This window comes from Scytonema sp. UIC 10036 (assembly GCF_009725235.1).
In genome coordinates this window covers 1-57,671 of the sequence record NZ_WJFC01000040.1, presented here as the reverse complement: position 1 = coordinate 57,671, position 57,671 = coordinate 1, and the positions used below count along the sequence as shown (strand labels likewise).

56 protein-coding genes and 4 pseudogenes (1 of these 60 running past the window's edge) are annotated in these 57,671 nt (G+C 41.7%); 30 read left to right on the top strand and 30 right to left on the bottom strand.

All coding sequences use genetic code 11. From position 1 onward, the window contains the following. Positions 1–140, bottom strand: the 5' portion of a protein-coding gene (locus F7734_RS19990; protein ID WP_155746316.1) for an FAD/NAD(P)-binding protein. 1,108 nt of this gene lie to the left of the window's left edge; only the first 140 of its 1,248 coding nucleotides appear in the window; its start codon is at positions 138–140; its stop codon lies beyond the left edge, outside the window. A 606-nt stretch (positions 141–746) separates the two neighbouring features. Between F7734_RS19990 and F7734_RS19985 the strand changes: the two are divergent. Both F7734_RS19985 and F7734_RS19980 read left to right on the top strand, forming a co-directional pair. Continuing rightward, positions 747–1,669 (top strand): annotated as a pseudogene (locus tag F7734_RS19985) (IS630 family transposase). A gap of 1 nt (position 1,670) precedes the next feature. Further along, entirely contained in the window at positions 1,671–1,829 is a 159-nt protein-coding gene (locus tag F7734_RS19980; protein ID WP_155746315.1) for a hypothetical protein, read from the top strand. A 71-nt stretch (positions 1,830–1,900) separates the two neighbouring features. On the opposite strand, the gene F7734_RS19975 is transcribed toward F7734_RS19980, so the two are convergent. The 5 genes from F7734_RS19975 to F7734_RS19955 all read right to left on the bottom strand — a co-directional run bounded on the left by F7734_RS19975 (position 1,901) and on the right by F7734_RS19955 (position 5,384). Beyond that, positions 1,901–2,290, bottom strand: coding sequence for an SCO5389 family protein (locus tag F7734_RS19975; RefSeq protein ID WP_155746314.1), 390 nt, complete (start codon positions 2,288–2,290; stop codon positions 1,901–1,903). A gap of 195 nt (positions 2,291–2,485) precedes the next feature. Further along, complete coding sequence (locus tag F7734_RS19970) at positions 2,486–3,235, bottom strand: metallophosphatase (RefSeq protein ID WP_155746313.1); 750 nt, start codon at positions 3,233–3,235, stop codon at positions 2,486–2,488. Between the two features lie 48 nt (positions 3,236–3,283). Then, positions 3,284–4,096, bottom strand: a complete 813-nt coding sequence (locus F7734_RS19965; RefSeq protein ID WP_166482014.1) for a metallophosphoesterase family protein — start codon at positions 4,094–4,096, stop codon at positions 3,284–3,286. Continuing rightward, positions 4,093–4,887, bottom strand: a complete 795-nt coding sequence (locus tag F7734_RS19960) for a GTP-binding protein (protein WP_155746312.1) — start codon at positions 4,885–4,887, stop codon at positions 4,093–4,095. The genes F7734_RS19965 and F7734_RS19960 overlap by 4 nt, the downstream gene beginning before the upstream one ends. A 314-nt stretch (positions 4,888–5,201) precedes the next feature. Continuing rightward, positions 5,202–5,384, bottom strand: coding sequence for a hypothetical protein (locus F7734_RS19955; RefSeq protein ID WP_155746311.1), 183 nt, complete (start codon positions 5,382–5,384; stop codon positions 5,202–5,204). 492 nt (positions 5,385–5,876) lie between these two features. Between F7734_RS19955 and hemB the strand changes: the two genes are divergently transcribed. The 4 genes from hemB (at position 5,877) to F7734_RS19935 (ending at position 9,685) form a co-directional block, all read left to right on the top strand. Then, positions 5,877–6,854, top strand: a complete 978-nt coding sequence (hemB, locus tag F7734_RS19950) for a porphobilinogen synthase (RefSeq protein ID WP_207714151.1) — start codon at positions 5,877–5,879, stop codon at positions 6,852–6,854. A 58-nt stretch (positions 6,855–6,912) separates the two neighbouring features. Then, a complete protein-coding gene (locus F7734_RS19945) occupies positions 6,913–8,034 on the top strand; it encodes a metal ABC transporter substrate-binding protein (protein ID WP_347566241.1) in 1,122 nt (373 codons plus the stop codon). A 14-nt stretch (positions 8,035–8,048) separates the two neighbouring features. After that, a complete protein-coding gene (locus F7734_RS19940) occupies positions 8,049–8,813 on the top strand; it encodes a metal ABC transporter ATP-binding protein (RefSeq protein ID WP_155746309.1) in 765 nt (254 codons plus the stop codon). A gap of 68 nt (positions 8,814–8,881) precedes the next feature. Then, positions 8,882–9,685, top strand: a complete 804-nt coding sequence (locus F7734_RS19935; protein WP_243146977.1) for a metal ABC transporter permease — start codon at positions 8,882–8,884, stop codon at positions 9,683–9,685. Positions 9,686–9,804: 119 nt separating this feature from the next. Here F7734_RS19935 and hisI read toward each other — a convergent pair whose 3' ends face one another. From hisI to F7734_RS19900, 7 genes and pseudogenes are all read right to left on the bottom strand, one after another. Beyond that, positions 9,805–10,155, bottom strand: coding sequence for a phosphoribosyl-AMP cyclohydrolase (gene hisI, locus F7734_RS19930; RefSeq protein WP_155746307.1), 351 nt, complete (start codon positions 10,153–10,155; stop codon positions 9,805–9,807). A gap of 35 nt (positions 10,156–10,190) precedes the next feature. Continuing rightward, positions 10,191–10,901, bottom strand: a complete 711-nt coding sequence (locus F7734_RS19925) for a class I SAM-dependent methyltransferase (RefSeq protein WP_155746306.1) — start codon at positions 10,899–10,901, stop codon at positions 10,191–10,193. Between the two features lie 79 nt (positions 10,902–10,980). Further along, positions 10,981–11,628, bottom strand: coding sequence for a GTP cyclohydrolase I FolE (gene folE, locus F7734_RS19920; protein WP_155746305.1), 648 nt, complete (start codon positions 11,626–11,628; stop codon positions 10,981–10,983). A 118-nt stretch (positions 11,629–11,746) separates the two neighbouring features. Beyond that, complete coding sequence (locus F7734_RS19915; RefSeq protein WP_155746304.1) at positions 11,747–12,796, bottom strand: GTP-binding protein; 1,050 nt, start codon at positions 12,794–12,796, stop codon at positions 11,747–11,749. Between the two features lie 185 nt (positions 12,797–12,981). Continuing rightward, positions 12,982–14,826: a threonine--tRNA ligase gene (gene thrS / locus F7734_RS19910; protein ID WP_155746303.1), complete on the bottom strand. Its 1,845-nt coding sequence runs from the start codon at positions 14,824–14,826 to the stop codon at positions 12,982–12,984. A gap of 194 nt (positions 14,827–15,020) precedes the next feature. Further along, positions 15,021–15,215 (bottom strand): hypothetical protein, encoded by a 195-nt coding sequence (locus F7734_RS19905; RefSeq protein ID WP_155746302.1) that lies wholly within the window; start codon positions 15,213–15,215, stop codon positions 15,021–15,023. Between the two features lie 19 nt (positions 15,216–15,234). Beyond that, a pseudogene (locus F7734_RS19900) lies at positions 15,235–15,964 on the bottom strand (transposase); the annotation flags it as partial. Between the two features lie 434 nt (positions 15,965–16,398). Between F7734_RS19900 and F7734_RS63630 the strand changes: the two are divergent. From F7734_RS63630 to F7734_RS19890, 3 genes are read left to right on the top strand one after another with little or no spacing between them, the layout of a single operon-like run. Beyond that, positions 16,399–16,812, top strand: coding sequence for an ATP-binding cassette domain-containing protein (locus F7734_RS63630; RefSeq protein WP_279239740.1), 414 nt, complete (start codon positions 16,399–16,401; stop codon positions 16,810–16,812). Beyond that, entirely contained in the window at positions 16,790–17,329 is a 540-nt protein-coding gene (locus F7734_RS63625; protein ID WP_347566240.1) for an oligopeptide/dipeptide ABC transporter ATP-binding protein, read from the top strand. Before F7734_RS63630 ends, F7734_RS63625 begins: the two co-directional genes overlap by 23 nt. Continuing rightward, positions 17,316–17,912, top strand: a complete 597-nt coding sequence (locus F7734_RS19890; RefSeq protein ID WP_155746301.1) for an ATP-binding cassette domain-containing protein — start codon at positions 17,316–17,318, stop codon at positions 17,910–17,912. Before F7734_RS63625 ends, F7734_RS19890 begins: the two co-directional genes overlap by 14 nt. Here F7734_RS19890 and F7734_RS19885 read toward each other — a convergent pair. The 3 genes from F7734_RS19885 to F7734_RS19875 all read right to left on the bottom strand — a co-directional run bounded on the left by F7734_RS19885 (position 17,904) and on the right by F7734_RS19875 (position 18,930). After that, positions 17,904–18,116 (bottom strand): type II toxin-antitoxin system HicA family toxin, encoded by a 213-nt coding sequence (locus F7734_RS19885; protein WP_155746300.1) that lies wholly within the window; start codon positions 18,114–18,116, stop codon positions 17,904–17,906. The genes F7734_RS19890 and F7734_RS19885 overlap by 9 nt on opposite strands. Next, positions 18,109–18,315 carry a type II toxin-antitoxin system HicB family antitoxin gene (locus F7734_RS19880; protein ID WP_155746299.1) on the bottom strand — a complete coding sequence of 69 codons (207 nt, stop codon included), beginning with the start codon at positions 18,313–18,315 and terminating at the stop codon, positions 18,109–18,111. The genes F7734_RS19885 and F7734_RS19880 overlap by 8 nt, the downstream gene beginning before the upstream one ends. 285 nt (positions 18,316–18,600) lie before the next feature. Further along, positions 18,601–18,930 (bottom strand): hypothetical protein, encoded by a 330-nt coding sequence (locus F7734_RS19875; protein WP_155746298.1) that lies wholly within the window; start codon positions 18,928–18,930, stop codon positions 18,601–18,603. Positions 18,931–19,219: 289 nt separating this feature from the next. Between F7734_RS19875 and F7734_RS19870 the strand changes: the two genes are divergently transcribed. Continuing rightward, a complete protein-coding gene (locus tag F7734_RS19870; RefSeq protein WP_155746297.1) occupies positions 19,220–20,212 on the top strand; it encodes an RNA ligase family protein in 993 nt (330 codons plus the stop codon). A gap of 380 nt (positions 20,213–20,592) precedes the next feature. Continuing rightward, positions 20,593–21,795: an AAA family ATPase gene (locus F7734_RS19865; protein ID WP_155746339.1), complete on the top strand. Its 1,203-nt coding sequence runs from the start codon at positions 20,593–20,595 to the stop codon at positions 21,793–21,795. 10 nt (positions 21,796–21,805) lie between these two features. Here F7734_RS19865 and F7734_RS19860 read toward each other — a convergent pair whose 3' ends face one another. Together F7734_RS19860 and F7734_RS65415 are read right to left on the bottom strand one after the other, a co-directional pair. Next, positions 21,806–22,144 (bottom strand): XisI protein, encoded by a 339-nt coding sequence (locus tag F7734_RS19860; protein ID WP_155746296.1) that lies wholly within the window; start codon positions 22,142–22,144, stop codon positions 21,806–21,808. Positions 22,145–22,392: 248 nt separating this feature from the next. Next, on the bottom strand, positions 22,393–22,599 hold the full coding sequence (locus F7734_RS65415) for an element excision factor XisH family protein (protein WP_279239739.1): 207 nt from the start codon (positions 22,597–22,599) through the stop codon (positions 22,393–22,395). Positions 22,600–22,724: 125 nt separating this feature from the next. On the opposite strand from F7734_RS65415, the gene F7734_RS19840 reads away from it, so the two are divergent. The 5 genes and pseudogenes from F7734_RS19840 (at position 22,725) to F7734_RS19820 (ending at position 26,289) form a co-directional block, all read left to right on the top strand. Then, positions 22,725–23,687 (top strand): threo-3-hydroxy-L-aspartate ammonia-lyase, encoded by a 963-nt coding sequence (locus tag F7734_RS19840; RefSeq protein WP_155746292.1) that lies wholly within the window; start codon positions 22,725–22,727, stop codon positions 23,685–23,687. A 171-nt stretch (positions 23,688–23,858) separates the two neighbouring features. Then, on the top strand, positions 23,859–24,302 hold the full coding sequence (locus F7734_RS19835; protein WP_155746291.1) for an AMP-binding protein: 444 nt from the start codon (positions 23,859–23,861) through the stop codon (positions 24,300–24,302). Between the two features lie 309 nt (positions 24,303–24,611). Continuing rightward, positions 24,612–24,950: a cytochrome c6 PetJ gene (gene petJ / locus F7734_RS19830; RefSeq protein ID WP_155746290.1), complete on the top strand. Its 339-nt coding sequence runs from the start codon at positions 24,612–24,614 to the stop codon at positions 24,948–24,950. 92 nt (positions 24,951–25,042) lie between these two features. Next, positions 25,043–25,972 carry a tetratricopeptide repeat protein gene (locus F7734_RS19825; RefSeq protein ID WP_155746289.1) on the top strand — a complete coding sequence of 310 codons (930 nt, stop codon included), beginning with the start codon at positions 25,043–25,045 and terminating at the stop codon, positions 25,970–25,972. A gap of 76 nt (positions 25,973–26,048) precedes the next feature. Then, a pseudogene (locus F7734_RS19820) lies at positions 26,049–26,289 on the top strand (BlaI/MecI/CopY family transcriptional regulator). A 10-nt stretch (positions 26,290–26,299) separates the two neighbouring features. Here F7734_RS19820 and F7734_RS19815 read toward each other — a convergent pair. Together F7734_RS19815 and F7734_RS19810 are read right to left on the bottom strand one after the other, a co-directional pair. Then, positions 26,300–27,499, bottom strand: a complete 1,200-nt coding sequence (locus F7734_RS19815; protein WP_155746288.1) for an MFS transporter — start codon at positions 27,497–27,499, stop codon at positions 26,300–26,302. 16 nt (positions 27,500–27,515) lie between these two features. Further along, positions 27,516–30,056, bottom strand: a complete 2,541-nt coding sequence (locus F7734_RS19810; RefSeq protein WP_347566239.1) for a TonB-dependent receptor — start codon at positions 30,054–30,056, stop codon at positions 27,516–27,518. Between the two features lie 285 nt (positions 30,057–30,341). On the opposite strand from F7734_RS19810, the gene F7734_RS63615 reads away from it, so the two are divergent. The 6 genes from F7734_RS63615 (at position 30,342) to F7734_RS19785 (ending at position 35,243) form a co-directional block, all read left to right on the top strand. Then, positions 30,342–30,923 (top strand): condensation domain-containing protein, encoded by a 582-nt coding sequence (locus F7734_RS63615; RefSeq protein ID WP_347566243.1) that lies wholly within the window; start codon positions 30,342–30,344, stop codon positions 30,921–30,923. Further along, positions 30,872–31,957 (top strand): AMP-binding protein, encoded by a 1,086-nt coding sequence (locus tag F7734_RS19805; RefSeq protein WP_243146976.1) that lies wholly within the window; start codon positions 30,872–30,874, stop codon positions 31,955–31,957. Before F7734_RS63615 ends, F7734_RS19805 begins: the two co-directional genes overlap by 52 nt. Before the next feature lie 112 nt (positions 31,958–32,069). Beyond that, entirely contained in the window at positions 32,070–32,711 is a 642-nt protein-coding gene (locus F7734_RS66160; RefSeq protein WP_347566242.1) for an AMP-binding protein, read from the top strand. Between the two features lie 75 nt (positions 32,712–32,786). After that, on the top strand, positions 32,787–34,058 hold the full coding sequence (locus tag F7734_RS19795) for an MFS transporter (protein WP_155746286.1): 1,272 nt from the start codon (positions 32,787–32,789) through the stop codon (positions 34,056–34,058). A gap of 91 nt (positions 34,059–34,149) precedes the next feature. Beyond that, a complete protein-coding gene (locus tag F7734_RS19790) occupies positions 34,150–34,782 on the top strand; it encodes a TauD/TfdA family dioxygenase (protein ID WP_207714149.1) in 633 nt (210 codons plus the stop codon). Between the two features lie 80 nt (positions 34,783–34,862). Further along, positions 34,863–35,243, top strand: a complete 381-nt coding sequence (locus F7734_RS19785) for a BlaI/MecI/CopY family transcriptional regulator (protein WP_155746337.1) — start codon at positions 34,863–34,865, stop codon at positions 35,241–35,243. A 154-nt stretch (positions 35,244–35,397) separates the two neighbouring features. Here the strand turns inward: F7734_RS19785 and F7734_RS19780 are convergent, their stop codons facing one another. Next, positions 35,398–36,909 (bottom strand): FAD-dependent oxidoreductase, encoded by a 1,512-nt coding sequence (locus F7734_RS19780; RefSeq protein ID WP_155746285.1) that lies wholly within the window; start codon positions 36,907–36,909, stop codon positions 35,398–35,400. Between the two features lie 196 nt (positions 36,910–37,105). On the opposite strand from F7734_RS19780, the gene F7734_RS19775 reads away from it, so the two are divergent. After that, positions 37,106–38,008 (top strand): class I SAM-dependent methyltransferase, encoded by a 903-nt coding sequence (locus F7734_RS19775; protein ID WP_155746284.1) that lies wholly within the window; start codon positions 37,106–37,108, stop codon positions 38,006–38,008. A gap of 286 nt (positions 38,009–38,294) precedes the next feature. Here the strand turns inward: F7734_RS19775 and F7734_RS19770 are convergent, their stop codons facing one another. Then, entirely contained in the window at positions 38,295–39,389 is a 1,095-nt protein-coding gene (locus tag F7734_RS19770) for a HAMP domain-containing sensor histidine kinase (RefSeq protein ID WP_155746283.1), read from the bottom strand. 610 nt (positions 39,390–39,999) lie between these two features. On the opposite strand from F7734_RS19770, the gene kdpA reads away from it, so the two are divergent. The 3 genes and pseudogenes from kdpA (at position 40,000) to F7734_RS19755 (ending at position 44,519) form a co-directional block, all read left to right on the top strand. Beyond that, positions 40,000–41,748, top strand: a complete 1,749-nt coding sequence (gene kdpA, locus F7734_RS19765; protein ID WP_155746282.1) for a potassium-transporting ATPase subunit KdpA — start codon at positions 40,000–40,002, stop codon at positions 41,746–41,748. A gap of 176 nt (positions 41,749–41,924) precedes the next feature. Continuing rightward, positions 41,925–44,075, top strand: a pseudogene (gene kdpB / locus F7734_RS19760) (potassium-transporting ATPase subunit KdpB); the annotation flags it as partial. Positions 44,076–44,267: 192 nt separating this feature from the next. Then, positions 44,268–44,519, top strand: coding sequence for a potassium-transporting ATPase subunit F (locus tag F7734_RS19755; protein ID WP_155746281.1), 252 nt, complete (start codon positions 44,268–44,270; stop codon positions 44,517–44,519). Positions 44,520–44,533: 14 nt separating this feature from the next. Here the strand turns inward: F7734_RS19755 and F7734_RS19750 are convergent, their stop codons facing one another. Then, positions 44,534–45,706, bottom strand: coding sequence for an RNA-guided endonuclease TnpB family protein (locus F7734_RS19750; RefSeq protein WP_155746280.1), 1,173 nt, complete (start codon positions 45,704–45,706; stop codon positions 44,534–44,536). 203 nt (positions 45,707–45,909) lie between these two features. Between F7734_RS19750 and kdpC the strand changes: the two genes are divergently transcribed. From kdpC to F7734_RS19730, 3 genes are all read left to right on the top strand, one after another. Then, a complete protein-coding gene (gene kdpC / locus F7734_RS19745) occupies positions 45,910–46,548 on the top strand; it encodes a K(+)-transporting ATPase subunit C (protein ID WP_155746279.1) in 639 nt (212 codons plus the stop codon). A 1,058-nt stretch (positions 46,549–47,606) separates the two neighbouring features. Continuing rightward, on the top strand, positions 47,607–47,936 hold the full coding sequence (locus F7734_RS19735; RefSeq protein ID WP_155746277.1) for a TrkA C-terminal domain-containing protein: 330 nt from the start codon (positions 47,607–47,609) through the stop codon (positions 47,934–47,936). A 90-nt stretch (positions 47,937–48,026) separates the two neighbouring features. After that, the gene (locus F7734_RS19730; RefSeq protein WP_155746276.1) at positions 48,027–48,533 is read left to right on the top strand and encodes a pentapeptide repeat-containing protein; all 507 of its coding nucleotides are present in this window, start codon (positions 48,027–48,029) and stop codon (positions 48,531–48,533) included. A gap of 27 nt (positions 48,534–48,560) precedes the next feature. Here the strand turns inward: F7734_RS19730 and F7734_RS19725 are convergent, their stop codons facing one another. The 4 genes from F7734_RS19725 to F7734_RS19710 all read right to left on the bottom strand — a co-directional run bounded on the left by F7734_RS19725 (position 48,561) and on the right by F7734_RS19710 (position 51,888). After that, positions 48,561–49,091, bottom strand: coding sequence for a hypothetical protein (locus F7734_RS19725; protein WP_166482013.1), 531 nt, complete (start codon positions 49,089–49,091; stop codon positions 48,561–48,563). 655 nt (positions 49,092–49,746) lie between these two features. After that, complete coding sequence (locus tag F7734_RS19720) at positions 49,747–50,202, bottom strand: hypothetical protein (protein WP_155746275.1); 456 nt, start codon at positions 50,200–50,202, stop codon at positions 49,747–49,749. Between the two features lie 488 nt (positions 50,203–50,690). After that, positions 50,691–51,197, bottom strand: coding sequence for a hypothetical protein (locus F7734_RS19715; protein WP_155746274.1), 507 nt, complete (start codon positions 51,195–51,197; stop codon positions 50,691–50,693). A 58-nt stretch (positions 51,198–51,255) separates the two neighbouring features. Continuing rightward, positions 51,256–51,888: a nucleoside monophosphate kinase gene (locus F7734_RS19710; RefSeq protein WP_155746273.1), complete on the bottom strand. Its 633-nt coding sequence runs from the start codon at positions 51,886–51,888 to the stop codon at positions 51,256–51,258. A 49-nt stretch (positions 51,889–51,937) separates the two neighbouring features. Here F7734_RS19710 and F7734_RS19705 point away from each other — a divergent pair, with 49 nt between their 5' ends. Further along, positions 51,938–52,264, top strand: a complete 327-nt coding sequence (locus F7734_RS19705) for a YnfA family protein (RefSeq protein ID WP_155746272.1) — start codon at positions 51,938–51,940, stop codon at positions 52,262–52,264. Between the two features lie 97 nt (positions 52,265–52,361). Here F7734_RS19705 and F7734_RS19700 read toward each other — a convergent pair whose 3' ends face one another. From F7734_RS19700 to F7734_RS19690, 3 genes are all read right to left on the bottom strand, one after another. Continuing rightward, the gene (locus F7734_RS19700; protein WP_155746271.1) at positions 52,362–53,660 is read right to left on the bottom strand and encodes an NAD(P)/FAD-dependent oxidoreductase; all 1,299 of its coding nucleotides are present in this window, start codon (positions 53,658–53,660) and stop codon (positions 52,362–52,364) included. A gap of 28 nt (positions 53,661–53,688) precedes the next feature. Continuing rightward, positions 53,689–55,902 carry an alpha-glucan family phosphorylase gene (glgP, locus tag F7734_RS19695; RefSeq protein ID WP_155746270.1) on the bottom strand — a complete coding sequence of 738 codons (2,214 nt, stop codon included), beginning with the start codon at positions 55,900–55,902 and terminating at the stop codon, positions 53,689–53,691. A 1,010-nt stretch (positions 55,903–56,912) separates the two neighbouring features. Continuing rightward, positions 56,913–57,386, bottom strand: a complete 474-nt coding sequence (locus tag F7734_RS19690; RefSeq protein WP_155746269.1) for an SET domain-containing protein-lysine N-methyltransferase — start codon at positions 57,384–57,386, stop codon at positions 56,913–56,915. Positions 57,387–57,671: the final 285 nt, after the last annotated feature.

The window sequence follows — 57,671 nt, the reverse complement described above, 5'->3', positions numbered from 1 at the left end:
ATCCACTTGCCACTTGAATCAAATATAAGGAATTTACCCCATATTGTCTGCCGTTTTTGCAACAAGTGGGTAATCAAGGTAAGAGCATGAGGACCTGCACCAATAAGCGCTAGGTCTATTTTTGCGGGAATAGCGGTCATAAATTGCGTTGCTGTTGGACAATCCAACTCTATATGAAAATAATTATTATATTAACTGGAGAAGATGCGATCGGCAACTGTTACGTGAGCGTGATAGCGGTAATAATCTCTCATAAATAAAAACTGGCGAGCCTGAATGACTCCCAGTTTCTAACTAAATGGTATAAATTTCCCTTGCTTATAGGGATATTTTCTATTTTACAGGTATCACATTGGATATAAATAATCAAAATTTTGAGCTAGAACTTTAGATGGAGGGGTAACAGATCAAAAGCAAGCATAGCAAGCAATCTAACAAAAATAAACAAACCCCTACCTAGCTTTTAACTAGGCAAGGTTTGAGCCATTAAACTCGTATAAATATACTGGTTATCGTTATATTAATACTAACGCTCCTGTGTGTCAATTAACCTCAGTGGAATAGCTTACATACCTTCACGTGCTTAATTTGAATATAATCTAAACAACTCCGCCATTTTAGAGAATGTAGGTACTTTTCCAAAATTTTATAGAAGTACATAAAAACTTAAGTAGGTCGGCGAGAAAAAACCAAACTATGTAAAGATAAATAAATACGGAAAATGTATCTACCGAGGTGACTAAAGTATGGGCGCTCGTTTAAGGGTATTTCTGACTCCTGAGCAAGACCGAACCCTATTAAACCTGAGAACTGGGTACACATCACAGAAAGTTAAAGACCGAGTAGAAGTAATCAGGTTAAATGCACATGGTTGGTACGCCCTTGAAAATAGCAGCTCACTTTAACTGGAGTCCACAAACAGTGAGAGAGGTTTTACATAAATGGGAAAAGCATGGTCTAGAAGGACTTTGGGATAAACCAGGTCGAGGGGGCAAACCGAAATACACAGAAGTTGACATAGTGTTTTTGGAAGAATGCCTGAAACAGGAACCGCGTACATACAACAGTCTTCAACTAACCCAAAAATTAGAAAGCGAGCCTCGCAAAGCGAGGAGCTTCGCTAACGCTCTATTAAACTGAGTCCCGACAGATTAAGACGGGTACTCAAAAAAAGGGGATCATTTGGAAACGAACTAGAAAAAGCCACAAAGCAAAACAAGACCCCGTAATACGGGAAAAAAAGCAAGCAGACTTAGATATGCTGGAATTAGCTGCGGCTGCCGGAGAAATAGACCTAAAATATTTGGATGAATCAGGGTTTTGTGCGTGGAGTGAGCCTAGTTACACCTACTACAAACGAGGTGAGCAAAAACATCTGGAACAAACCCAACGTCGTGGTCGCAGATTAAGTATTATTGGCTTTTTTCAACCTTTAATCAGTTTTATTTACGGTTTGGTGATTGGAGGTGTTAGTCGTAAATCTTACATCCAGATGATGGAGTTGGAAGCCCAAAATGCTCAAAATATAGGGCGCATTCGAGTCATAGTGCAGGATAACGGCCCAATACATCGATGTAAGCAGGTACAAAAATTATGGCCAAAGTGGGAACAAATGGGTTTGTACATCTTCTTTTTGCCAAAATATTGCTCGCAAATGAACAAGGGTTGAATTGGAATGGCAACACCTGAAAAAGGATGAACTGGCAGGAAAAATGTTTGATAACGAGCTAGAACTTGCCTATACCGTAATTGATGGTGTTCAAGCTAGAGGAGAAAGAGGAAACTACAGTACACAACGTGTTAAATTTAACTCCAATAGCTTTGCTTAACCTTTCGTTACATACTGATGAATTTTCCCGCAGACTTACTTATTTACCACTCAATCCTTCAACTCTCTTATTTAACAGTCTACTAATTCTGGCGTTTGGTTGAGAATTTGACTTTCAATTGAAATAAAATTTAGGTAAGCAGGAAAATCTAGATTTTCTGGTCGAAAAACAGCAAGGTTGTGGCAGTTTTGAAATGCTAATTTTACTTCAAAATAACGCTCAACCGCTCCACGGATTGCATCTCCACCTATCATCCTTAATAATTGCGATCTATGCTTTTCAGTTGGTGGTGCAACACAATGGTTAGCCCATTCTTCTCCTCTTGCTAGACGTTCTGCAAGACCTTCTACAATTCCCCAAGCGTAAGGTAATGATTCCCTGATAATGTCAACAAATTCTGCTTCATTGACTTTACCTACTTCGGCTTGAGCAACGAGATGCACACTAACGTTCAGTGACATTTTGTTTTCCTCGTGAGTATTTAGAGAGCGGCGTCGAACAAATTTCTGGGAACAATCATAATCCTTTTTATTTAAGCAATTGACTAGATTGTAAGAAAAAGTAATATTTAGTTTTTTTTGGCTATTTCATTAAAATAGCTTTTCATCTATGAGTAGTGAGTGTACTGAAAAGAAAGTGCAGATAGAGATTTAAACTTAATTTGAACTAGCTTTGATTTTGTCGCTCCCAAACCCCTTACTTATTCCATAGCGAACGCTTTTAAATTCTACTTGGTTTGTACCAGGGTCATAGAGGGTATAAGTAGCTTCTCCAAAAGTGCGTCCCACACTCCCTACACCAATAACTTGACGTGAGTTGATATTAATAGTATTGGAAGATTGGCGATCGAGAGTCGTTACTTCTGTCGTAATAGAACCCGATTGTAATTGATACTCAAAAGCCAAACCAGAACGACCACAAAACAAGTTGTTAGCTTGCATCCGTAACAACCTATCGAGCATTTGAATGGGAGGGGTTTCCGGAGTCAGTTCCTCGTCTACAGAAACTGTTGTACCGTGAATTAACAAACAATCTAACTCAAAAAAACCAAAATCAAGCGTCCTTATCCATTGTACGGTTTGACGGGAGACACAATCCCACAGTAACTTAACCGTTTCCCCTCCATATCTCGTCATTAACTCAGTTGGTTCCCCCGTTCCACTAAGACCGTGTAAAATCAAACACTGTTCCTCCCACCATCCCTTACAAATCAAAGGTTTTAATTCTCCCTTCCTCGGATAACACACCCGTTCCACCAGTTGTTCGCATTCCTTTGTGGGTCCCACCACATCACCGATAATATACAATGCCTCTATCCAACGACTTTGACGCTTAATATCTGCTATCACAGCCTCATAAGCCATCAAATTTCCCTCAATTCCACTCAAAATCGCCCACTTACTCATTATCCACCAACCACTAACCACTAACCACTAACCACTAACCACTAACCATTACCTTGTACAAACATGAGTTGGGTCATCCGCCCGTTCCGCAAACTCCAAAGAGTTCGCCAAACGCCAAGCAAAGATTGTCGGTAAACCCTTTTCAATAATTGCTGCACAAGTTTTCTGATAATCGTAAGAAACTTCCCGCAATATCACTTCTTCAGTATCCGTGTCATAAATAACATAAGTGGCATTTGGTCGCCCATGTCTGGGTTCTCCTACCGAACCAACATTGATAATTCGTTTTAAGGGTGCATGAAAACTCTGAACTTTTTCTTCCACACTTTTACTTTTGAGGCATACTTGTAAACTCCCTGCATTCAATGTACGAACATAAGGTATATGTGTATGACCACAAAACAGCACATCTGCTCCTGTAGAAAGGACTCGTTCTAGCGCCATGAAAGCGTCAAGTTCTGGTAACAAATATTCATGGTTGCTGTGTGGACTACCGTGAACAAATGCGAGGTTCCCTTCACGCAAACTGTGAGTCAGCTTTGCTAAGTATTCGCGATTTTCTGGATAAATTTCCTTATTCGTCCATTCATGAGCCAATTTTCCACGTTTTTCAGCCAGCAATGAAGGATAACTGCAATCGCAAGCATTCAATCCCTCAACAATATCTTCATCCCAACAACCAGCACAAGTTGGAATATCTAAAGAGCGAATTTGTGCCACGACTGCATTTGGGTAGGGACCATATCCCACCAAATCACCAAGACAGTAAATTTTCTCAGCTTTCTGTTTGTCGATATCGAGTAAAACAGCATCTAAGGCTTCATAATTACCATGAATACATGACATGACTGCTATTTTCACGCTTGGATCTCCTCAAGTAAAATTTGTTTGACTTGTTGTTGGTATTGGCGAATGGCAACTTCTGACAAACAACAATCTTCTAAAGTTTGATGCATTGCTGCTTCATCCAAGTTTTGCCCCAACACTTCTATCCCACTGAAACGCTTTGGTCTACCTTCTAAATAGCGCGGTAGGTTGAACTCCAGAAACTCCGTTGATGGTACACCTGAGACAAAATCAGCGTAAAGACTTCGTCCATCAGCCACTTCAAAAATTCCCTTCGCACGAGCAACTTTACCATAAGCGCCGTGAGTTATTTCATACCAAAACTCATGTAAACTATCTTCGTCAATGACTTCACCAGTAGTTAATACACGCCATAGATGAGTCGTGTCCGTATTGGTGTCAATAGCTGCACCTGGTAAAATTGCTTCTGCCCAGGAATACCAATCAGAATATTTAGGAGTCAATTGTGGTGGAAGGAGCGCAACTTTCCAATAAGGTAAATTATCTAAAACTTGAGCTACTACTCCTAATTGCAAATAAGACCCCAGTTCTATATAAACCGCATCTGCTTTGGGTAACTGGTTGAAAAAATCAACTTGTCGATCGTCCCCAAAGACTTTAATGTGAGGCAATTCTGCTTTTAGGTAAGTTTGGTCAATAGGAATATTTCCACTTCCAAGACAAAGATATAGTACCTCTTCACTAACGCGGTCATTTGCATCTGGAGTAGCTATGTGTTGATAGATCCAAGTTGTTTTTCCGACACCTGCTGGACCTGCAACAACAGTAATTCTAGGTGTAGTCATATTCAAACATAATTCGGAATTGAGAATTTATAATTCATCTGGGACTGGATGCCGTAAAGAAATAATCGTAGATTTCTATTCATTAATGAGTCTCAACCTCAAGGGTTTTCAGCGGTTTTTCTTATAAAAATGAGAAGGATTAACAGTATAGCATACTAAATTCGGTAATCAGAAGGCTTTGTTGAACAAAAATTTCTCACTAGCAAAAAGCGATCGCTTGGTGTAACAGTCAACTGTGCTAGAGCACCATAAGCTCGGTTGTTAGTGCTTGTTGATGAAATAATTGGGTTTTCTGGCGTCCCACCTGTAACGCTTTAGGCTCCAATAGCGTGGAAATGGTTATTGGTCGCCTCCTCGAATAGATGGGAAAATAGAAAAGTCAGGCGATTGTAATTGGGGTTTGCTATTGAAGTGCCACCTACAGATAAAAATTCACGTCCATCGCGTCCAACGTAATTGCCATTGCCATAATATGGGCGCAGGTATGACGAATCCACACCAGTTTCTCAGTGTTGTACTGGGTTAGGTTATCCTGGGACTTGGTTAAGGAACTGACCATATCAAAATATAATAATAATTTTTCTCATAGTAGCGTAAAATAAAGTTTGATGGTGCAATCTGGATCGAAAAAAGATAGGGCGCTAACGTTGTATGCTGCAACTAGTAAATTCAGTAGACCTAAAAGTTCTGCGATCGCCTATGGCGGGGCGTAGCCCATCTCCCACAGAAAGATGCGTATAAGATCGATCGTTGTCAAAAAAACCGTATTCTTAGATACATTTTTTGGAAAAACCCTTGAGCAATTCGCAATTAACTGCAAATACCCCACCAATGATGAAGAGTCAGTTTTTACAGTGGGTGCTGTAGAATAGGCGAATAATGACAATCCTTATTATACTATGAGCCTGACTGAAACCTCAACGCTTGCACCTCAAACTTCGCCAACAGAAATCGACCCCGCCGATTCTGGACACCAAGCCAAATCGACTATGCCAGCGATCGCCCATCGTCCTCGACGGTTGCGGCGAACCGAAACCCTGCGTCGTATGGTGCGAGAGCATATCTTGCGCGTAGAAGATTTGATTTATCCCCTGTTTGTCATGGAAGGGGAGAAGCAACAGGAATCAGTGCTATCAATGCCTGGTTGCTACCGTTACACGCTAGATTTGCTGCTGGATGAGGTGAAGCAGGCGTATGAGTTGGGAATTGGCGCGATCGCCCTGTTTCCCCTCATTCCCTATGACCAAAAAGATAATGCGGGGACCGAGAGCTATAACCCGGATGGCTTAATTCCTCGTGCGGTGCGAACCATCAAGCAAGCCGTACCCGATATTCTGGTTATTACCGATGTTGCCCTTGACCCTTACAGCAGTGAAGGGCATGACGGCATTGTGCAGGATGGCAAGATTCTCAACGATGAAACGGTTGCGGTGTTGGTGAAACAGGCGATCGTGCAGGCAGAAGCCGGAGCCGATTTCGTTGCCCCTTCGGACATGATGGATGGTCGAGTGGGCGCGATTCGTCAGGCACTAGATGCGGAAGGATGGATCGACGTGGGAATTCTTGCCTACTCCGCCAAATATGCGTCTGCTTATTACGGTCCGTTCCGGGATGCGCTGGATTCAGCCCCCAAGTTTGGCGACAAGAAAACCTATCAGATGGATGCTGCAAATGCGAGGGAAGCAATCAAAGAAGTAGATTTAGACATTGCAGAAGGGGCAGATATTGTCATGGTCAAACCTGCGCTGGCGTATCTGGATGTTATTTGCCAAATCAAACAGCATACAAATTTACCTGTCGCCGCCTACAACGTCAGTGGTGAGTACGCCATGATTAAAGCCGCTGCGGAACAGGGTTGGATTGATGAGAAAAAAGTGATTTTAGAGACGCTAACGAGCATGAAGCGAGCCGGTGCGGATTTGATTTTGACTTACTTTGCTAAAGATGTGGCGTTGATGTTGCGGTAAGGAGGGAGTAGTCCATCTACCTCATCACCCCATCACCCCTTCACTTTCCCAATTCGTTGTGAGAACCTTTCACATGATTCATTCAAAAACAAAATTACCGCCATCCAACAATCTCATTCGTCGGTTTTCCGTAGTGGTTGTATCCGCGATCGCCCTTAGTTTAGGCAGTTGTGCGGCAAATGCACCTTCGACCAGCTCAAATTCGCAGGCTCAATCGACGACCGCAGCAACAACGGATGAGTTGCAAGTGGTGACAACGTTTTTACCCATCACTCAGTTTACAAAAGCGGTGGCGGGCGATCGCGCCGAAGTGACACAGCTACTGCCAACCAATGTCGGTCCCCATGATTTTCAGGCAAGACCAGAGGATGCCCAAAAGCTGGCTAAAGCCGATGTGCTGGTGCAGAACGGGCTGGAGATGGAGGAATTTCTGGAGGATCTGGTCAAGAATGCGGGCAATGCTAATCTGAAAGTGATTGATTCGAGTCAGGGCGTGAAAACGATCGCCAGTGAGTCGATCGAGGGTCATGACCACGAGCATGGCGCAAATGAAAAAGCAGAAGCCGGACATGGACACGATCATGGAAAATACAATCCTCATATCTGGCTCGATCCCAAACGTGCCATTGAACAAGTTGAAAACATTCGAGATGGACTGATTGCGGCTGACCCTGGTGGAAAGGAAACCTACACGGCAAACGCAGCCGCTTATATCAAACAACTGCGAGATTTAGATGCTGAAATCACAAAAAAACTGCAACCCTATGCGGGTAAAACCTTTGTTGCCTTCCATGACTTTGCCCCCTACTTTGCCCAGAGCTATAACTTGAAAGCCAATTTCTTGGTAGATGTGCCGGAAGAAAATCCATCGCCGAATGATGTCAAACGGGTGACAGATGAAGTGAAGGAATCTAATCTCAAAGCGATTCTGACGGAACCTCAAGCTGGAGAAAATGCGTTTGCAGGGCTGGCAAAGGATCTAAATGTCAAGATCGGCACCTTTAATCCGATTGAAACTGGTGGTTCCGAAGCCCTGGAACCGAACTATTACATCACAACCATGCGTCAGAACGTGCAGAGTTTAGTCACTGCTTTAGGTGGTTCAACCCAATCTGTGTTGCCCATCTGGATGCCTCAGCCTGTTGCAGTAGTGCCACAGCGAGTTGGGTTCAGGTTTTAGGAGGGCTTTTTGACTTGAAAGAAGTTGTACTTGCAGTTGAGCAACTCACGATTACCCGTGAAACCTACGCGGCGGTGCAGGATGTTTCCTTTTCCCTGGAGGCAGGCACCGATACGGCGATCGTTGGCCCGAATGGGGCAGGCAAAAGTACGCTGGTGCAAGCCATTCTGGGTATTCTGCCGCGTCTTACTGGGAACGTTTTCATTCTGGGGCAACCGTTGAGCCGCAAAGGTTCACTCGCGCCACAGATCCGTCAACAGATTGCCTACCTGCCACAAAACTTCCTATTTGATCGCCGTATCCCGATGACGGTGGAAGAACTGGTCGGTTTGGGCTGGGACAGGCTAGGATTTCAACTGCCTTGGGCAAACAGTAGAAAACGTCGTCATGCCGTTCGAGATGCTTTAGCCAAGGTAGATGCACTCCATCTTAGACAGCAACCGATCGGTGGGCTTTCTGGAGGTGAAACGAAGCGGGTGTTGCTGGCATATTGCCTGGTTTACCCACGTCGATTGTTGATTCTAGATGAAGCTCCGGCAGGATTGGATATGCGCGGTGAAACTGAGTTTTATCAATTGCTCTATCAACTTAAGCTTGAGCAAGGCTGGACAATTTTGCAAATCTCTCACGATCTAAATATGGTGCGGCGGCATTGCGATCGCGTTCTGTGTCTCAATCGCACTTTACTTTGTCAGGGAACCCCAGAAGTTGCCCTTTCTCCCGACAATCTTTCTGCTGCCTATGGCTCTGAATTCGTTCGCTATCACCATCACTGTTAGCCCTTACTCCCCACTCCCTTATGCCGACTGAACTCACCCGCATCCTCGAATTATTCCAATATCCCTTCATGCAACGCGCCATGCTCGGCGGCATTCTCACCGGATTGATGGGGGGAATGCTGGGCAGTTTTACAATCTTGCGCCAGTTGTCTTTCTTCAGCGATGCGTTGGGTCACTCTGCATTGTTAGGCATTAGCATCGGCTTGCTCCTGGGGTTAAATCCCTCGGTGGTATTGCTCCCTTTTGCGGTTGTATTTGCTTTGGTCGTGACGTACCTGCTGGAACGGACTCGCTTGTGGACGGATGCTTTACTCAACATCATTTATTCCTCGTCATTGGCGATCGCCATTATTATGCTCAGTTTTGTGGGACAGTACAAAGGGGGACTGAATAATCTTTTGTTTGGCGATATTCTGGCAGTGCAAGAACCGGATTTAGTCTTTAGTACGGGGTTGTTGCTGGTTTGTACCCTCTTTATTATGCTCACGTTGCGATCGCAAATGTTGTTGACGCTGCATGAACCACTGGCGATCGCTCGTGGTGTGTCGGTTTCGGCTCATCGCGCAGCGTTTATTGTGCTGCTGTCGCTGGTGGTGGGAATTTCGATTAAGGCGATCGGGGTATTACTGGTGAGTGCGTTTGTGGTGATTCCTGCCTGTGCCGCCCGGTTGCTGAGTCGTACATTTGCCAACTACGTCGTGCTATCGGCGGGGCTAGGGGCGTTGAGTGCGGTGATTGGAATACTCTTTTCTGCGGGGTTCAATTTGCCATCAGGTCCTAGTATTGTAGCAACCCAATTGGCGATTTTTCTAACGGCAATGGCATTACCTCGATTGGGTGTCTTAGGACAGGGGCGAACGCGCAATGTCTAACTCTAATGTTTGGTACAGACATAAAATGTAATAATAATCATTTTTATCTAATTGAGAATAAGGTTCTTTGCAACGTGTGAGGGTGTTGTAAATTGTCAGAGTCATAATCAATTCAAAAATTAAGATTGAGGATAAATTTGCACAGCATTAAAAAAACAACTTCTCGCGCCAGTGTGACAAGCAATCTCACCAATTTGGTCAACTTTTAGCAAGATGGTATCTCCGTCACAGTCGTAAAAAAGCTCTTTTACTTTTTGAATATGTCCAGATGTTGCGCCTTTATGCCATAATTGGGAACGCGAACGACTCAAATAATGAGCTTCCCCTGTGGATAATGTTTTTTGAATTGATTCCGAGTTCATCCAAGCCATCATCAAAACAGTACCATCGCGGTAATCTTGCGCTATGGCAGGAATTAAATCTCGCTCGTTAAACTTAAGTTTTTCAACCCACAATAAATTTTGATTCATTAGCGTTTACTACAGATAATTAAACTTCTGGAACATTAAGTATTTTTTGTTGCTATCCAACCTCTGAACCAGAGGGCTGTGAAAAATCGATTAATCTTGCTAAAATTTGCTTCTTGTAATAGTTCAATCGTTCTTTCCTCAGAGATACAATCGAGATGTACGACTTTGCTTGCTGTTTCCTCTACTATTTCTGGCGACATTCCTAAGTTACGTGCGTGATATTTGTAAGCTTTTAGGAAATCGTTAAACCTTTCTGAGCCTTTCTCCTCACACAAATCAACCAGAATAAATTTAGCTCCTGGTTTGAGACGTTGCGAAATACTTTGAAGTAGTGACAGTTTTGCTCCGTCATCAGGGAGAAAGTGCATAGCAAGAATGCAAGTTGCTGCATCATACAGGGGAGTGAGAGGCAGTTCATGGGTTAACCCCTGGTGGAGCTTGACCCGGTTTGTTAACCCTTGTTTGGCTACTTTTTCTTGGGCGGTTGCCAGCATTTTTGCCCAAGGGTCAACGCCTGTAAAAAGCCAGTGCGATCGCGCTTGACCAAAAGTTATGAGTTCCATACCGCCGCCAGCTGCCACAATTAGTAGATGAGCCTGCTCTGGCACACTTGCATCCAAGAGCGCAACTGCCATATTGAATATCGACTCATAACCGGGCACAAAACTACGTGCTGCTACGGCATAATCTATCGTTTGGAATGTTGGATTTGAGTCAAAATCAAAGCGGCTCTGCTCTTTATTCATATTGAAATTGCCTTTTATCTTGAAGGTAGTGCAAGGCAATGACAACTCTTGCTACCATTGCCCAGGTTTGATAAAGTTACTAAAACTTAGCGTTGTGCCGGATCAAGTTCATAAACTCCTCACGAGTTCGTGCGTCTTCTGCAAACACACCGCGCATTGCACTAGTGACAGTCCAAGAACCTGGTTTTTGCACGCCTCGCATCACCATACACATATGAGTTGCTTCTATGACCACTGCAACCCCTTGGGGTTTGAGTAAACCTTGCAGCGCATCAGCAATTTGTAGAGTGAGACGTTCTTGCACTTGCAACCGTCGGGCATACATTTCACAAATGCGGGCAATTTTTGATAATCCTATCACCTTACCATTTGGAATGTAAGCAACATGAGCGCGACCAATAATTGGCAGAATATGATGCTCGCAGGAACTAAAAATATCGATATCCCTGACTAACACCATTTCATTGGCATCTTCTGTAAAGACTGCTCCATTTAGCAGATCGTCTAAAGATTCATAATATCCTTTTGTCAAAAATTGTAAAGCTTTGACAACTCGTTTGGGAGTATCTTTCAATCCTTCTCTATCTGGATTTTCTCCTAATCCAATAAGCAAAGTACGCACAGCCTGCATCATTTCGGCTTCTGTTACAGTTGGCAACTGCTGAGTAGATAGAGATGGCAACATCTGAGCAGCAGAATTTGTATCGGGACGAATCGATAGAGTCATTTTCTTGGTTCAATTGGAGGAAATTATGATTTAGTTAATAGTCAAGAGCTATAATTCAATTGGAGAATAATGAATTATAACTATTAACTCAGTTGAGCGATCGCTTAACACTACTTAATCATACCAAACATTTGTTAAGCTGCAAGTAAATTTGACCGATATCTAACTTTCTTCCAATAAAAACTACTTGATTTTTAGGTGGAGTAAGCCATCCATCAGCGTGTAAGTTGTAACGAAGACCGCTCATTTGAAAAATATTATGACGTAAGTCACTATCACTAAACCACAAAATCCCCTTAGCTCGAAAGACCTCTTGTGGCATTTCTTCGGTGAGAAAACTTTCAAATTTATGAACATCAAATGGTCTATCAGCTTGGAAAGATATTGAAATAAATCCATCATTTTCTAAATGATGGGAGTGATGTTCGTGATGCTCATGTTCGTGATGATGCTCGTGGTCATGGTCATGATGGTGTTCGTGCTCGTGAGTATCTTCAGCAATATTGGCAGTATACTCATCTGTTGGAGTTAACCCTACACCTAGAATTAATGGTAATGCTACCTCCCCATATTTGGTGTGCAGAATTTTCGCCCCAAATTTTACATCATTGATAAAATTTTCTACTTCTTCTAGTTTTTCTGGAGTTACGAGGTCTGTTTTATTTAAAAGAATAATATCTCCATAAATAATTTGTTTTAAAGCAGCTTCACTATCGAAATGATTCGAGTCAAATCCCTCTGAGTCTACCACTGTGATAATAGAGTCGAGGTTTGTTAAATACTTTAGTTCTGTGCCAAGAAACGTTAAAATAATCGGTAGGGTATCGGCAACACCAGTCGTTTCAATTACCAGATAATCAATGGGTTCTTCTCGTTCTAAAACCCGATAAACTGCATCAACTAGACTATCATTTATTGTGCAGCATATACAGCCATTGCTGAGTTCTACCATATCTTGCTCTAGAGAAATTAACAATTGGCTATCGATATTAATATCACCAAACTCATTCACAAGTACGGCGACTTTTAAATCTTGTTTATTTTTGAGAATTTGATTGAGCAGTGTAGTTTTCCCACTTCCTAAAAATCCAGTGATAATGGTAACAGGCATTCCTAGTTTGGGAAGATCGAGACTTGAGTTTGAAGTTGATGCTGTTAGTTGAGCCATAATCAATTCACACTTCTAGAAATTTCAAAATTGTTAGTGGTTAGTGGTTAGTGGTTAGTGGTTAGTAGTTGTTTTTAGCCACTAACCACTTTTTATCTCCCCATCTCCATAGGGTGGGGGTGGAATCCGTGTTAGAATCCCTACTAGACGTAGTAATAAATTTTTGTTTTTGTCTGTGATTGTGTTTAAATGACTGTTTTGGAGTCTATAGCTGCTTGTAACTGATGCAGAAGTTCATCGAGCTTTAGGACGCCTAAATCGCCGGACTGTCTAGTTCTCACACTTAAATTTTGATTCTCCACCTCTTTTTTACCCACGACAGCAACAACTGGAACTTTTTCTAACTCGGCTGTGCGAATTTGCTTGCCCAAACGCTCACCGCTACTATCTACTTCTACCTTAATACCAGCTTTTTTTAAAGAAATTGCCACTGATTCTGCATACTCCCGAAATTCATCGCTTACAGGTAATAGGCGCAGTTGCACTGGTGCTAACCATAAGGGAAAATTACCAGCATAATTCTCAATCAAAATCCCAAAAAAGCGTTCCAAAGAGCCAAAAATAGCTCGATGAATCATAATTGGGCGCTGGCGACTCCCATCAGGGGCAATATATTCCATATCAAACCGTTCTGGTAAATTAAAATCTACTTGAATAGTGGAACATTGCCAGAGACGACCAATAGCATCTTGAATTTTGATGTCAATTTTGGGACCATAGAAAGCACCACCACCTTCATCGACAATATAATTCCAACCTTTTGCATTCAAAGCTTGACTTAATGCTGAAGTTGCTAACTCCCATACTTCATCACTCCCTACTGATTTACCAGGACGGGTAGAAAGATTTACTTCATAATTTTTAAAGCCAAAATCTGACAAAATCTGCTCTGTGAGATTTAAAACTCCTAAGATTTCATCTGCAATTTGGTTGGGTAAACAGAAGATGTGAGCGTCATCTTGGGTAAATCCTCTGACTCTCATCAAACCATGTAGCGCCCCAGAACGTTCAAAACGATAAACTGTTCCTAATTCTGCCCATCTCAAGGGGAATTCTCGATAGGAATGTAGTTGATGCTTGTATGTTAATACATGAAATGGACAATTCATCGGCTTGATTTGATAAGCCTGATTTTCCACCTCCATTGAGTCAAACATATTCTCTTGATAAAAGTCAAAATGACCTGATGTTTTCCATAATTCGAGGTTTGCGATGTGAGGTGTGTAGAGTAATTGATAACCAGATTCTAGATGCGCTTGACGCCAATAATCTTCAATAATATAGCGAATGCTTGCTCCTTTCGGATGCCAAAATACTAACCCACCTCCAGCATCTTCTTGAATGCTGAACAAGTTGAGTTCTTGCCCTAACTTTCTGTGGTCGCGGCGTAAGGCTTCTTCTCTCTGTTTCAGGTAAGCAAGTAGTTCTTCTTTTGTTTCCCATGCTGTGCCATAAATGCGTTGCAGTTGGGGTTTGGTTTCATCTCCTTGCCAATAAGCACCAGCAACATTCAACAATTTAAAGGCATCAGGTTGGATTTCTCCAGTAAAGTTAACGTGTGGTCCCGCGCACAAGTCCCACCAATAGTCACTTGCTGGTTGAATATCTGTGACGAACAATGAAGATTCCGGTTTACCAGTATCGGGACTGCCAATAAAATAGCGGGTGATTGTCTCCTTTGGTGGAATATGTTCTAATATTTCTAATTTTAATGGTTCGTTCAACTCGGCAATTTCGGTACGAATTTCCTCTCGTTGTACCTCCTCGCGGATGATAGGCAAGTTCGCTTTGATTATCCACCACATTTGGTTCTCAATTTTGTCCAAGTCGTCTGTAGTGATGCTGACTGGACAATCAAAGTCGTAGTAAAACCCATTTTCTGTGACCGGACCAGTTGCTAGTTTAGTCCCTGGAAATAGCTTTTGCACTGCCATTGCCATGATATGAGCGCATGTGTGACGAATCCGCACGAGTTTTTCGCTGTCGTGCTGGCTTAAGTTGTCCTGGGACTGGGTTAAGGAACTGACCATATCTACAGTATAATGACAATCGTTACTATGATAGCGGAAAATTTGTTGCTCTAGCTAGCAATCCTTCCGATGAGGTGATTACCTGATTTTACGTGTTTAGAGCGATCGCTCCTTGAGAGGAACTGAAGACAAGGGGAGAAGATTGATATTCTCAGGATTAATCACTTCTCCCAGCTTTTGCACTCCGGTGAGCACTAATCCTTAGTACGCAAACATTTACTTTCTACGCCATTGCATATGTTTCCATACTTTGGACAACCAGTACAGTAAGTTTCTCTTTGCACTGCAGCACGACAGGCTTGACAAATAAAGTTGTAAATCCTGGTATGAATAATGCGTTTATGCGCTCTGACTTTATATTCTCGAACGTAAATCTTTTTACTGGGCATAATCAATACCTTCGCCAATTTACGAGGGTTGAACTTCTGTAGAAAGCGGATGAATGCGACCCAAGGAGGTAAGCTTGGCAAAAATCTGGGTTAATAAAATAGGCTCTGGTTTAACAGTCAGCATTTTTAACATTGCCTGGACATATTGAAAACCACGATAGAAAGCCTTAAGGTCAACAATCCCAGAGCCGGGATGACTGGAACGAAATTGAGTTAGGAGACCATAAGATAAGTTGACCATAAATAAGGCTCATGTTAGCAGCATTAGTCACCGGAATTTGGTTTAGGTTCATAAAATCCTCCAAGCCCCAAAACTGCTTAGCGTCTCGGAAATTAAATTCTATTTGAAAACGGAGACTGTAGTAGTCTATGATTTTGTTATAATCCAATTCTAAGTGACTAGAAAATAGAATGACATGGCTACGAGCATGGGTTGTGAGATTAGTTTTTACTAAAATAACTACATTGAGATATTGGGCAAATTCTTTATGAAGTAAATTCGCTTGATAAATATCCGTTTGAAGACCTGACTCAACACGACTTTGACGCAAATATTGTTGAGGAAGATGACGGTAATCAATTTTCTCACCGTATTTACGACGAGAACGCTTGTTGGAGTCAGTTTTCTGATAGGGGATGTATAATGCCGAATCGTGGCGTAGCTTGGAAATTAGGTGCAAATTAACAGAGCGAGTCATTTGCAAGGCATTATTGTTACCAAAATGACCATCTAGTACTAAGTAAGTTAAAGTTTATTCAGTACTACCTTACTCTCTGTGCCAAAGCGATCGCCTGTATAACACGCACCACATTTACACAAATCCTGCTATCGCTAAATACATAAAACTCACTCAATTCACTCACCCTACTCACCCACAACACGACAATTGCCTCCTTTTCACACTTGCACAAAGCTTAACCAACAACTCTCAGCCAATGCCAAAGCCGAATAGATTACACCCATACAATTTCTGGCAACCCTCGCTACATAGACTTTATCGGATGTGTTTCTTGAGAGTTAACCTCTCTTTACTACCACTACCTCTCTTCAAAATTGACAAAGGTATTGTAAATTGGGAAGAATTATCTTCCTGGTTTTATCGCTTTTAAGAAGTGTATAATCATCCAGTGGATGACGTCAGCTCAGAAAAGCGCTTGTACACCATTGTCGATGTGAAAGCGAATGTTATCAGTTCAAAACTTAAGCGTTACCTTTACCATGTATGAAGTGGGCTTGGCTCAAAAGCAACTCACTACGATAGTCGATCTCGATTTAGAGGTCAATGCAGGTGAAGTTGTAGCAGTGGTAGGCTCTAGTGGTTCTGGAAAAAGTTTGCTAGCTCATGCTGTCTTGGGAGTTTTGCCTCATAATGCACGGGTAAGCGGCACAATGTTATTCAAAGGTGAACCACTCACACTGGAACGTCAAGCAACGCTGCGTGGAAAGGAAATTGCTTTGATTCCGCAGTCTGTCAGTTACCTTGACCCCTTAATGTCAGTAGGCACCCAAGTGCTTAGAGCTGCTCAATTAAGTGGGGTATCTACAGCTAATGGTGTGACGGTCTGTCGAGCGCGTGTTCTCTCGCTACGGGCTTGACTCTGAAGTCAAACACCGCTACCCATTTCAAATCTCAGGAGGAATGGCAAGGCGAGTTTTGGTAGCAACAGCAGCGATAGGAAAAGCCGATTTAGTCATTGCTGATGAACCAACCTCCAGTCTTAACCCCGAACTCATTGCAGAGACGCTTAACCATTTGCGGGAACTAGCAACAGCAGGAAAAGGCGTTATTTTGATTACCCACGACTTGGAAGCCGCTTTACAAATTGCTAATAAGATAGCAGTTTTTTATGCAGGCACTACTGTGGAAATTACTTATAGAGATAATTTTACTCAAGGCAACCTGCATCATCCTTACACTCAGGCTCTGTGGCGAAGTCTTCCACAAAATGATTTCATTCCAGTACCGGGCGCACAGCCAAACCCCGACGCACTTCCAACAGGGTGTTTGTTTGGCGATCGCTGCTCCCGTGTAACAGATGATTGTCTCAAAGCAAGACCTCAACTTCGTCAAATACAATATGCTTTTGTGAGGTGTATCCATGCTGAAGGGTGAACAGTTATCGTTTCGCTATGAACGAAACAAGCCTTGGATATTTCGGGACTTTAGTATAGAAGTCTCTTCTGGTGAAATTTTGGGTTTAAGTGGAGCAAGTGGTCTTGGCAAAACAACTTTGGGTAAGATTCTAGCAGGGTATATCCAACCTACAAAGGGTCATGTCACTGTAGAGGAGCAGCCTTTACCTCGCAGAGGCTACTTTCCCGTGCAACTGATTTTCCAAAATCCTGAACTGGCTATGAATCCCCGGTGGCGGATTGGAAAGATTCTTCAAGAAGGACAGGCTCCATCACCAGAATTGCTCCAAGCACTCAGCATTCACCCTAGTTGGCTCAATCGTTTTCCCCATGAATTAAGTGGCGGTGAACTCCAGCGAGTAGCCGTTGCTCGTTCTTTAGGATTGCGAACTCGCTACCTGATTGCTGACGAAATGACTGCTATGCTAGATGCAAATACCCAAGCACTGATTTGGCGTGCAGTTATTGACTACGCACGTCAAATTGGTATTGGTATTTTAGTTATCAGTCACGATAATCCTTTGCTGAAGCGCCTGTGTCACCGGATACTCACGTTACAGTAACTCGACAAATTGTTCAATTGTCAGACCCGCATCTCGAACAATAATGCCCATTGTATAAGCATTAATGGGGTCATGTCTGGGAATAACAATTACCGTTTCACCATTACTCATGATTATGTGTTTACTTTGTCTCACTACTTGGAAACCGGCTTTCTCAAAAGCTTTGACTGCTCTTTGATGTGCAATACCAGGTAGTTTAGGCAACGCCAACCTCCAGATCCACGTAATATGATTCTCCTTCCTGGTTCAGTTCCTCAACAACTTCCAAGTACTCTTGAATTGCAATCTTAATATTTTCTAAAGCCTCTGCCTCCGTTTCACCTTGAGAACAACATCCACGCAAGGCTGGACACCAAACAGCGTATCCTTCTTCAGTTTTAAGCAATTTAACGAGATACCGCATGGGGCTTTTGACTACTTTTATAACTAAAACTATTCCATAACACTCCTATTTGATTTTTGAAATACACGTAGGTAGGGCTACAGCCCACCCTACAGTACTGAGATTTTTTCACAAATTAGATAGGATTGCTATGTTTTACTGTCCTTAATTTTAACGTGAGTTCGATAGACCTCCCTCTCCTAGGAGGAGAGGGGTTTGGGGTGAGGTCTGTTTTGGCTTCGTCGAACTCACGTTAATTTTAAGATGCGCTACTCAAAACCTGGGCAAACTTAGGGATTTACGCCCTTAAGGACAGGAGAACTGATAGCGCAAGGTTTTTGACGGATCTGAGGGGTCATCTGACCTACAAGGTATCATTGTTTGCCGTAGCTTGCCCTGTAATCGACAGTTAGTCGATGCCTGTTTGTCGGAACCAACATTCGATAACAGATGATCGCTCTGGTCATCCACTATGGATATGTAGGTATTTCTATTATACACGCCATCTTTTTTGGATTCCAGAAATTTCCCATGCATCCTGAAGAATGCTGAATTATTTGGCGAACTGTCGCACCCGATCGCTCCACTTAAGAGAGAAGATACTTTTGTATGGTGAAAAAAAGTGCTGCTTGACATTCATGTAGTATGTGTATTATAAAAATATTGTACTGCATCATATCAAATCCGCTATGCGAACGAGGTATTGTACCACTTTACGCTCGCTTAACTAAAGTTTTGGATTCCTATTTAATCTTTGAAATATTACGTAGGTAAGCCACCCTCATGCGCGTCTTTGAGGCGATTTTGTATCCTTAATCCTTTATCCTTCATCCTTATTTAAAGCTGTGGATAATTCCCAGTGATATTTCATTGTGCCATATAAAAAACTATTTCAAAATATGATGCTTATGTAAAGAGGTAAGTTATGAGCATATTTAAAGTTGAAGTTGTTGAAATCAAGAGTGTGACTCCTCACCCCAACGCTGATAGACTTGATATTATAACTTTGGAAGCAATGGCATATCAAGTTATTAGCGCAAAAGGAAACTTTAAACCTAGAGATTTTGCCTTTTACTTCCCTATTGATAGTGTTATACCAGAAGAACATCTTGATAAATTTGGAATTCGTCCTTACTACTCCAAAAAACTTCGTGCAGCTAAACTAAGGGGCATTTTTTCTGAAGGCTTGCTCATTCCTGTAGGGGAGAATTTTACAGGCAATACTGGGGATGATTATACCGAACATTTCGGTGTTACTAAATATGAATACCCAATTCCTCAAGGAATGCGTGGGGAAATGGAGAGTCATATCGGGCATTATAAATTTCCCAGCCCAGAACATCTCAAGCGCTACAAAGACATATTGATTGAAGGCGAGGAAGTAGTCGTCACGGAAAAGCTACACGGAACTAACTTCACAGTATTAGTAGATGCTGATGGCAATACTCGTATTGGTAGCCATAACTACTTTTGGAAAAATCATGAGGTTAATAAAAATCTCGTTTATATTCGTGCTTACTACGAGAATCTTGCTTTACACAAACTTCCACCTCTAACTCAAGTTTTTGGAGAAATCTATGGTGTGCAAGATATTAAATACGGTTTACCAAATGGCAAAATAGGGCTAGCTTTATTTGCTGTGTGTCAGGACAAGCAGTTTCTCAATTACAGCGATTTTGTTGCTTTTTGTGAAGAATTTTCTTTACCAAGAGTCCCTGTGCTTTATACGGGTGCTTACAGTTGGGAGGTGGTGTCACAATTTAACAATGCCAATAGTACACTCAGCCCAGACTGTATAATGGAAGGTGTTGTTGTGCAACCTACTGTTGAAAGACACCATCCTGAAATAGGTAGGGTTGTGCTGAAATTGATTAGTGACAGATATTTACTTCGCAATGAAGGAACAGAATTACATTAATCAGGATAAAGTATGAAGAGGAATGGTAGGTTGGGTTGAGCGACAGCGAAACCCAACAAAGATTCCATTCGGTTAGGTTTTTCAGTAAAAATTACGCATATCATTATTTCGACGTAACAGCAAAACCAACAAATATATTATTGTGTTGGGTTTCGTTCCTCAACCCAACCTACGTCATCTTATTCAATAAAATTTACTTAAATCTTAAGTATTGCTGGTGCAAGTAGTGTTAAATATAGATACAATGTTACAAGGTTCTGAGGTAGAAATAACGCCATGCAAGTTTGTATACAAAAAGCCAAACATCCATAACGATCGCTTCTACCAATCTCTTACATAAAAAAAGACGTAATATTAACACTGCTGCATCATTAAAAATCATGGATTTTGATTACTACAGACACCGTGAAGGCACTCCCATTAATAGCAATCGTCAAAGTTTACTGGAAAGTGGGTGGCGTCCCTTTCACCGAGAGTTGGACTGGGAGTTTGTTTTGCATTTATTACATAACGATACGAAAGAACTGACTCAAAAAAGTTTGAATCTGGCAAGTAGCGTGGCTGAGATTTTAGGAAGAAATAATTATACTTGGTGGGCTAACTTATTAAATGTTGTTTCTGACAATACACATTATGAAGTAGAAAAATTTTGGAACTATATCACACCCGACCCCCTCACACCAGATCATCGCTATAAAGATGTCCTCAGTACGGAAACACCTATTGTTCATTTTGTCAGTCGCAACAGCATACCTATTGATTACGTTTTGAATCGGCTTCAAGAAATTACTGTATTGCGGGTTTTAGATTTATTAAAATGTCCGGATATTATTACGCAGCATTATTTAGAACGAGACTTTTATTTTCCTACAGAAAAGTTTGTCAATTGGGAACGATTGGATGTTGTTAACACAGTTTATGCATACTGGAGCAAGCATGATGTTTGGTTGCAAATCGATGCTTACGATCGCGGCAGGCGGCAATATACTATCATGGCAAAAAATTTAGCACCACTGATTAATAAAGCAACTTATGATTTAGCAGTGATGCTGAGTGGTTATCAAAGCCGTGTTGGTAAGGTTCACAGCCAGTTTCCCATTCGCAGTTTTCCACCAGATATTCAAAGCTTTACCGATACAGTACAGCAAGCAATTCTGAACCAAAATCAGCTAGCTGTTTTGGTACATGGAGAACCGGGAACGGGGAAAACAGCTTGGACGCAAGCAGTGGCAAAAGAAATTTTGATGCCTTTAGGGTATGTGATTTTTATTTTGGATCATGATGCGATCGCCAACTTTGTCCCTCCAACCTACTTAGAAAAAATTTGTATTATCATTAATGAAGCTGATAATTTAGCGCAAGACCGTGCAAGTGAAGTTGCTCAGTACAGTAACAAAACAGAACACATTTTGAGTTTGTTAGATGGCACTTTATATCAAAGTGTGATTGAAGATTCAGGCATTCAAATACAACAGCAGTTAGTTATTCTTATGACCTGCAATACAACAGAAAGACTAGACCCAGCCATGTTACGAAAGGGTAGAGTCGATTTAATGTATGAGTTTATTCAGAAATTTGTCTAGAGCGCACAAATCAAGCGCTCGCAAACTCACTATACTGTCTAACATGAGGTGGATGAAACGCTAAAACAATTTCCTCTCGTGCGATACCATTCCGTAACAAATCTGTCGCCACGCCATCCTCTGTCCAATCCTCCTCAATCCAAATCTTGTTATCTTGCAAACGGATATGAATCATGACACTTTTAATCCACTCATCTTTGTGCCAACCCATCAATAGTATAAGGTACCGATCGTGTACCTCATCAAAGGCTAAGGCACTTTCAGTTGTAGAGCTAGATTTTTCATTGAGCTGATGATACTCTGTGAGAATTTTCTGGACGATTTCTCGATGACGCTTTAATCTATCCATTGCACAATCACCTCGTTTTCCGAATCCACAATTAATAACTTCACCTGATTGCGATTGATAATCATTTGGGATAACTTGCGCCGAAAATAACTTTTATAGGTCAATACGGTTCGGTTAAGGATAATTGTAGGTTGGGTAGAGCGATAGCGTTACCCAAGGAAGCCTCGATAATGTTGGGTTTCGTTCCTCAACCCAACCTACCCAAAATCAGATAAATGACATACTGACCTACAGCTTGCTCTAAGTCATTAACAAATGATCGACCCAAGAAGCTTTTGACTTCTACAAGAATTTTTCGACCTTGCTTTTCTGCCGAAGCGCGATTTTTCTGCTGCAATATTTACGTATAATCGATCGCCTCCATACTCCAGATTATAATCTTCTGTTAAAATATCCCAGCCATCCTTGACCAACGCAAATTTGACAGCATTATGATAAATATCTTTAGCAGGCATCGCCATTCTCGAAGCACATACGCCTTCATTGTAACGCGATATTGAAGACGAACGGTGATGCTTTGTGGCAAGATGTAGCAGGTTTGTGCTTATAATGTGTGAGGATTGCTGACTGGGTTATTATAATGTCACAACATCTTGCCGTCACTATAGCTGATGTAGAAGCCGCAGCCAAACGGTTGGCTGGTGTTGCTCACCGCACTCCTGTTCTGACCTCAAGAACAGTTAGCGATCGCACTCACTCTCAGGTATTCTTTAAATGCGAAAACTTTCAACGCACGGGGTCATTTAAGTTTAGAGGTGCTTACAACGCCCTCTCACAACTATCAGAAGAACAGAAAGAAAAAGGCGTACTCACTTTTTCATCTGGAAATCACGCTCAAGGAATAGCACTCGCCGGACAACTCCTCAAAATTCCTACCACAGTTGCCATGCCAGATGACGTCCCATCTGTTAAATTAGCAGCAACTCGCGGTTATGGTGCTGAAGTCATTTTGTACAACCGCAAGCAAACCAACAGAGAAGAATTAGCCTACAATTTATTAAAAGAAAAAGCGCTGACACTGATTCCTCCTTACGACCATCCTCATATCGTAGCGGGACAAGGTACAGCAGCCAAAGAACTTATAGAAGAAGTGGGTACACTAGATTTACTCTTAGTGTGTTGTGGTGGTGGTGGTATACTCTCAGGTTCTGCCATTGCAGCCAAAGCCGCTTTACCCAACTGTCGGGTCATTGGAGTAGAACCAGCCCTTGCTGACGATGCAACACGTTCGTTTCACACCAAAACTTTGCAAACAGTAGACAATCCCGATACCATTGCTGATGGTGCGCGGACTCCCTATCTAGGTAAAATTACTTTCCCGCTAGTATTGCATTACGTTGATGATATGGTCACCGTATCTGAAGAAGCCATTATTCGCACCATGTTCTTTTTATGGGAACGCCTCAAAATTGTCGTTGAACCCACAGGAGTCCTAGCCGCCGCCGCTTTGCTAGAAGGTGTTGTGAAAGCACCAGGGGCTAAGGTGGGTGTAATTATTACTGGTGGTAATGTGGATTTAAAATCAGTGACCAGTGACCAGTGACCAAGTGTAAAGTGGTACAAGCTCCAGAATTTAGTTTCTGCTCGAAAGCTTTATAAAGAGGTGAAAATAAATTTCCTAACTATTTCTTAAAATCGCAACTAAAGAGCCTTAGTTAAAGAATGACCTTTACTCCAAATAAACATAAAAAGTTGTAAAAATGGAGTTATACAAATGGGCAAAAACCTTTCCGAGTTATCGGTGGAGTTTTCCACGTTAGTCGAACTTCTCCGTTGGAGAGCACTCCACCAGCCTAAACAGAAAGCCTATTCTTTTTTGCTTGATGGAGAGGTAGAAGGATTTGATTTAACTTATGGGGAACTAGATTATCAAGCTCGGGTCATTGGTGCCGTGCTTCAAAGTTACGGAGTCATAAGTGGAGAGCGTGCTTTACTGCTCTACCCGTCTGGGTTGGAATTCATTGCTGCATTTTTCGGGTGCCTGTACGCTGGAGTCGTTGCTGTCCCCGCTTATCCGCCCCGACCGAACCAATCCCTGTCCAGACTCCAAGCTGTTGTGGCGGATGCACAGCCAGCGATCGCACTAACCACGACAACTGTCTTGTCCAATATAGAGCAACAATTGTGGGCTATCTATACCCACCTCTACGGATGCTAGAGGCGCAACTGCCGGATACGTAAACGGATACGTAGTCAAGGCGAGTTTTGGTAGCATATGCAGCGATTGGACGGCAATGCAACTCAACCAGGTTCTGAGCACATTGGGGATCAATTAAAGTTATTTGCTCTGCAAACAGTTGCGGCAGGTTTAACGTCAACGCCAGAATATCCTTGCTCATCTAACTGAACGCAAAATCTTTTGAATGAGCACACGAAGTTTGACAGCTTGTCTTTTGACGCTAGAAGTCATAAACAGGATAATTGTAGAAATTTGGCCAAATACGCCTTTTTGTAGAGAGAACACGGAATGAAAAAGATTCTTTCAGTATTGTTGCTATGCATAGCAGTTGTCACATTTGCCTTCAATCGCCCAGCTTTGGCAGCAGATGCTGTTAAGGGAGCCAAAGTCTTTAGTGCAAATTGCGCTTCTTGTCATGCAGGTGGCAAAAACTTAGTGCAAGCTAATAAAAACCTGAAGAAGGACGCTTTGGAAAAGTACGGGATGAACTCACCAGAAGCCATCATTGCCCAAGTCACAAATGGGAAAAATGCAATGCCCGCCTTCAAAGGTCGTTTAAAACCCGAACAAATTGAAGATGTCGCAGCATATGTGCTAGATGAAGCTAATAATAAGGAGTGGAAGTAAAGCTTAATCAGGTTCTTGTTTTATAAATAGTAGGTAGGGTAGGCACCTTACCTGCTGAAACATATTTTTGCAACTTAGATGAGATATTGCTTATGAATCGCTTCAGTAGATTCATTCTTGGTTTCAGTATGACCGTTGCACTCGCCTGTTTTTTTCTGACTTCACCCACACATTCATCACCTGTGCTCAATGCCCAAATCACAGCCAGCGATTTTTTCAGGTTGGGTGTAGAAAAAATGCAGCACGGCAACTACCAAGCGGCTGTTGAAGATTTTACTCAGGCAATTGGGCAAAAGAAAGACTTTGTAGCAGCTTATAGCAATCGATGTCTTGCAAATATTCAAATATTCGATTATCACAATGCAATAGCAGATTGCGATCGCGCAATCAAGAATGCACCTCACTTGGCTGAGGCTTATGTGAATCAGGGACTTGCCCACTACAGACTAGGGGATTATCCATCTGCTATTGCCGACAACAATACTGCACTGACACTGAAACCCTATGATTTTCGAGCTTACTATAACAGAGGGGTAGCAAATGCCGTTTTAGGAAATCACGTGCAGGCAATAGCAGACTATAATTTAGCCTTAAGTCAAATTCCTCCATACCCTAGTGCCCCACTAGCAGATATTTACAACGATCGCGGCATAGCGCATTTAGAGTTGCAGGATTTACTGGCAGCAAAGCGCGACTTTTCTGTAGCAATTCGTCTCAATCCCAAAGACTATAGAGTTTACTTCAACCGGGGTTGTGTTTACGGCAGAAGTGGGGATAACTTGAGTGCAATTCGTGATTTTACTGAGTCACTGAAGCTGCACCCAGCCAACGCCCATGCTTATTTTAATAGGGGTATAGCCTACCATCAAATTGGCTATGAACAAGCTGCAATTGCCGACTTACATTATGCTGCTCAGTACTTTGCTTCCTTTGGAGAAATTGCGTCATATGAAAAAACTTTAGCTTTAATTAAAAATTTAGAGCAACAACTTTCATCTATGTCAGAGATTGCTCTTCTCTAAGTCTGCTGTCACTTTTCTTCTAGACCCATGCGAGCGATCTCACAATGGTGATAGAGATACCATTCGTTTCATCCTTATGTCTCCTTTACCCAATTATCGTCCTCAGCAACTCTCCCTAGGTCCATTGGAGAAAGAAATTTTACACATCATTTGGGAACTCAATAGCGTCACTGCCAAAGATGTGCATGAACGCATTTCGGCTATCCCTAAGCGACAGCTAGCCTATGCTTCTTTTAGCGGTAGGTCATCCAGATGTAGTTGCAGCTTTTGCTGACAGTTTAGAACAAAACAGTGTGGAACAGTTTGAGGGGAGATAAGCAAGAAAAACTAGCTGTGCTGAGTTTGCGGGATACTGGACATCTTTATCAGTAATATACTCAACAAACTCAATGCGGCACTAATGATAAACGTAAATGCATACCCCGTAGTACTTGCGATCGCTCCACTTGCAACTGTGGCAGCAATTCCACCTATATACATTATTGAAACTTGAAGCGTATAGTCAATCGCGGCAGTTTCCGGGTTACTTTTGTCCATCATAGCACTGAGGAGAGCAGTATATGCCATGCTTTGAGTCGCATTCACTGCTATACTCACAGCATATAGAACGGGCAAACTGCTAACACCGACTGCAGGCACAATATATAAAAGTGTCGTAACGGCTGCGATTAATCCAAATAAAATCAAGCAACGTACTCGTCCCAACTGGGTAATTATTATCCCCGCAATTAAAGCACTTACAATACGGGCACTATAGCTGACAATACCCAACATCAAACCAATATCTGAGAGCGACAAGCCTCGATCGCTCAAAAGCGGACGAATCATTGTACTTGACATCATTTCGCCAGACATATACAGTAACAAAACGAAAAGCCACGGTAAGATTTTCGGACGGGAGAGAAAGTTGACGAAAGGTTGGAAATAAGACCGGAAAAAGTTGGTTTTTTTTGATTTCGTACTCACTTGTTCTTGATACAGCAGCACTGGCACTAAAGTCAGTAACATTACCAATGACATAGATATTAAACTATACCGCCATCCAACTCTATCCAGTAAAATGAGTACTCCACCACCGCCAACGATCGCCCCAAAAATATTTCCCCCGGATTGAATGGCATTTCCTAATCCACGTTCTTGTGGTTCCAGCAAATTTACTGCTAATGCATCCGTGGCAATGTCTTGAATAGAGGAGAACAAAAAGGCAAGGAACATACAGATAATCAAAATATTAAAATTCTCTCGAATATTAATAAATGCACATCCAAATGTAACAAGTACTAACAAAACTTGAAAACAGATAATCCAACCGCGATAATGTCCCAAACCACGGATGCGGTAGCGGTCAATAAAAGGTGCCCAAAGGAATTTCAACGCTGACGGGAGAATGAGAAAACCTAAAAATCCAATCGCATCCAGGGACATATTTTGCTGTCGCATGAAAACGGGTACTGTTTGGATAAAAAATGTGGTAGGAATGAATTGAGAAGTGTAAAGCGCAGCAAGAAGAATTAGTTTTGCAAGCATGGCAGCGCACAGGAAATTAGAAATTAGCTTTAAATCGGATACCATATGTTACTGGATCGCCAAATCCCACGGTTGCGATTGGTGGTGGGAAGAAGAATCCAGAGGTTATATAGCGAGTATCAAACAAGTTGTTTGCGTATAGATAAATTCCATATTTTTCAGCTTCGTAACCGATGCGGAGATTTACGAGGGCGAAGGGATCTTGTTTAATTTCGTTCCCATCGTCAAAATAAGTAATACCATAACCACGCAGTTCTGCACGGGCAAATAAGCCTCCGACACTGCGATATTGAACCGCTAAATTATAGGTAACTTGCGGGACCAGAGGAACTCGATTATCGCTTAAATCTACTCCTGTTTCAGTATTTAAATAATTTTTGTATCTACTGTTTACATAACCAATTGATGCAATTAAATCCAGTCCTCTTGTTGGTTTTGCTTTCAGTTCAAATTCCACTCCGGTAGCTTTGAGATCGATGTTGGAGACACTTCCGAAAAATCCACTTTCGTCAAACTGCAACACTTGGTAGTCATTAACATCGTTATGGAAGAATGCTATGTTAGCAATCAAAAGATCGTCCAGCCAAGAAGATTTTAAACCTACTTCATAACTCCAAGTTCTTTCTTCTCCAAATCTGAGGGTACTTTCAGTATCTCCACGGTAGTTCAATCCGCCCGGTCTATAACCTTTAGCAATGGTAGTGTACGCCATTAAATTGGGGCTGAATCGATATTTTAACCCAAAACGGGGAATCAACTCATTGTCATCAAGTTTTGCATCTCGAACGGACGGACGGAGTGGAGTTAAACTACCATCAGCATTTACTGACTCATAGCTACTATCTAAAGATACATTATTAGATTCGTAACGTAAACCAGCAAATAAAGTTAATGGCTCGATAACTCTATAATCTACTTGTCCGAATACTGCATATGTTTGGCGATAATTGTCTCCGAAACGTCGAAAGCGTCCAAATGCAACAAAATCAGATACAGCATCATTAACATTAAAATCGAGAGACTCGTAGTAACCACCTAATAACCATTGAAAACGGTCAGCAGCTTCCGGAGACTGCAAACGTAATTCCTGCGTCCATACTGTGGAGTTAATGTCATCAATAATCTGTACCCCTGCGGTTCCTGGAACAATATTTTCTTGGCGGGTAAAGCGGCGTGCAGTGATGGATGTAGCTCGGAAGCTGTCACCATTGTAGTTAACTCTCAAAGCTTGGGTATTTGTGTCGAGGTTGTTAAAACCCTCAGTTTGTAGATTAACTTCATAGGGGTCGGGAGCATTACGTAGATTATAAGTGGGATTACCGTCGTCTGTAAAGCTGTTGTAACTATTAAAAGATACATTCCATTCTGGCGTTGGTGTCCACAAGAGTTGCGCTCGTGCAGCTAGCCGCGAACGTTCGCCTATTTTTTCTCCCGTAGCAAGGTTTTCAATAAATCCATCTTGTGCTCTATAAGCTCCAGCAATCCGAAATGCTAGCCGATCGGAAACTAAAGCATTGCTGTGAGAGAATTGGAGTTCGCGGCTGTTATATCTACCGTAACTTGCAGCAACTTGTGTTTCTGGTTTTTGAGTTGCTTGGCGAGAAATGATATTGACGGCTCCACTAGAACTATTTCGACCGTAGAGCGTACTTTGGGAACCTCGTAGCACTTCTATTCGTTCTAAATCTAGATCGAGCAAGGCGATGTCTAGAAAGCCAGCATAGTCAAATGGAATATCATCGATGTAAAAGGCTACGCTATCCTGACTTGTGAGGAAATTTTGGTTGTTCAAACCCCGTAAACTGTAGTAGCTAAACTCAGTACCGCCGGAAGATGTGGGGAAAAAGCTAAAGTTAGGCGTGTTATTTGCGATATCAATAAAAGAAGTGATTTGAGCGTCCTCGATATCCTGTCGGGGTATGACCGTAACACTGAGGGGTACATCCTGCACGTCTTCCGGTCGTTTCTGTGCAGTCACAGTGAGTTCTATATCTGCTTGCTTGGTGGAATCTAAACTGAGGATTAAACCGCGATCGCTACTCGTCTTCACCCGCGCGATCGGCGCATCTTCTACCCCAGTCACGCGCACTTGAACTTTGTTGTTATCTAACTGTGTAACTGTTACAGAAGCAATTCCTTGAGCAGGTGTTTGCGATTGAAACTCTTGACCCTCCGCTAGCGCCAATACTGCATTTTGGATTTCTGCAATTAAGGTCTTACCATCAACTGTAGTTGTTGGTTGTGACAATTCCCCTTGGAGAGTTTCTAAAACGATTTCCAAACCACTTTCCGTTTCTTGCAGTTTAATCCCAGTGATTTTAATAACTTCAGGAGTTGTATTTTCCTGAGCCAGCAAATCAGAAGCACTCGTTTTTGGGAACTGTATTTCGCTAAGTTGGGGAATCTTTGAAATTGATGTCAGAGCTTTTTCTGCACCTGAGGACGATATATCTTTTTTGCTAATTTCTGTCTGTGTCTGCTTCTGTTGTGCAAAACCTGGTTGAGCAAACACCAAACAAAATACGCCAGCAATGCCTGCGTATGAAAATTGTTTCAATTTCAAAGTATCCTCCCACACTACACGAAAATTATTCTCACACCAAAGAATCAGAACTCTAGCACCAAATGCAGCAATAGTTAAATCAAGTTATACTCTTAATACGAAAAATCACCGTTGTCAAACGACACGTTGTCATAGAAATATTTTGTCGATCGTATGGATAACTTACCCCTTCCCAAACAGCGCCAAAAATCTCAGAAGTCCTAAGTGCGAAGTTTATATACTGTCTCGGCTTAAATTGGTAGGCAATTCTTTTGATATTCAAGCATCGTAATTTAATGTATAAATATTTTTACTGAAGTACTTGCACCCCAGAGCGCAGCTTACAATATTGCTTTTACAGCTCGCATCCGTTGTCATTTAAATATTTCAGCTTTGCAACGGGCTTTACAGACATTGATAGCTCGTCATCCCACTCTACGTACTACATTTGGTCAACGAGATGCTGAACCTTTTCAAGAAGTTCATGAAGACCGGGAAGTCTACATTGAAACGATTGACGCTTCCACTTGGGATGAAGATGAATTGACAAAGGGGGCGATCGCTGCATATAAGCGTCCCTTCAATTTAGAACGAGGTGTCATGCGGGTAAATCTATTAACTCGCTCTTCACAAGACTATGTGTTGTTACTGGCAATACATCACATTGCTGTAGATGGTTTTTCATTTGGGATTATTCTAGATGAATTGCGTTTGCTCTACGAGGCGGAAAATACAGGTAGAGCAATATCTCTAGCTCCTGTGGAATGGAAGTATAAGGACTTTGTGCAATGGCAACATAAAATGCTCAAAAGTCCTGCGGGGGATAATCTATGGGCATATTGGCAGAAACAGTTTTGTCTCAAGTACGTCAAACGGTATTAACAGCGCTCACCCATCAAGACTATCCTTCTCCTTTATTAATCGAGCGATTACAGTTAAACCGCGATCCCAGTCTTCTGGGACTTTTCCGTGCTTCGTTCAATCTGTTGCAATTTCAGGAAATGGCACCGGAATATGAATTATCTGTATCTACTCAAACAACAGCTAGAGAAGATTGGGGAGGTTTAAGATTAGAGCCTTTTATAATACCACAACAAGAAGGTCAAAACGATTTAGTTTTGGAGATTGTTGAAACAAGAGAATCCCTGGTTGGTATATTCAGGTACAGCACAGACTTATTTTATGAGACAACAATCAGCCGAATGGCGAACAATTTCCAGACTTTGCTTGAAGGAATTGTCACCAACCCAGAGCAGGAGATTGCTTCGTTACCTTTGCTAAGTGAAGTCGAACAAGATCGCTTGCTTGGGGAGTGGAATAACAATCAAGTAGACTATCCCCAGGATTGGTGCATATATCAGTTGTTTGAAGTTCAAGTGAACAAGACACCAAATGCAGTAGCAGTATCGTTTAAAGAGCAACAACTAACATACCAAGAGTTAAACGAACGTGCTAATCAACTTGCACGCTACTTGCGATCTTTGGGAGTAAAACCAGAAGTGCTAGTGGGAATTTGTGTCGAGCGTTCCCTAGAGATGGTTGTAGGATTACTAGGAATTCTCAAAGCAGGTGGAGCTTATCTACCGTTAGATCCGCAATTACCTCAAGAGCGCTTAAATTTCATGGTTGGTGATTCACAAGTATCGGTACTATTAACTCAACAAAAACTGGTAAAAATTCTTCCTCAGCAGAATACATCCATAATTTGTTTAGATCAAGATTGGGAAGTTATTAGCCAAGAAAGTGAAACAAATTTAGTCAATAGTGTAACATCAGAAAATCTAGCCTATGTAGTCTACACATCAGGCTCTACAGGTACATCAAAAGGAGTTGCGATCGCCCATCGCAGTCTGATTAATGCATATTGGGCTTGGGAAGATGCATATCAGCTTCTAAAATCTGGTTTTTCCCAATAGGATGCCTGCCGAGATCCGTGCATTTTGGGACACGTTGTAAAGTTTAAGAGACAATCAGCGCGTCCACTGTACTGTCTACCATACTGTCAGGTACTGTCCACGGGAGCATCCCATATATGGGATGACGGAAACTGGAAATTGTGCTGTCTCTTTACCAGCAGAAGCCCATACATCTACAAATAAAGACAGACTCAAAGCTGCGGGTAAACCCTTTCCCGGTGTATCGATAGCCATCTTAGATCGTGAGGGGAAAGAAGTATCTTACTCTCAAGTGGGTGAAATTTGTATCAAATCTCCTGCAAATATGATTGGTTATTGGAAATTACCGGAAGCTACAGCAAAAACCTTAGTAGATGGCTGGATTCATACTGGTGATGCTGGTTATTTTGACGAAGAAGGTTACATTTACATTTGTGATCGCTTTAAAGATATGATTGTTTATGGTGGTGAAAATGTCTATCCAGTAGAAATTGAAAATATTTTATACGAACATCCAGCAGTGAGTGAAGTAGCAGTCATTGGTGTTCCAGATGAAGATTTTGGAGAAGCTATAAAAGCAATTGTTGTTTTAAAAGCAGGGATGAAAGCAACTGCACTAGATATTATTAATTTTGTCCGGGGTAAAATTGCCGATTTTAAGTTACCTAGAAGTGTTGAGTTTACTGAATCCTTACCAAGAACACCAAGTGGTAAATTGCAAAAAGGCAAGATTCGGGAAAAATATTGGCAAGGCTATCAACGTCGTGTCAATTAAACATCTGTAGGAAATTGAGTAGAGACATAGTATACTACGTTTCTACTTAAGGATTTCTGATAAGGCATAATCTCTATGGAAAAATCAAAAATTTCGAGTCAGAATCGGGTTCCTCTTTGGAAACCACTCACTATACGCAATTTCCTACTCTTATACATTGGTGAAACTGTTTCACTTCTGGGCGATCAGTTTTACTTAATAGCATTGCCTTGGTTAACAATACAGTTAACTAACTCTGGTATTACCTTAGGTACGGTGTTGATGACAGCAGCAATTCCCCGTGCAGTTTTACTGCTCTTTGGTGGTGTTTTTAGCGATCGCTTCTCACCAAGATTAGTTATGTTTGTTTCCAATGCTTTACGTGGTTTGCTGGTGGTTTTATTTGCAACAGTAGTTGCACTTAAAATAACACAACTATGGCATCTTTATATATTTGCTGCTAGCTTCGGAATTTTAGATGGCCTTTTTATACCTGCATCTAAATCTATCATACCCAGTCTTGTACCAAAAGAACAGTTAGTAGCAAGTAATACCTTGAGCCAAGGAACTTCCCAACTGATTTTACTGATTGGACCGGCTTTAGGTGGTTTGCTGATTGCAGTTAGCGGTATTGAGACAGCATTTGCAATTGATGGCGTCACTTTCGCGATTACAACCATAACACTTTTGCTGATGAAGATAAAACCAAAAGCAACAGTGTTGAATGGGGAATCAAATCAAAATTTTACTCCCACTAAAAAAAGTATTAATTTAATAGCCGGTATGGGTGAAGGACTCTACTACGTATGGCATAATCATGCTCTCAGAGTCATTCTACTGGTATTAGTCATCCTAAATTTTCTTTTTATAGGTCCATTACAAGTTGGCATAACTTCACTAGCTCATAGTCGCTTTCCTGGCGGTGCAGTCGCTTTAGGGATAATGCAATCAGCTTGGGGTGGTGGTGGGTTATTAGGAACACTTACACCTCAATTTATCCAAAATCTTCCAAAAATTGGAGTTTTACTGCTGAGTATTGCTAGTATACAAGGCTTTGGTCTATTTCTACTGAGTTTTATACCAAATATTGCACTAGCTAGTATAACAATTGCTATATTGGGGCTTTGCAGTGGTCTTTTCACTGTGGTAGGAATTATCTGGATTCAGAAACAAACCCCACCTGAAATATTAGGAAGAGTTATGAGTTTGGGAATGTTTTCTTCCTTTGGTGTTGCTCCTTTGTCCTATGCTGTGGCTGGTGTGTTAGTTAATTTAAATCTGACAATTCTTTTCACTGTTGCGGGTAGCATCATGCTGACTACGAGTATTTTGTTGGCAGCAAATTCATCAGTACGCGAGATTAATTGACTATGCGCTTTATGACCAGCAATGCGATCGCACACAACTAGATTTTTTTAAAGAAACACTTTCTGTAAATCTTATAACAAAGGAGAAAACTGTGAAAGTTCAATATCCACATAATAAGCGAATGGGGGTCTTCGTTTATGACTTTAATAACAAAACTGCCTCAGATCGAGATATTCAGGATCTTAAGGAACTTATATATGAGCATAAAATTGTTGTAATCAAGGAGCAAGATTTATCGCCCCATCAGCATTGCGATTTTGGGTATCGTCTTGGGGAGCTAGAAAAATACTATCAGCCGATGTATCACCATCCAGAAAGGGAAGAGATTTTTGTTTCCTCCAATGTTTCCCAGAATGGTCAGCAGATTGGAGTTCCGAAGACAGGGAAGTTTTGGCATGCCGATTATGCGTTTATGCCGAAGCCATTTGCATTTTCAATGGTATACCCTCAGATCCTTCCTAGTCAGGATCGTGGCACTTACTTTATTAATATGTCTCAGGTGTATCAATGTTTGCCAGATGACCTGAAATCCATAGCTAATGAGTCGAGTTGTTATCACAGTGTAAGACGTTATTTTAAGATTCGTCCTCAAGATGTTTATCGTCCAATTTCGGAAATACTGGATGAGATCGAGCGGGTAACTCCTCTTTCGAGTTGCACCAAAAGCAACTACTATCATCTACAATGTAGTTCTCTAAGTCAAACGACAAGCTGTCAAACTTAAGAAGATTTCTGACGTTGCTTACCTAGGGCTTGCTGAAAAAATTAGCTACTGCAATTCGAGTTGCTATCGGCGACAAGTCCATGGGGGTTTTGGAGAAAGAAATTTTACACATCATTTGGGAACTCAATAGCGTCACTGCCAAAGATGTGCATGAACGCATTTCGGCTATCCCTAAGCGACAGCTAGCCTATGCTTCAGTAACAACTATCCTCAAACGGTTAACTAAAAAAGGTTGGCTCACTCGCTATAAAGAGAGTCGCAATTACAGATGGCTTGCACTAGTATCACAACAAGAGGCGCAGATACTTCAGGCTTATGAGCAGTTGCAGCAATTTTTAGCGGTAGGTCATCCAGATGTAGTTGCAGCTTTTGCTGACAGCTTAGAACAAACCAGTGTGGAACAGTTTGAGGAGATCGCTCAAACAATCCAAGCATTTCGCTTTGTCAAAAAGGAAAAGTAAATTTTGTTATACCGAAAACGGTTTAGAACTAAACTTTCCAACAATTATCAACAGTCGTAGAGGCGCGGCGGCCTTGCGCCCTTACAAGTCTATAACGACTATTATCTGTTGATGCATATGATGGTCAATTTGTACAGTGTGTAAGTTATAACTGTTAAGGTAACCAAAACTCTGGCAAGATCGATTTACCAATTTGACGTGCGGTTCTGTTGGCAATTCTTGCCAGTTGGATGTGAGGCTCGTCTACTTCCACGGGTATAATTTGTGCTAGCGTACCTTCTCCCAAATAGGAAACAACCAAATTTGCTGCTTCCAATCCTGTCACGTAAGCCTTTTCCTGGGACCATGAACCATGACGGTTAACAATCCAGTCACCGCTCATAAACACGTTTTTAAAACTTGTCCTTGCTGGTAACATATAGCGATAACTACCAGGCGCAAAGTGAGAAACTGCCTGTGGTAACCGAATGACACTGCGATCGCTAACTTTTGCTTCCCCAAATGCTGGTACACAACTTGTTAAATAACGCTTGACTATCTGTACAATCTCCTCATTCTCCAAAGACAAAAATTGATTGGCGTGATAAAAATCAACTTCAACCACAGTACCCGGTTCGTTGCGGTACTCGTCATGCAATGCATTCAAATCAAAAAATGTCCAGCCTGTGGTTGCATCAAATCCAAAGCAAGCATTGGAAGGACGCTGAATATCAATTTTGCGGTCAAACCACAGCCGAGTTGCCAGAACATCAATTGCTCCTAGATTGCCCACATTGCGGAATTCTTCTCGACTTTGAAAGCTGGGACTGTTGGCAAGAATCTTTTTCATAGCCGTGATACCAACAGCAAAAATCACCGCATCGGTATCAAAGACTTCATTTCCACAAACAACTCCTGTGGCTCGATTCTCGCTATCAACAATTATATCGGTAACGCGACGGTTTGCTAGCACCTTTGCTCCAGCTTTTTCAATGCGTTCTACCCAAGGGCGAAAGATTTTTTCTCCTACGGTTCCCCGACACCAAACAACGTCAAAATCTGGTTGATGTGCCAGGATGAAATAGTAAAGCATTCCTATACTCGCTGCAGCCGAACATTGTTCCCCAGGTGCAAACAAGCCCACCAGTAACATGGGTTCAAAAGATTCGCGGTAAAGCCTTGCAGAAACACCAAAATCTTTGAATAATTCGCGGGCTGTTACAAAGTCATAACGCCGCCATGCTTCATGGGAATTGTCGAAATCAATCACGGCGTAGAGTAAAGGCAGGGCGCTCATGCGATCGATAAGTGGCAAGCGCTTAAACTGAGTATAGAGAAAAGTTCCTAAGGGTGTTGGGAGTCGCGGTAAATTCTGAAAAATTGGTGATTCAACTTCCAATCCCGAAGGTGAGTATTGAGACGAACGAGTCCAAGTGGTAAAAGGATTAATTTCCAACTCATCTATGAGGGCAAAGATGTTCCTGTATGGATACCAAAAGCCATGAATACCTGCTTCTACGGAACGTCCTGCTGCTGTTTTCCAACCTGCTACCAAGCCACCCGGATAAGAACCAGCCTCCAAAAGTGTCACATCATACCCTTGTTTTGCTAAGTGGTAGGTTGCTCCTAAACCAGCCCACCCCGCACCAACAACTACTACCCGTTTACCACGCGACACTTCTGTCATACTAGCCTCCGTTTTTTCTCCTACGATTGTATATAAAATTTTCAACTTAATTAGAGCATAATTGTTTTTTCTAGTTGAATATACTTATAATCTAGAGGTCAACTAAAAGCACTTAGTTGAAAATACGGACGTGGGTTACTGACTGCGGAATATAGTCAAAAACAAATATATTTCAGCTTTACGAGGAGCAATACGAATGAGTTCATCCGTTATTAGCAAAATCAATCTGAGTAATTTTCAGATGAAGAACGGTATCTATTTTCCCAAAGATTATGAAGATTTGAACAAGACAGAACAAAAACAAAGGTGGGACAGAATTGGAAAAACTTACTACGGGTCTCAAAAAATTGAACAAGCTGAAGAGACATCGCAGTTGAAACAAGATTACACTCTCCTTACCGGAAGACCTGGAGGGGTTTGGACTAAGTTTCCGCTCAATAAGTCAGTTGGTTCTATTCTTGAAATTGGTAGCGGTTACGGACGAATTCCATTGTTTCTATCGAAAGACAAGAACTTGCGTTGTCAGAAATATTACGGTATTGATATTTCAGAACCTCTGCTGCGCCGTTTGCTAAAGTGCAAGCAGGAATATGATTTTTTCCCTGGAGCAGAATTTTATATTATTTGTGCGTCGGCTGAACTGTTACCTCTAGAAGATAACTCTGTAGACTTAATCATCTCTAATTGCGTATTTATGCATATACCAGAGGCACAACTCAGAACCCTTATGGTAGAAATGTCTCGCGTCTTGAAGCCCGGAGGAACTTTTGTTTTCAATCATTCTTTCCACAATAAAGCCTGTCCATCTCATAAAATCCACAATCTTGTGAGAATCTTAAGCCCTGTAAAGAACTCAGTGTATCTCAAACAATACACCGCAGATGAAATTACAGCGATGTTAGACGCTTCTGGGATGAAAGCGAAGTGTTCGCAGTATATTGTGGAGCCAACACAAGAGTACGCTGTTGTACCGACAGTTGTTAAAGGTGTTAAAGTTCCTTTCGCCCAAGCCATCAACACTCGTCTCAAACCTTCATCGGCTGCTATGAAAGAAACTCTTGCTTACGGCTTTAGTGCTTATAGTGCTCAACTAGGTTAAAGGTTTCCAAATTAAACGGCAAGGATGCTCGTCCCACAAGATGGTATAATATGCATCTGGCATAGCTCTATCAAGGTGGATAAAAACTTCAGGAAATCAATTTTTCTCTTACCTCTGCGTCCTCTGCGTACTCTGCGGTTCAAAAGTAATTTATTTAACCGCCGAGACGCAGAGGACGCAGAGAGCGAAGATGAGGAATTGTCACTTGAATCATAATTTTGTGAGTCACCTTGACAGGGCTAGCATTGCCCACCTGAGAACGCTTGGGAATTTAGTTGCGGTGCGTTCAAGCATTGTGAAATGGCAAAACGGGTAGGCGAAATGCAAAGATTGCACCGTGAGGACTGCGATTTTCTACCCAGATTGTACCTCCATGGGCTTCAATTATCTGACGAGTTAAATACAACCCCAGCCCCGAACCTTTTGCATGACGATCGCTATGTCCTTGGTAAAATCGTTCAAATAGGTGTGGTAGTTCTTCTGGGGTAATTCCCGCTCCAGTATCCATGACTTTAGCAGTTTGATAAGAGGAACCAGGCTCCAGCACGACTTCTACTTTGCCACCTCTAGGAGTGTGGTTAATGGCATTGGTGAGAAGATTGGTGAAAACTCGTTGCAATTGGAAAGCATCTCCTTCAACCCAGAGGTACTTGCGAAAGTCTGATTCCCCATAGTTAAATGTTATATAAACTCGACGACTGGAAGCCAGATCGATCAAAGTTGTAGCAACTTCCTCCGCAATAACAACTAAATTAACAGGTGCTAACTCTAACTTTAACCCCTCAAGATCGTTACGGTAGACATCTAAAAGCGTTTCTACCATTTGTAAACTGGTTTGATGGCTGCGAATCATGGTAGCAATGACTTTCTTTTGTGCGGAAACCACAGGACCAAAATTTTCTCGCTCAAATGCTTGTAAGGTTTCAATTGCTCCAAGTAAGGGCGTTTTTAGGTCGTGGGTTAAGGTAGAAGCAAAGTCTTCTCGCACGCTAGCTAGTTTCTCTTGAGCTTGCAGTTTTGCCTGTTGTTGCAAGAGAACTTTTTGATAAACTCGGTTGCGATCGCTAAGAATACTGGTTACCACAAGTGCTACGATAGCAATGAGTCTGCTAGCAATTGTGGAGAAGCTCACAACGTCATTTCCCGGAATCCAAACGTTGACCATCGTTAGAAAACAAGCTGCTAGAGTGACTTGTATTGTTGCCATTCGATTGAAACGAGGATTTGCTAATAGAATCGGCGCAATATATAGGTAACCGAATACGTAGTCTGGCGGAGTCACAAACTCCAGCAGTCCAACAACAGCGAATAATGCAACAATGAGACAGAATGTGCTCCAAAGAGGGTCTGTGACATGAATAGCAAATTTAAAAGGTGCCATTTATAAGATTCCTATTATGGTGCGTTGAACCCCCACCTCGTTCCCAGGCGGAGCCTGGGAATGCCTGATTGGGAGGCTCCGCCTCCAGTGTGCAACTAGCGATCGCTCTGCAGAGACTTGCTTAACAGATTGACAAAGGAGGCAGAGCCTCTGGTAATGCATTCCCAGGCTCCGCCTGGGAACGAGAGACGAGAGAATAGTGAATGAGGGGTGTCACCCCCCATTCACTAGCTGTATCCTTTAAGAAGTCGGGGTTCTAACTTATCGTGAAAGCAATCAATAGATTAAATTGAAAACTATTTATTAAAGCTAACAAATTCTATAAACTATATCACTTTTTAGTTAACAATGCAAAATCCATTTTACATTATCTATACTTGCAGATATATATGTGTTTAGTGGAACTAAACGGTTTCTGGGTAAAGAAGTATATCCTAATGCATAACCAAGTAATAAATATAAATTTATATCTTGTCATTTGTGTCCTAAAGCTCCATCATGAAATTAAAGCATGTAATTTTTTTATGTGAGTTGTTAAGTTTTCAACTGCAAGAGACTTTTTTGAGATTTAGAACAACAGAGTTACTCATATTGGAGTTTAATTAAACTCATGTTACAGGGATGGATTCAAATTGCATTAACGCTACTGATTGTGGTAGCGATTACACCCTTTTTTGGACGTTACATAGCGCGTGTCTTTCAGGAGCAACGCACGTTTCTCGATCCAATTTTGAACCCAGTTGAGCGAGTCCTTTATTCTTTGGTTGGGGTTAGAGCCAAAGAAGACATGACGGGCTGGCAATATGCGCGAGCAATTGTATATAGCAATATAGCGATGGCATTGCTCATATTTTTTATTATTCTGAATCAGGGATGGCTGCCCTTCAACCCAACGGGTGTAGGTGCGCCTACTTGGGATACTGCATTGCATACCACTATTTCTTTTATCACCAATACCAACCAGCAGCACTACTCTGGGGAAACCTACTTGAGCTATGCCAGCCAAATGTGGGGATTGGGTTATCATATGTTTACCTCAGCTGCAACAGGATTGGCAGTAGGTATTGCTTTTATTCGAGGGTTAACAGGTAGACCGTTGGGTAACTTTTATGTAGACTTAATTCGGGCAATTACGCGGATTTTACTCCCTATTAGCATTGTGGGCACTATTGTTCTTATTGCGGCTGGTGTTCCAGAAACTCTCGCTGGTCCTGCTGTGGTTTCTACCTTAGAAAATCCTACCATCAGTCAAGCGATCGCACGCGGTCCCGTTGCTCATTTTGAAATCATCAAAGAACTCGGTGAAAATGGTGGAGGCTTTTTTGCTATTAACTCAGCACACCCATTTGAAAATCCCAATGGCTTCACCAACCTCATCCAGCTTGTGGCAATTCTTTCAATACCCGCTTCACTGATTTACGCTTACGGTATCTTTGCCAATAATATTAAGCAAGCTTGGTTAGTTTACAGTATTCCGCTTGCAATTCTTATAGGCTTTGTCATTGTTACAGCCATTGGGGAATTCAACGGGAATCCTGCTGTCAACGCGCTCTTAGGCAGTTCGCAACCAAACCTAGAAGGTAAAGAAGTCAGATTTGGTTGGGCGCAATCCGCTTTATATGCAGCAATTACCACTGCAAGTATGTGTGGTGCTGTCAATAGCTTGCATGACTCGTTTATGCCTAATGGTGGATTCGTAACTCTCTCTAATATGTTCCTTCAAATTGTTTTTGGAGGACAAGGTACGGGAACGGCTTACCTTTTTGCATACCTCATTTTGGCAGTCTTTGTGACAGGTTTAATGGTAGGGCGGACACCAGAATTTTTAGGACGCAAAATAGAAAAGCGAGAAGTCGTGCTAGCAAGTTTCTTAATTCTCTTAGTTCACCCAATCGCCATTTTAATACCAGCCGGAATTACTCTAGCATTCCCTGACCAACTAGCAGGAATTAGCAATCCAGGCTTCCACGGTTTTGCTCAAGTCATCTATGAATACGCTTCAGCTGCTGCTAACAACGGTTCTGGATTTGAAGGTTTAGGTGATTCACAACCATCACCGATTGCGATCGCAGCAGGTGCAGAAACCACTGCAACCGCCTTATGGTGGAATCTCAGTACTAGCTTCAGCCTGCTAGCAGGACGGTATGTACCTATCATTGGCTTGCTGTTCTTAGCAGATAGTATGTCCCGCAAACAGCTTGTTCCCTTCACATCCGGTACATTGCGAACTGACACCGGATTATTTACAGGCGTCACAGCAGGTGTCATTTTAATCTTAGGCGCACTAACCTTTTTCCCAGTGTTAGCCTTCGGACCAATTGGGGAAGCGTTTTTTATTACTAAAGGGGTTGGTGGTTAGTTGTTAGTTGTTAGTTGTTGGTGGATAGTGGTTAGTTGTTAGTAGATGGTAGTTAGTTGTTAGTTGTTAGTAGCTAATAATAACCATTAACCACTAACTACTAACTACTAACCACTATCCACTAACCACTATCCACTATCCACTATCCACTAACCACTATCCACTATCCAAAACATATGCAAACCTCTACTGAACCATCATCATCTTCTCGTCCGCCTCGTACTCCTCAAGGAAGCCGTGAATCCCGCCGACATACTCCGAAAGCGGATATGCGGGGACTCTATCAAAGAGCAGTTAAAGAGTCATTTGTCAAGCTCAATCCTCGAATTGCTATTAAAAACCCAGTCATGTTTGTCGTCTGGGTAGGCACAATTGTCACTTTTTTAGTCACTCTTGACCCAAATCTATTTGGTACCATACAAGCAGATGCAAACCAACAACGCTTATTAAATGGGTTGATTACCTTGATTTTATTTTTCACAGTCCTGTTTGCTAACTTTGCAGAAGCTGTTGCAGAAGGACGTGGAAAAGCACAAGCAGATTCTTTGCGATCGACAAGAACCGATACCGTTGCGCGTAAAATTTTACCAGATGGCAACGTACAGGAAGTTAATTCTACAGAACTGCGGCGGGGTGATATTGTTAAGGTCGTAGCAGGAGATATGATTCCTGCTGATGGGGAAGTGATTAAGGGTCTTGGCTCGGTTGACGAATCTGCAATTACTGGGGAATCAGCACCCGTATTAAAACAACCAGGTACAGATATAGCCAGTTCCGTGACAGGAGGTACGCGCCTGTTATCAGACGAATTGACCGTTCGCATCACAGCCGATCCCGGTCAAGGCTTTATCGATCGCATGATTTCTCTGGTAGAAGGAGCAGAAAGGTCAAAAACTCCCAACGAAATCGCTCTTACAGTACTCCTCGCCGTACTCACTCAAGTCTTTTTAATAGTAGTAGCAACAGTTCCTCCCTTTGCTGGTTACATTGCTAATTTTGTAAGTACTGTCTATGGTGCTGAAGCAGGGAACAGCTTGCGTGCGGGTGCTAGCATAGCCATCTTGATATCTCTACTAGTTGCATTAATTCCCACCACAATTGGTGGATTGTTAAGTGCCATTGGAATCGCCGGGATGGATAGAGTCGCCCAGTTCAACGTAATTGCAACATCCGGTCGTGCTGTGGAGGCTTGCGGTGATATTAACACACTAGTGCTAGATAAAACAGGTACTATCACCTTGGGTAACCGTATGGCTGATGAATTTATGCCTATCAACGGACATACAGTAGAAGAAGTAGCAAAAGTTTCACTTGCTGCAAGTATATTTGATGATACACCAGAAGGTAAATCTATTGTAGGACTGGCAGAAAAACTTCGAGCAGGAAGAGATTTTGATACCAGTAAGGCTGAAGGTGTAGAATTTTCTGCCAAAACCCGCATGAGTGGCACCAATTTGCCTGATGGCAAACAAGTCCGTAAAGGGGCGGTAGATGCCATTAAAGGGTTTGTCCGTTCTCGTAGCGGTAACGTTCCTGATGAATTAGATGCAGCCTACGAGCGAGTTTCTCGATTGGGAGGTACACCATTAGCTGTGTGTCAGGATAACGATATCTATGGCGTTATTTACCTTAAAGATATTGTCAAACCGGGCTTGCGAGAACGATTCGACCAACTCCGTAGGATGGGAGTCAAGACCATTATGCTTACAGGTGATAACCGAATTACAGCATCAGTTATTGCCAAAGAAGCAGGAGTCGATGATTTCATTGCTGAAGCAACCCCAGAAGACAAAATAGAAGTCATTCGCACCGAACAATCTCAAGGCAAACTGGTTGCTATGACTGGAGATGGTACCAATGATGCACCAGCACTTGCTCAAGCAAACGTAGGTTTAGCAATGAACTCCGGTACGCAAGCAGCCAAAGAAGCCGCCAATATGGTGGACTTAGACTCTGACCCCACCAAATTGATTGACCTAGTTACAATTGGTAAACAGTTGCTGATTACTCGTGGTGCGTTGACAACTTTCTCCATTGCCAACGATATTGCAAAGTATTTTGCAATTATTCCCACCATCTTTGCAGCCGCAGGAATTGGCGCATTAAACATTATGGGTTTGAAGAGCGCCCAATCTGCGATCGTTTCGGCACTGATTTACAATGCTCTGATTATCCCAGTACTGATACCCCTTGCTTTAAAGGGTGTGAAGTTCCGTCCTTTGAAGGCAGATCAGTTGCTAAGGCGCAACATTTTTATTTATGGATTGGGTGGCATCATTGCTCCTTTCATTGCTATTAAATTGATAGACATTATCTTGCCATTGTCTAAAACTAGGGGGGTAGGGGTAGGGGGTAGGGGTAGGGGGACAAGGAAGACAAGGGAGACAAGGGAGCAAGGGAGACAAGGGAGACAAGGGAGACAAGGGAGACAAGGAGAAAACAACTAACAACTAACAACTAACAACTAACAACTAACAACTAACAACTAACAACTAACAACCAACAACTAACCAAACACTATGAAACTTATTCAAAAAGCTCAGGCAATAGAGACAGTAACCGAAATTTTGTCTGAATGGCGCAAGCAGAAGTGGCCATGGTATCTATTCCTGGCGATGTGCTTTAACCTTGTGCTTGCACCTATGGTTTATGCTGCTACCGACCAAACGTTTTCCCGAAGTCAAGCTTGGGCTTTGGGTTTGTTGGGGCTGGTGACGGTAGGACTTTCTATCTATTTGTTTTTCGTCATGTTTGTACCGGAGAGATTCTAGTAAGCTACCCCGCTCTAAAGAGACGGGGCTTTAGCCCAGTTCAAAGTATTTGTCGGAAACAGGCTAAGCTGACCCTCCAACAAACAACTCATCCCCGGACTTTCGGGCTGGATTACGGACAACCCCAAAACTGCAATATTTAGACTGGCGTTCCAGTCACTATCAGCCTCAAAGGAACAATGCCCACAATGAAACGACTTACCAGAACGAAAAGACTTGCCCTCAACAGGATGCACGTGGTGACACCGCGAGCAAGTTTGAGACGTATACGCTGGAGGAACCAGAACAACTGGCACTCCAGCAATAATCGCTTTGTATTCTGTAAACAACCGCAACTGGTAAAATGCCCAATTGTTTGTTCTGCGTCGTTCCGTCTTGGAGCGCGGTTTCTTGTTGAGCGATTCTCTGATGTTTGTCAAATCTTCAAAGGCAATAGCAGCATTGTTTTGCTTAGCCTCATCGACAATTTCTTTGGAAATATTGTGATTCAGCCACTTTTGAAAGCGTTGTTCTCTGCCAGAGAGCCGTCTCAGAAGTCGTCTAGAACTTCGAGTGCGTTTGCGTTGAACATTGGCTCTGACCCTGCTGTAGCGGTCACGAGTAGCCTGAATCTTCTCACCACTCCAAGATTTTCCTGTGGAAGTGGTAGCGATATCGCGTCTCCCCAAATCGACACCAATTACCTTGGGTGTCTTACCGGGTGGCTGAGTCGGGACATCAATACAGATGTTGATGTAGTAGTCACCACGCTTGGTTTTGCTGAGCGTAGCAGATGTGGGAGACTGTCCTTTCAGCAATCCCAACTGATAGTTGCCGATACTCAACTTAAACTTCTTACGACCACTTATCAAAGTCACGCTAACAGTTTGAGACTCTTCAATGTATTGAAAAGTCCGAAGATCCAAATTGATAGACGTTGGTCTGAATGCGTGAACCTGTTTAACTGCCTTAGCGTTCCCAATCACGCGACGAATCGCTTGACAGACGTGGTTTGCCTTCAACCCGGTAGCTTCACGAACTGGCTTGTAAACCAGGTGATGCAACTTTGTGGTATTCCAGCACTTTTCACGTTTTGCAACTTCCAATATCTGGTTGCAAGCATCAGCAAAGCCCTGCAAAGTTGCATCAATTTTTTGTCGCAACTCCACAGGGACTTCAATCTTGCATTTTACAGATATTGTTTGCATTTGAGAACCATTAAAAATCTTCCGATTATAACAAAGGACGAACAATCTGTGCAACTAGTCAGCAGTGCGTTGGACGGGTTCCCCGGCTTGAAGCAACTGCTGACCCGGAGGGTTTCCAAAATTAGACTGTCCCTAACGGGACTTTCCTCTTGTTTCCTCCACGGGCTAAAGCCACGTGGTTTCCACAATTCTCACGAGGTTTTATGAGTTTTGTACGTGATGCTGGTAGAGCCATTCGTTCTACTATAGTGCTTTGGGTGATTACAGCTATTATCTATCCTTTGGCTGCGATCGCGTTTGGACAAATTATGCTGCCCTATCAAGCTAATGGTAGTTTGATAAAAAATGCTGAGGGTAATGTTATTGGTTCTGCTTTGATCGGTCAACCCTTTACAAGCGATCGCTATTTCAACAGTCGCCCCAGTACCACTAGTTATAGTACTGCAGATCCCAAAAAAGACGAAGCCCAAGTTTTGAAAACAGGAGTATCAGGCGCTAGTAACTTAGCCCCAAGCAATCCAGCATTAATTGAGCGGATTGCAGGGAAAGTTGACCCCGATCCCAGCAAACGAGTTGAAGGTGATTTTAATCGTTTGAAAAATGCGGGCATACAACCAACCGCCGATCTAGTATACACTTCTGGTTCTAGCCTTGACCCTCATATTACTCCCGAAGCTGCTAGAGCACAAATACCGAGAGTGGCGAAAACAAGAGGACTTCCGCCCAACCAATTAGAAACCCTGATTTCTCAAAACACTGATGGTCGCTTTTTGGGTATTTTTGGCGAACCTGGAGTGAATGTGTTGAAGCTAAATCTTGCTTTGGATGCGATGAAAGCATAAAGGATAAGGATGAAGGATAAAAATTGCTGATTTCATACTTTACCCTTCATCCAACCTACTAAATGCTTTATTGAAGACTCAAATTTGCTGTTAAATAAACGCTACCGTATTCTTAAATCTCTCGGATGAAGCTACAGATATTACCCTCAAAATAGTTATGTTCTTAAGTCCGGGTCTTACAACCATAGCAATTGTCACTACCTTTTACAAGAGGATAGTTCTAAATATTTTAGAGAGAATTAAGTCTCTGATAAATAGAATTGTTTGGCAAGTCTTAAAATTACTAGGAACTACCTCTGTATCGCTTTTTGTAATAATTTATTTTGTTTTACTGATTCCATCTCAATCAAGTAAGAATACTGCCAAAGTAAAAAAATTAAAGATTTTCCAGAAAACTTTTAAATTGAAACGACAATAATGATGTTACAAGGGTTGCTTCAAATTAGTTTAATGCTACTGATAGTAGTATTGCTAACTCCTGTTATAGGTGGATATTTAGCTCAAATTTTCATAGCAAAAAGAATCTTTTTAGACCCTGTGATGGAGCCAATAGAGCATTTTATCTACCAACTATATAGTGTTGAAACAGAGCAGACATGACAGGTTGGGAGTACGCGATCGCTGTTCTCTTGAGCAATACGGTCAGTGCATTCTCGCAGTTTCAATACCCTCTCACCCCCAAGGAAAAAACAAAAAAATCGGAGTTAGAGGGTTTTGTCTTCAGAAAATTTTTTAAAAGGGGCTGGGGAGGATCGAGTCTTAACTGAACTTTATTGGACTTTGCCCATCAAAAACCTTGTACAGCATAGCCCTACCTACTTTGCAAACACTTAGAACCCCGACTTCTCAAAGAAGTCGGGGTTCTTGGGCAACTGAATGTTCACAAATCAAATAGGATTGCTATATATCTTAAAATATAGGAAATTGATTTCAAAAATAAACACTTATATAATTCTATATCTATTCGTATAAATACAAGTAAAATATACCTTTTTATCCATTCTATTGGTGAAAAAGTAATGGCACAATAAGATTAAAGATTGTAGAGAGTTGTTCTTATGTTAGAGTTTCTGTTAGAAGAAAAAGACTTTATCGAGCCAACTCAAGTCTGTGTTTGGATTCAACCCAATAGTAATTTTTGTGGCACAAATTTATCTGAGATAAAATTACCAGAAAAATGTTTTATGTTAGGCATTTTAAGAGAAGGTAAAGTGATTTTAGCTACGGAAAATCCTGTTATTTACGCTGGAGATAGGATTCTAGCGATCGCAATTCATTCTATGATGGCTCCTTGTCTTAAAGCGACTCTTAAAAGAACTCATCCTGTTTATTATTCGTTGAATACTTGTTCGCTTGACGAGCAACCTTTAAGTATCAAAAAGGCTTGATTTTCACAGTAAAAATTTAGTTTTTATCCAATCAAAACGTGTGATTTTTAGCTAACAACTGTTTTTTAATAAAAGATTTTTGAAAGACTTATGTTCTCCCTACTACGGCTAGTCTTACCTGTGACCTTTGCTCTTACTCCTCCATTAATTAGTCAAGGAAATAGCTTTTTTAAAGAGCAAGCAATTCAACAAATTCAAGAAACAAAGAAATGTTTTAGCTGTAATCTATCACAAGTAAATTTGTCGGGGGCAAATCTAGAAAAAGTTGACCTGCGAGCAAGTGACCTTCAAGGAGCCAATCTCAAAAATGCGAATCTCCGCTATGCAAATTTGGAATGGGTAGATCTTCGCTCGGCAAATCTCACTGGAGCAGATCTCACTGGAGCCATTCTTAAAAGTACTTTGTTAGTTGATAGTAATTTACAGGAAGCAAATTTGGAAGAGTCGTACCTAGAAAGGGCTGATTTCAGGAATGCTAACCTCAGCCGCACGAATTTTGCTCAAGCTGTAAAAGGTGACAATATTCAAGAGAACCGTTCTGTTACTCTTTGCCAAACAGTACTACCTAATGGAACTATATCGAATCGTAACTGCTAGTTCTCTAGAACCTACTTACTTCCGCCCTTAGCTGTTAACTTCATCGCCCTTAATTTTAATGTCTTCGCCCTTGACTTCTTGCATTGCCTCTGGTTCTAACTCTTCGGCGGACTTATTTAATCGGATGAATATCCCCCAAGCCGCAAGTAACGCAGCAGTTGCTAGTCCTACAGCAGATGCTTGTGGTAGGTGCAACGGGTCATCATGAATGAGTTCAAATACTACAACCAGGAATTCAATCGATAGAGAAACGATAATGACAATCAGAAATCGCGATAAGAAACGGCGTACCCTGGTTGGGAAGCTCATCTCACTGCTACGTAGCACCTCTTCATCAAGAATGGTTTGCCCCAGTTCCAGCGATGCAACAGCAATTGTTAGTAGACCGACGCTCTCCATTATAGAATTGAAACGCGCTCTCAAGTCAGTCGTTTGTAAGGGATTGATTCCGCTCCATAATTCGAGGACAGCGAACACAATTAATATAAATGAACTTAAGACAAACAAGAGAGTAATAATTGAGAAGCCGACTGAAAAGACTTTGCGTAAAGAATTCACTTATTTTGCTCCATCAAACTCATCCATAGTTCTTCAAGATAATTACTTTGTTTACAAACTGCTTCCACCAAGAGAGATTATTCCCCTTGTTACTTAGACATAGGACTGGTTTTTGAGTCATAAGTGATGACACTAATGCTACCGTCAGCCTCCATATATTAGCAAATAATTCTGGGAGGATAACGATTGTTGGACCATGCCCGTTGACCCAGAAATTTTCGTTGTACTTTTCAACACTTTCCGCTACATCTCTTAGTCGATAAGTCGGAATATAATGCTCTGATTACTGCCCCAATCAGTAACATAATTAAAACTCTCTGCCTCATTTAAGTTTGGGGGAGAGTCAGCCGACATAATCTGCCTAGACTTCCGAAGCTCTGTTCGCGCCACAGGGTTTGAACCTAACTTGCCTCTACCTCGACTTAAATGGAAACTGGGTTCACTCAGGGCGACTAAGACCAACACAAAAGTAACTGTAATTACATCAAGACGAACATGAGATAGTACCACACAAAGATTTTTTAACTTGTTTTGTTGGAGAAAAACTAGTTCTAAGGCAAAGAAAGGTATTTGACTAAAGTTCTTAGCTATATTGGTCTTAAGGTTCATAAAATTTAGAAGATAGGCAACAAGAACGTATTTAAGCAATCTGACGTTAAGGCTTCATTCTCCATATCCTTTCTAAGATTTCTATTTGCTTTTTTCTCTCTGAAAAAATCTGTTCAATCTCAGCAGCACGCTGGTCATGCTGCTTTTGGTACCTTCTATACCAAAGGTCTATTAAAACAATACTGACAATCACGGAGGTAATAGGAATTAAATTAATAAAAACGGCGCTCCAGTCAATTTGGCTTGTTGTATTTGCTTGACTAGGCTGAGTTGTCCGTGGATAAATTGCAACTGAAAAAGGCTGTATACTTTCAACAGTTTCTTGCTGGTGAATTTTCTGTATATCATTTTCCCTAATGCTTTTTGTAGTACCCTCTTGAATCATTATTTGTATTGTATCTGTCTGAACTTCTGGCTCGTAGCTAAAAGCGCTTACAGGAGATGCTAACACTCCTAAAGTCGTTACAGAAGTACTGAAAAGATTAAAAAGTTTTAGTCTCATCAAATCCATATTTGTAGTACTAGAAGAGCCGTATTCGATTTTTAAAATATATGTTGGTTGGGCATACAGAACGCTGAAATGAGGCTATTATGGCAAAGCGGTATCAAGCTGATAATATAAGTGTGTTACTTGTACCCTTTATCCTTCAGATGTTAGTCTTTTTGTACTAGTAAGTGTTTCCTTGAACTCTAATGCTATTATCAATGATTTTTGAAAACACGAATTTTATCTAAAGATATATTTTTGCATTATATATATGATTACATAAAAAATAATATAAATTTTTAGTTTTTTGAATAAACTCTCTATATTTAGGGATATATAACATACTTTATATAATACTACAACGAAACTTTTACGAAGCAGTGAATGTTGTCAGAGAGCAAGCTAACGCTCAAAAACTGATAGAATCAAAGCTTAAAATAAAAGCTATTGCGCCTTCTGCTCTCTGACCTTGCGTGTACTTCTGCTTTTATGTACTAGAGGATTTATTGAACAATAGAGTAAAGATAGTTCATTTTTTCTCTGTACCTTTGAAGGCGATCGTTAACATAATTATCTTCAAATTCAGACTCATCAGGGTTAAAATCTAACGAAACTTTTATCTCCAAATTTTCTAATGTTTTACTATTATCGTTTGATAAAGAATCGCATTGACTATCTTCAAACATACAATTCACCGTTCTTCTTGATGGCAAAAATTTTATTTTTACCCTAAGTTCAAGTAGACCTTTTTGTTTTGTTTTTACCTTTTCACATTGAAATTCTGGCCTGAGTAAAAACCGCCATTCTACTTGACTAAATATTCCTTGAACTTTTGTTTGATAAAAATATTTTTTAATAATTGAATCTTGGCATGAAAAATAAAAATTATTTTCTTTGGCTTCAAAATATTTACTGACTTGATTAATAATCTGAAAAGCAGTAAATATTTGATTGTCTATACGAAAAATATCGTCTACTCCATTTAATCGTTGAATTTCATTATTCAACATATTGAAATTCCTCCTATTTTCTAATTTCTCTCAATGAAGTCTTTTTAGCAGAAAAGGCTTATTTACTTGGTGATAACTTAATAATCATTTCAGATAATGTCAAATAGATATCTATCCCTACCTGATGCAAATTTGATACTATTGAACCCACAGTCTGCTTAATCGGTTTATCTACAGATTCAAAGTAAGTCCGTTCAGGATAATTGGTTTGAAAGTAGTTAATGACTGGAACTGTGTCCCGCTCGTAGATATCCAGTCGCTCATTCACAGTGTCAGGCTTATCTTCTGGACGCTTAGAGCGGCGATTAAGCATTCTATAGACAGCAAGTTCTCGCGGTACCTCCAACACGATAACTGCAAACCTGTCAAACTTACCTTCTTGAAATAGGTCAAAAAAAGCACTGATTTCGTCTTCTTGATGTGGGAAACCATCAAATAGGATGACGCTCGTATCTAGTTGTTGAATACGCTTTTGCACAACTTCGGCTACTATTTCAGTGGGAACCAATTTGCTCTCATTCAGAAATGGTTTCAGTTTTTCACCTATTTTGGTTCCAGCAACCACTTCTGAGTGTACCAAGCGTCGTATCTCCATCGTCTGTACACCGTTACCAGATGCGAGCCTATTGGCGATCGCTGTTTTACCGCTTCCCGGTGAACCTAACAATATAACGGCTGATTTTTGAGTCATGACTTTCCTGTCTAATTTACTCGCTGTAAATCTTTTTTTAGAGGACTAAATGCTATCGTTCGTCTTTTTCTTCATTGCGGCTTTAGGAGAAATTGCTGGATGCTATGCCTTCTGGGCGTGGCTGCGGTTGGGTAAGAGCATACTTTGGCTAATTCCAGGGACGATCGCCTTAATGATTTTTGCTTCAATTTTGACTAGAGTAGATGCCTCAAATGCTGGAAGAATTTACGCAGCTTATGGTGGTATTTACGTCCTCTCATCCTTGTTTTGGTTATGGTTGGTTGAAGGTGTCAAACCAGATAAATGGGACTTGCTAGGTGTTTCGGTTTGCCTGGTAGGAACGAGCATAATTTTGCTCAGTTCACATCAGAACTGATGCGCTTGTCACATCGATGGTTCTAAACCTTGAAAACTTCTGTATGTTCCAACTGGATATTAAGACTTTTCTGACGTTCGATGTTCTTACACCGATATTAATGCCTTGACATCGCACCGACTCCTGTAAGGTTATTTTCTGTGCTGTATTGTTGGAAAATTGCCTCAACCAGCCATTCTGCAGTCGATTTTAAATTATAGTACATGGGCGTTGGTAGTAGCTCTAGATAACTGGTTTGGCGGATGAAGTGACCGACTCTTCCTTTAAAGTAATAGCGGTCTTGAAGATAAGCGGCACTTTCATCCAATCCCAACTTCATTAGTGTTCCTCGTAGTTTCACATTAGCAGGGCTGGGTTCTTTACCTTCAGAAAGCGCTTTAAGATTGCGAGCGATCGCATACCCTTGTTGATAGGCTACCTGGGCTGTGGGAGGCAAGGGATTTTCTGCCATGGCTGCACAATCCCCACCAGCAAAAACTTTCGGGAAGTCAGGCAGTTGCAAAGTTGAAGTGACATGAAGGCGACCTTGGCGATCGCGCTTGTCATCTGGAATTGGTAGCTCTTTGATGATTGGCAAGGTGGTGACACCAGCAGTCCATATGACGGTAGCTGTTGAAATGGATTCAAATTGCCCCTGGTACTGAAACTCAATTCGTTTGGGGTCAACAGAATACACTTTTGCCCCTAAAAGTAACTCTACTGGCACGTTCCGCTCGGCAAGAGCTTTTTGAGCCGTGTCTTGTAGGCTGTTCTGATTATTTTCTCTACTACCAAGAATTTTAGTATCCCGTTCGAGAATAACCACCCGAATCTCTTGGGGATCGCCACCCAGTACACTGTACCAGTAGGGGAGTATATCCGCAAGCGTCGCTGCCAGTTCAACACCAGAAGAACCGCCACCAACAATTACTACCGTAGTCAATGCACGGCGTTTCTCTGGATCTGGTGTTTGGGTGACACGACAAAAACAGTTCCGTAAATGTTCGGCTAGGGTCACGGCGTGTTTGCCATTGCGGAAGGCAAAGGAATGTTCTTTTGCGCCCTCAACACCAAAATAGTTGAGGGTGCTACCTAGAGCTAACACCAAATATTTGTAAGTGTAGCGTAATCCGGAAGCAAGTTTGACCTGTCGTCGATCCAAATCAATTCTGGTGACTGTATCTTGAAGAAACTTCACATCGTGGTTTTTAAGAATCTCTTTGTAATATGGCCAGACTTGGTTGTCTTGCATTTCACCACTGAGGAATTCATAAAGTAAGGGATTGAAGCTAAAGCGTTCTTGCTGGTCAATGAGGAGTGTTGGCTGCGAGTAGTTGTGTTTGCTAAGGTGGAGAGCTGTAAACAACCCGGTAAAACCACCGCCCAGAATAATCGTTGGATCTGTTGAGTGAGCCATAAGACTAATAAGTGTTATTTGTTAGTTGTTAGTGGGTAATTGTTTTAGATATTGCTAGTTCAACTCCAGCTTTATACTGGGACAAATACATCTTTTGGACGTACTCCGCTACCATGCGGTCGGTATTGAAATAAGGAGCGATGGTTTTAATCGAAGCCTTCATCATTTCAATCCAGCGACGGGGTATTCCTTCATCATCCTGCTCATAGTAGCAAGGAATAATTTCTTCTTCTAACAGCTTGTAGAGGGCTTCAACATCTTCTTGGTTTTGCTCTTCCCTTGAATCAGTGCTGTTAGCTTTCCCAATTGCCCAACCATTGATTCCTTTGCCATCAGGCGAAGCTTGATAAACTTCATACCACCAACCATCTAAAACGCTGCAATTAATACCGCCATTTAGAATGACTTTTTGACCGCTAGTACCAGAAGCTTCTTGGGGTCGTTCTGGATTGTGTAACCAAACATCTACCCCTTGAACTAACTTTTTAGCAACCTGCATATTATAGTCCTCAATGAAGAGCAGCCGATTTTGGAGATCTGAATGATGGCAAAATGAAATTAACCGTTGAATAATGCGCTTGCTCTCTTCATCTGCTGGATGAGCCTTACCTGCAATAATCATTTGTACTGGTCGAGAGGCATTGGTTAAAATCGCCCTTACCTTTTCTGGGTCATGAAGGATCAAATCTCCGCGCTTATAAGTGCTAAAACAACGGGCAAAGCCGATAGTCAACGCTTTGGGATCTAACAAGCTATCAGCTTGTGCAATGACTTCAGACGATTCGCTTCGTCTTTCCCTTACTTGTCTCACATGGGAACGGGTAAAAGCAATCAGATGTTCTTTGAGGCGCTGATGACGCCACCAAAATTCTCGGTCAGGAATCTCATCTATCCGTGCCCACATTTGAGCATCCGTTACATGGTTCATCCAATCCTCAGATAAGTATTGGGCATATAAATTAGCCATTAATGGTGCTGTCCAGGTACGAACATGAACACCATTAGTGACGTGACCGATAGGAACCTTCTCTACAGGACGATCGCGGTACAAGATTGACCACATTTCACGACAAACTTGCCCGTTCAACTTGCTGACTCCGTTGGCGGTTCCACACAGTCGTAATGCTAAGACCGTCATATTAAAAGGCAGCCCAAACTTTTCTGGTGAATGATTCCCCAGATTCAGAAACTCTCTGCGATCGAGACCCAGTTGAAACCAGTAGTGACTAAAGTAGCGATCCATCTGCTTCACTGAGAAGGTATCGTGACCTGCGGGGACTGGAGTGTGGGTTGTAAAAACACAACGCGATCGCACAGAAGCTTTCACTTCTTCAAAAGACTGACCCGTGCGTTCCATTTCCCAACGAGCAAGTTCCAGAAGTGCAAACGCGGCATGACTTTCGTTGAGATGGTAAACCTGCGGCTCTAGCCGCAAACGCTGTAATAATTTCACCCCTCCAATGCCTAAAAGACATTCTTGAGCAATCCGAGTCCCTCGACTGCCACCATAAAGTTGGTTTGTTAATTTACGATCGATTGGGTCATTATCCTGGCGATTTGTGTCTAACAAGTAAAGATTAACACGCCCTACCCGCGCTAGCCAGACTTGTGCTTTGACAATGCGATCGCTAATTGGAACTGTCACTGTCAGGCATTCTCCGTTCGGCTTTTTGCACAACTCTAAGGGTAATTCATCTAACTGATGCTTACAGATTATTTCTTTTTGTAAGCTAGAAGCATCAAGCTGTTGAGAATAACTTTGATGATAAATGAGGCTTACACCCACTATTGGTAAGCCCAAATCAGAAGCTGACTTCAGATAATCGGCTGCTAGAATACCCAAACCACTTGAGTAAGTCGGCAAGCACTCATGAAGCCCAAACTCCATAGAAAAGTAAACTATGGGTTGGCGTTGGTTAAATTGAGGAACAAACTGACTCCCCCAAGTATTGATCTTTTGCTTGTATTGCTCCAATTGGGCAGCTATTACAAGGATACGCGAGCAGTAATACGGCTCGGTAGACAACTGGGTAAGCCTTTCAAAAGAAACTCTATTAAGCAATTTTACTGGATTATGGTCATATTCTTCCCATTTCTTAGGATCGATGACACGAAATAGAGATGAGACTTCAGGAGACCAACTCCACCAGAAGTTGAAAGCTAAATTTACTAACAAATGTAGCGGTGGTGGCAGTTTTTCTTGCAAACGAGCAGCAGCGGATACACAGTTTTGCCCGCCCATAAGTTTTCCTCAATCGGATTGATATTTTGTGGAATTAGTATTTCTTTGAAGAAGATTTTGAGCGCAGGACAAGTCATCTCAGTGACTTAACCTATCTTCACCAACAGGAGATAAGCTCAGGGACTTTAAATCTTTTTAAGGGTCTTATAGACGATTTAACCAACTTCTAAAACCAAGTTTACTTCTTTGTCTTACATGAAGAATTAGGTCTCCAGTTTTTGACCGCAGATTGGTTTCAGATTTTCCCTATATGATAATAATCTAAAACGTGATTAAAATTCAATGGTTATTTAGTGTTTTTCCTAAAGTTTATACTTTGAATTATATATTTATACCTGTTTGATATCAGAGTATATATATTGTTTAGGAAATTTATATTTAGAGTGATATAGTAATTAAACAAAAAGCTATATTCTGACGCGAAAGAACGTCAAATACCTCAGGCTATGCCCGTTCGCGTAGCGTGCCATTCGGCATAGGGCTATACGCCAGTCTCCTACGAAAGGAAACCTTTCTGCCGCGCTGGACTCACCGCAAGGCAAGGACTTATGCAAAGCCTGCACAGAGACCATAGTGCCAATACTGCTCGGTTAAGAATTTTAGCTTTGTTGGGTTTCGCTGTCGCTCAACCCAACAAATGCTCTAAATGTTGGGTTTCGTTCCTCAACCCAACCTACGTGTTTTGGAATTTATGTCTTAACCGAGTAGTATTGACCATAGTGCTGTTCCACAAAGAGGTTCCACTTTCAGGGATCGCGTACTTCAGGTTGGGGTACTGATTGCTCACAGCTAGAGCATCACCTGAGTATGCCATTGACAAAACCAATTCTCCTTTGAAAAACTAACTGCCAAATCACAACCCGATAGTCCCAACCCTGTTAAGAAATATCCAGAGTTTTGAAAAAATTGCCGCCGTTTCATCCTTAGAAAAGACATTACACAAAAAATTTTAGAAATTGTCCAATGGTTGTTATTGTTCAGTATCTATTCAGTATTTCATCTGGCTACATCTAGACAGTTCTAAGTTCAGGTAGTTGTTTCAGGTAATCGCTAATGAACTTACCGTACTGTTTTCGGATTTGAAGGGGGAGAAAATGGAACCCACGCGTTTGTCCTCGGCAGTTCCAGGAACCACACAAGCATTTTGGAACGGCAATAGAAAAGTACTCCGTTGTCTCGTAGTCGAAAGTAATTTCATCTTCTTCAAGGATATCGAAAAGTGCAACGAAGTCGTATCCTCCGAACTGATTATTTTGAACTCCAGTGTTCGGACTACAAGAGTGATTGATTAATCGCGCTGGCTCATCAAGTTCCACATGGAGATTAAAGTCCATTTGGAGAGAGTGAATTGTCCTCAGAGACAATACCTTGATTCGGCGTCCAACTACCACTGTCTCTCCTTTTCTAAAATTTCGGGCAGCAAAGACACTTCTTCCCTTATTTGTTTGCTTTACCAAAACATCGTTAGAACTTTCTACTTTCATAGTCTTTCTTTTCGCTCTCAAAGTTGTTTTTTTGTTCACAAAGGTTAGTGAATTCAATTTTGATTTCCATGTTAAAACGGATACAGAAATACTGATTCCGTCTTCTCGACATGGGAAACCATCAAACTAAATGACACTTGCATCTATTGTCAAAAGTTGCAGGGGTACTCCTACAAATCCTATGTAATCATTCCAAAAAAGAACAGTTGTCATCCCTTCACATATAAGAGGATGTTTTAAAAGTCATGATTGATGTATCAAATATTTTTTACCCCACCCTAACCC

Coding starts and splice junctions, on each gene's coding strand:
- F7734_RS19815 (WP_155746288.1), bottom strand. CDS start 27,499: ATGCTTGCAAAACTAATTCTTCTTGCTGCGCTTTACACTTCTCAATTC.
- F7734_RS19715 (WP_155746274.1), bottom strand. CDS start 51,197: ATGTTGAATAATGAAATTCAACGATTAAATGGAGTAGACGATATTTTT.
- F7734_RS19700 (WP_155746271.1), bottom strand. CDS start 53,660: ATGGCTCACTCAACAGATCCAACGATTATTCTGGGCGGTGGTTTTACC.
- F7734_RS19935 (WP_243146977.1), top strand. CDS start 8,882: ATGCAACGCGCCATGCTCGGCGGCATTCTCACCGGATTGATGGGGGGA.
- F7734_RS19880 (WP_155746299.1), bottom strand. CDS start 18,315: ATGCGGTATCTCGTTAAATTGCTTAAAACTGAAGAAGGATACGCTGTT.
- F7734_RS19705 (WP_155746272.1), top strand. CDS start 51,938: ATGCTATCGTTCGTCTTTTTCTTCATTGCGGCTTTAGGAGAAATTGCT.
- petJ (WP_155746290.1), top strand. CDS start 24,612: ATGAAAAAGATTCTTTCAGTATTGTTGCTATGCATAGCAGTTGTCACA.
- F7734_RS19870 (WP_155746297.1), top strand. CDS start 19,220: ATGAGCATATTTAAAGTTGAAGTTGTTGAAATCAAGAGTGTGACTCCT.
- kdpC (WP_155746279.1), top strand. CDS start 45,910: ATGAGTTTTGTACGTGATGCTGGTAGAGCCATTCGTTCTACTATAGTG.
- F7734_RS19915 (WP_155746304.1), bottom strand. CDS start 12,796: ATGGCTCAACTAACAGCATCAACTTCAAACTCAAGTCTCGATCTTCCC.
- hisI (WP_155746307.1), bottom strand. CDS start 10,155: ATGAATCAAAATTTATTGTGGGTTGAAAAACTTAAGTTTAACGAGCGA.
- F7734_RS19970 (WP_155746313.1), bottom strand. CDS start 3,235: ATGAGTAAGTGGGCGATTTTGAGTGGAATTGAGGGAAATTTGATGGCT.
- glgP (WP_155746270.1), bottom strand. CDS start 55,902: ATGGGCGGGCAAAACTGTGTATCCGCTGCTGCTCGTTTGCAAGAAAAA.
- F7734_RS19730 (WP_155746276.1), top strand. CDS start 48,027: ATGTTCTCCCTACTACGGCTAGTCTTACCTGTGACCTTTGCTCTTACT.
- F7734_RS19775 (WP_155746284.1), top strand. CDS start 37,106: ATGAGTTCATCCGTTATTAGCAAAATCAATCTGAGTAATTTTCAGATG.
- F7734_RS19710 (WP_155746273.1), bottom strand. CDS start 51,888: ATGACTCAAAAATCAGCCGTTATATTGTTAGGTTCACCGGGAAGCGGT.
- F7734_RS19835 (WP_155746291.1), top strand. CDS start 23,859: ATGGGCAAAAACCTTTCCGAGTTATCGGTGGAGTTTTCCACGTTAGTC.
- F7734_RS63630 (WP_279239740.1), top strand. CDS start 16,399: ATGTTATCAGTTCAAAACTTAAGCGTTACCTTTACCATGTATGAAGTG.
- F7734_RS19860 (WP_155746296.1), bottom strand. CDS start 22,144: ATGGATAGATTAAAGCGTCATCGAGAAATCGTCCAGAAAATTCTCACA.
- F7734_RS19905 (WP_155746302.1), bottom strand. CDS start 15,215: ATGCCCAGTAAAAAGATTTACGTTCGAGAATATAAAGTCAGAGCGCAT.
- F7734_RS19755 (WP_155746281.1), top strand. CDS start 44,268: ATGAAACTTATTCAAAAAGCTCAGGCAATAGAGACAGTAACCGAAATT.
- kdpA (WP_155746282.1), top strand. CDS start 40,000: ATGTTACAGGGATGGATTCAAATTGCATTAACGCTACTGATTGTGGTA.
- F7734_RS19780 (WP_155746285.1), bottom strand. CDS start 36,909: ATGACAGAAGTGTCGCGTGGTAAACGGGTAGTAGTTGTTGGTGCGGGG.
- folE (WP_155746305.1), bottom strand. CDS start 11,628: ATGACTCTATCGATTCGTCCCGATACAAATTCTGCTGCTCAGATGTTG.
- F7734_RS19750 (WP_155746280.1), bottom strand. CDS start 45,706: ATGCAAACAATATCTGTAAAATGCAAGATTGAAGTCCCTGTGGAGTTG.
- thrS (WP_155746303.1), bottom strand. CDS start 14,826: ATGGTCAGTTCCTTAACCCAGTCCCAGGACAACTTAAGCCAGCACGAC.
- F7734_RS19825 (WP_155746289.1), top strand. CDS start 25,043: ATGAATCGCTTCAGTAGATTCATTCTTGGTTTCAGTATGACCGTTGCA.
- F7734_RS19875 (WP_155746298.1), bottom strand. CDS start 18,930: ATGTCAAGCAGCACTTTTTTTCACCATACAAAAGTATCTTCTCTCTTA.
- F7734_RS19690 (WP_155746269.1), bottom strand. CDS start 57,386: ATGAAAGTAGAAAGTTCTAACGATGTTTTGGTAAAGCAAACAAATAAG.
- F7734_RS19925 (WP_155746306.1), bottom strand. CDS start 10,901: ATGAATAAAGAGCAGAGCCGCTTTGATTTTGACTCAAATCCAACATTC.
- F7734_RS19960 (WP_155746312.1), bottom strand. CDS start 4,887: ATGACTACACCTAGAATTACTGTTGTTGCAGGTCCAGCAGGTGTCGGA.
- F7734_RS19805 (WP_243146976.1), top strand. CDS start 30,872: ATGGGCATATTGGCAGAAACAGTTTTGTCTCAAGTACGTCAAACGGTA.
- F7734_RS19785 (WP_155746337.1), top strand. CDS start 34,863: ATGGGGGTTTTGGAGAAAGAAATTTTACACATCATTTGGGAACTCAAT.
- F7734_RS19865 (WP_155746339.1), top strand. CDS start 20,593: ATGGATTTTGATTACTACAGACACCGTGAAGGCACTCCCATTAATAGC.
- F7734_RS19975 (WP_155746314.1), bottom strand. CDS start 2,290: ATGTCACTGAACGTTAGTGTGCATCTCGTTGCTCAAGCCGAAGTAGGT.
- F7734_RS65415 (WP_279239739.1), bottom strand. CDS start 22,599: ATGCCTGCTAAAGATATTTATCATAATGCTGTCAAATTTGCGTTGGTC.
- F7734_RS19840 (WP_155746292.1), top strand. CDS start 22,725: ATGTCACAACATCTTGCCGTCACTATAGCTGATGTAGAAGCCGCAGCC.
- F7734_RS19890 (WP_155746301.1), top strand. CDS start 17,316: ATGCTGAAGGGTGAACAGTTATCGTTTCGCTATGAACGAAACAAGCCT.
- F7734_RS19735 (WP_155746277.1), top strand. CDS start 47,607: ATGTTAGAGTTTCTGTTAGAAGAAAAAGACTTTATCGAGCCAACTCAA.
- hemB (WP_207714151.1), top strand. CDS start 5,877: ATGCCAGCGATCGCCCATCGTCCTCGACGGTTGCGGCGAACCGAAACC.
- F7734_RS19795 (WP_155746286.1), top strand. CDS start 32,787: ATGGAAAAATCAAAAATTTCGAGTCAGAATCGGGTTCCTCTTTGGAAA.
- F7734_RS19720 (WP_155746275.1), bottom strand. CDS start 50,202: ATGAGACTAAAACTTTTTAATCTTTTCAGTACTTCTGTAACGACTTTA.
- F7734_RS19770 (WP_155746283.1), bottom strand. CDS start 39,389: ATGGCACCTTTTAAATTTGCTATTCATGTCACAGACCCTCTTTGGAGC.